Annotated in this window: 52 protein-coding genes and 1 tRNA gene; 9 read left to right on the plus strand and 44 right to left on the minus strand. The window is 38.8% G+C overall.

Annotation, left to right across the window (positions count from 1 at the left end; genetic code table 11):
- The 3 genes from Q0625_RS05870 to Q0625_RS05880 form a co-directional block, all read right to left on the minus strand.
- A partial coding sequence (locus tag Q0625_RS05870) for an acyl-CoA dehydrogenase family protein (protein ID WP_298824452.1) occupies positions 1 to 1,048 on the minus strand: 1,048 nt, incomplete at its 3' end.
- 23 nt (positions 1,049 to 1,071) lie between these two features.
- A complete protein-coding gene (locus Q0625_RS05875) occupies positions 1,072 to 2,067 on the minus strand; it encodes a cysteine synthase family protein (protein ID WP_298824454.1) in 996 nt (331 codons plus the stop codon).
- Positions 2,068 to 2,074: 7 nt separating this feature from the next.
- On the minus strand, positions 2,075 to 3,421 hold the full coding sequence (locus Q0625_RS05880) for a lytic transglycosylase domain-containing protein (protein WP_298824456.1): 1,347 nt from the start codon (positions 3,419 to 3,421) through the stop codon (positions 2,075 to 2,077).
- Positions 3,422 to 3,612: 191 nt separating this feature from the next.
- Here Q0625_RS05880 and Q0625_RS05885 point away from each other — a divergent pair, with 191 nt between their 5' ends.
- Positions 3,613 to 4,557, plus strand: coding sequence for a mevalonate kinase (locus Q0625_RS05885; RefSeq protein WP_298824458.1), 945 nt, complete (start codon positions 3,613 to 3,615; stop codon positions 4,555 to 4,557).
- A gap of 9 nt (positions 4,558 to 4,566) precedes the next feature.
- Positions 4,567 to 5,103 (plus strand): TrmH family RNA methyltransferase, encoded by a 537-nt coding sequence (locus tag Q0625_RS05890; RefSeq protein ID WP_298824460.1) that lies wholly within the window; start codon positions 4,567 to 4,569, stop codon positions 5,101 to 5,103.
- A 7-nt stretch (positions 5,104 to 5,110) separates the two neighbouring features.
- Here Q0625_RS05890 and Q0625_RS05895 read toward each other — a convergent pair whose 3' ends face one another.
- Both Q0625_RS05895 and tsaE read right to left on the minus strand, forming a co-directional pair.
- Positions 5,111 to 5,470: a hypothetical protein gene (locus tag Q0625_RS05895; protein WP_298824462.1), complete on the minus strand. Its 360-nt coding sequence runs from the start codon at positions 5,468 to 5,470 to the stop codon at positions 5,111 to 5,113.
- A 10-nt stretch (positions 5,471 to 5,480) separates the two neighbouring features.
- Positions 5,481 to 5,897 (minus strand): tRNA (adenosine(37)-N6)-threonylcarbamoyltransferase complex ATPase subunit type 1 TsaE, encoded by a 417-nt coding sequence (gene tsaE / locus Q0625_RS05900; protein ID WP_298824465.1) that lies wholly within the window; start codon positions 5,895 to 5,897, stop codon positions 5,481 to 5,483.
- Positions 5,898 to 6,017: 120 nt separating this feature from the next.
- Between tsaE and Q0625_RS05905 the strand changes: the two genes are divergently transcribed.
- The 4 genes from Q0625_RS05905 to Q0625_RS05920 all read left to right on the plus strand — a co-directional run bounded on the left by Q0625_RS05905 (position 6,018) and on the right by Q0625_RS05920 (position 9,440).
- Positions 6,018 to 6,653 carry a DUF4290 domain-containing protein gene (locus tag Q0625_RS05905; protein WP_298824467.1) on the plus strand — a complete coding sequence of 212 codons (636 nt, stop codon included), beginning with the start codon at positions 6,018 to 6,020 and terminating at the stop codon, positions 6,651 to 6,653.
- A gap of 3 nt (positions 6,654 to 6,656) precedes the next feature.
- Positions 6,657 to 7,967, plus strand: coding sequence for a UDP-N-acetylglucosamine 1-carboxyvinyltransferase (gene murA / locus Q0625_RS05910; RefSeq protein WP_298824469.1), 1,311 nt, complete (start codon positions 6,657 to 6,659; stop codon positions 7,965 to 7,967).
- Between the two features lie 121 nt (positions 7,968 to 8,088).
- Positions 8,089 to 8,162, plus strand: a tRNA-Arg gene (locus tag Q0625_RS05915).
- 114 nt (positions 8,163 to 8,276) lie between these two features.
- Positions 8,277 to 9,440: a site-specific integrase gene (locus tag Q0625_RS05920; protein WP_298824471.1), complete on the plus strand. Its 1,164-nt coding sequence runs from the start codon at positions 8,277 to 8,279 to the stop codon at positions 9,438 to 9,440.
- 26 nt (positions 9,441 to 9,466) lie between these two features.
- Here the strand turns inward: Q0625_RS05920 and Q0625_RS05925 are convergent, their stop codons facing one another.
- Together Q0625_RS05925 and Q0625_RS05930 are read right to left on the minus strand one after the other, a co-directional pair.
- Positions 9,467 to 10,540: an ImmA/IrrE family metallo-endopeptidase gene (locus Q0625_RS05925; RefSeq protein WP_298824473.1), complete on the minus strand. Its 1,074-nt coding sequence runs from the start codon at positions 10,538 to 10,540 to the stop codon at positions 9,467 to 9,469.
- 65 nt (positions 10,541 to 10,605) lie between these two features.
- Positions 10,606 to 11,241, minus strand: coding sequence for a hypothetical protein (locus tag Q0625_RS05930; protein ID WP_298824475.1), 636 nt, complete (start codon positions 11,239 to 11,241; stop codon positions 10,606 to 10,608).
- Between the two features lie 235 nt (positions 11,242 to 11,476).
- Here Q0625_RS05930 and Q0625_RS05935 point away from each other — a divergent pair, with 235 nt between their 5' ends.
- The 3 genes from Q0625_RS05935 to Q0625_RS05945 are packed head-to-tail and all read left to right on the plus strand — an operon-like array spanning position 11,477 to position 14,541.
- Positions 11,477 to 12,559 carry a type I restriction endonuclease gene (locus Q0625_RS05935; RefSeq protein WP_298824479.1) on the plus strand — a complete coding sequence of 361 codons (1,083 nt, stop codon included), beginning with the start codon at positions 11,477 to 11,479 and terminating at the stop codon, positions 12,557 to 12,559.
- Positions 12,560 to 12,604: 45 nt separating this feature from the next.
- Positions 12,605 to 13,942, plus strand: coding sequence for a DUF4041 domain-containing protein (locus Q0625_RS05940; RefSeq protein ID WP_298824481.1), 1,338 nt, complete (start codon positions 12,605 to 12,607; stop codon positions 13,940 to 13,942).
- A 29-nt stretch (positions 13,943 to 13,971) separates the two neighbouring features.
- Entirely contained in the window at positions 13,972 to 14,541 is a 570-nt protein-coding gene (locus Q0625_RS05945; protein WP_298824483.1) for a hypothetical protein, read from the plus strand.
- A 28-nt stretch (positions 14,542 to 14,569) separates the two neighbouring features.
- Here the strand turns inward: Q0625_RS05945 and Q0625_RS05950 are convergent, their stop codons facing one another.
- From Q0625_RS05950 to Q0625_RS06130, 37 genes are all read right to left on the minus strand, one after another.
- Positions 14,570 to 18,919, minus strand: coding sequence for a tape measure protein (locus Q0625_RS05950; protein WP_298824485.1), 4,350 nt, complete (start codon positions 18,917 to 18,919; stop codon positions 14,570 to 14,572).
- Between the two features lie 262 nt (positions 18,920 to 19,181).
- A complete protein-coding gene (locus Q0625_RS05955; RefSeq protein ID WP_298824487.1) occupies positions 19,182 to 19,667 on the minus strand; it encodes a hypothetical protein in 486 nt (161 codons plus the stop codon).
- A 2-nt stretch (positions 19,668 to 19,669) separates the two neighbouring features.
- Complete coding sequence (locus Q0625_RS05960; protein WP_298824489.1) at positions 19,670 to 20,164, minus strand: hypothetical protein; 495 nt, start codon at positions 20,162 to 20,164, stop codon at positions 19,670 to 19,672.
- Positions 20,165 to 20,176: 12 nt separating this feature from the next.
- Positions 20,177 to 20,593 (minus strand): hypothetical protein, encoded by a 417-nt coding sequence (locus Q0625_RS05965; RefSeq protein WP_298824491.1) that lies wholly within the window; start codon positions 20,591 to 20,593, stop codon positions 20,177 to 20,179.
- Positions 20,590 to 21,036 carry a hypothetical protein gene (locus Q0625_RS05970; RefSeq protein ID WP_298824492.1) on the minus strand — a complete coding sequence of 149 codons (447 nt, stop codon included), beginning with the start codon at positions 21,034 to 21,036 and terminating at the stop codon, positions 20,590 to 20,592. Before Q0625_RS05970 ends, Q0625_RS05965 begins: the two co-directional genes overlap by 4 nt.
- Positions 21,033 to 21,359, minus strand: a complete 327-nt coding sequence (locus tag Q0625_RS05975) for a hypothetical protein (RefSeq protein ID WP_298824494.1) — start codon at positions 21,357 to 21,359, stop codon at positions 21,033 to 21,035. The genes Q0625_RS05970 and Q0625_RS05975 overlap by 4 nt, the downstream gene beginning before the upstream one ends.
- A gap of 2 nt (positions 21,360 to 21,361) precedes the next feature.
- Positions 21,362 to 21,688 (minus strand): DUF6706 family protein, encoded by a 327-nt coding sequence (locus Q0625_RS05980; RefSeq protein WP_298824497.1) that lies wholly within the window; start codon positions 21,686 to 21,688, stop codon positions 21,362 to 21,364.
- A 1-nt stretch (position 21,689) separates the two neighbouring features.
- Positions 21,690 to 22,769 carry a major capsid protein gene (locus Q0625_RS05985; protein WP_298824499.1) on the minus strand — a complete coding sequence of 360 codons (1,080 nt, stop codon included), beginning with the start codon at positions 22,767 to 22,769 and terminating at the stop codon, positions 21,690 to 21,692.
- A gap of 22 nt (positions 22,770 to 22,791) precedes the next feature.
- A complete protein-coding gene (locus Q0625_RS05990) occupies positions 22,792 to 23,163 on the minus strand; it encodes a hypothetical protein (RefSeq protein ID WP_298824501.1) in 372 nt (123 codons plus the stop codon).
- 6 nt (positions 23,164 to 23,169) lie between these two features.
- Complete coding sequence (locus Q0625_RS05995) at positions 23,170 to 23,826, minus strand: spindle pole body component Spc42p (RefSeq protein WP_298824504.1); 657 nt, start codon at positions 23,824 to 23,826, stop codon at positions 23,170 to 23,172.
- A 170-nt stretch (positions 23,827 to 23,996) separates the two neighbouring features.
- On the minus strand, positions 23,997 to 24,518 hold the full coding sequence (locus tag Q0625_RS06000) for a hypothetical protein (RefSeq protein WP_298824506.1): 522 nt from the start codon (positions 24,516 to 24,518) through the stop codon (positions 23,997 to 23,999).
- Between the two features lie 6 nt (positions 24,519 to 24,524).
- Positions 24,525 to 25,046 carry a glucosaminidase domain-containing protein gene (locus Q0625_RS06005; RefSeq protein WP_298824509.1) on the minus strand — a complete coding sequence of 174 codons (522 nt, stop codon included), beginning with the start codon at positions 25,044 to 25,046 and terminating at the stop codon, positions 24,525 to 24,527.
- Positions 25,027 to 25,638, minus strand: coding sequence for a hypothetical protein (locus tag Q0625_RS06010; protein WP_298824512.1), 612 nt, complete (start codon positions 25,636 to 25,638; stop codon positions 25,027 to 25,029). The genes Q0625_RS06005 and Q0625_RS06010 overlap by 20 nt, the downstream gene beginning before the upstream one ends.
- A gap of 22 nt (positions 25,639 to 25,660) precedes the next feature.
- On the minus strand, positions 25,661 to 25,981 hold the full coding sequence (locus tag Q0625_RS06015) for a hypothetical protein (RefSeq protein ID WP_298824515.1): 321 nt from the start codon (positions 25,979 to 25,981) through the stop codon (positions 25,661 to 25,663).
- On the minus strand, positions 25,965 to 26,276 hold the full coding sequence (locus tag Q0625_RS06020; RefSeq protein WP_298824518.1) for a hypothetical protein: 312 nt from the start codon (positions 26,274 to 26,276) through the stop codon (positions 25,965 to 25,967). Before Q0625_RS06020 ends, Q0625_RS06015 begins: the two co-directional genes overlap by 17 nt.
- 31 nt (positions 26,277 to 26,307) lie before the next feature.
- The gene (locus tag Q0625_RS06025; protein WP_298824520.1) at positions 26,308 to 30,450 is read right to left on the minus strand and encodes a hypothetical protein; all 4,143 of its coding nucleotides are present in this window, start codon (positions 30,448 to 30,450) and stop codon (positions 26,308 to 26,310) included.
- 106 nt (positions 30,451 to 30,556) lie between these two features.
- Positions 30,557 to 31,351, minus strand: coding sequence for a hypothetical protein (locus tag Q0625_RS06030; protein ID WP_298824522.1), 795 nt, complete (start codon positions 31,349 to 31,351; stop codon positions 30,557 to 30,559).
- Positions 31,352 to 31,609: 258 nt separating this feature from the next.
- A complete protein-coding gene (locus Q0625_RS06035; RefSeq protein WP_298824523.1) occupies positions 31,610 to 33,076 on the minus strand; it encodes a hypothetical protein in 1,467 nt (488 codons plus the stop codon).
- On the minus strand, positions 33,076 to 34,437 hold the full coding sequence (locus tag Q0625_RS06040; RefSeq protein ID WP_298824526.1) for a phage portal protein: 1,362 nt from the start codon (positions 34,435 to 34,437) through the stop codon (positions 33,076 to 33,078). Before Q0625_RS06040 ends, Q0625_RS06035 begins: the two co-directional genes overlap by 1 nt.
- 26 nt (positions 34,438 to 34,463) lie before the next feature.
- Positions 34,464 to 35,762 carry a phage terminase large subunit gene (locus tag Q0625_RS06045; protein ID WP_298824528.1) on the minus strand — a complete coding sequence of 433 codons (1,299 nt, stop codon included), beginning with the start codon at positions 35,760 to 35,762 and terminating at the stop codon, positions 34,464 to 34,466.
- A complete protein-coding gene (locus Q0625_RS06050; protein ID WP_273084582.1) occupies positions 35,755 to 36,222 on the minus strand; it encodes a hypothetical protein in 468 nt (155 codons plus the stop codon). The genes Q0625_RS06045 and Q0625_RS06050 overlap by 8 nt, the downstream gene beginning before the upstream one ends.
- A gap of 62 nt (positions 36,223 to 36,284) precedes the next feature.
- On the minus strand, positions 36,285 to 36,527 hold the full coding sequence (locus Q0625_RS06055) for a hypothetical protein (RefSeq protein WP_034566872.1): 243 nt from the start codon (positions 36,525 to 36,527) through the stop codon (positions 36,285 to 36,287).
- 40 nt (positions 36,528 to 36,567) lie between these two features.
- Positions 36,568 to 37,176 carry a hypothetical protein gene (locus Q0625_RS06060; protein ID WP_298824534.1) on the minus strand — a complete coding sequence of 203 codons (609 nt, stop codon included), beginning with the start codon at positions 37,174 to 37,176 and terminating at the stop codon, positions 36,568 to 36,570.
- A gap of 148 nt (positions 37,177 to 37,324) precedes the next feature.
- Entirely contained in the window at positions 37,325 to 37,909 is a 585-nt protein-coding gene (locus Q0625_RS06065) for a hypothetical protein (protein ID WP_298824536.1), read from the minus strand.
- A gap of 4 nt (positions 37,910 to 37,913) precedes the next feature.
- Positions 37,914 to 38,954 carry a DUF4417 domain-containing protein gene (locus Q0625_RS06070; protein WP_298824543.1) on the minus strand — a complete coding sequence of 347 codons (1,041 nt, stop codon included), beginning with the start codon at positions 38,952 to 38,954 and terminating at the stop codon, positions 37,914 to 37,916.
- Between the two features lie 220 nt (positions 38,955 to 39,174).
- Positions 39,175 to 39,420, minus strand: coding sequence for a hypothetical protein (locus tag Q0625_RS06075; RefSeq protein ID WP_298824548.1), 246 nt, complete (start codon positions 39,418 to 39,420; stop codon positions 39,175 to 39,177).
- Between the two features lie 20 nt (positions 39,421 to 39,440).
- Positions 39,441 to 39,788 (minus strand): VRR-NUC domain-containing protein, encoded by a 348-nt coding sequence (locus Q0625_RS06080; RefSeq protein ID WP_298824551.1) that lies wholly within the window; start codon positions 39,786 to 39,788, stop codon positions 39,441 to 39,443.
- Positions 39,785 to 40,438 carry a hypothetical protein gene (locus tag Q0625_RS06085; protein WP_298824555.1) on the minus strand — a complete coding sequence of 218 codons (654 nt, stop codon included), beginning with the start codon at positions 40,436 to 40,438 and terminating at the stop codon, positions 39,785 to 39,787. The genes Q0625_RS06080 and Q0625_RS06085 overlap by 4 nt, the downstream gene beginning before the upstream one ends.
- A complete protein-coding gene (locus Q0625_RS06090; RefSeq protein WP_298824558.1) occupies positions 40,438 to 41,136 on the minus strand; it encodes a hypothetical protein in 699 nt (232 codons plus the stop codon). Before Q0625_RS06090 ends, Q0625_RS06085 begins: the two co-directional genes overlap by 1 nt.
- 228 nt (positions 41,137 to 41,364) lie before the next feature.
- Positions 41,365 to 41,652: a DUF4406 domain-containing protein gene (locus Q0625_RS06095; protein WP_298824561.1), complete on the minus strand. Its 288-nt coding sequence runs from the start codon at positions 41,650 to 41,652 to the stop codon at positions 41,365 to 41,367.
- On the minus strand, positions 41,649 to 42,212 hold the full coding sequence (locus tag Q0625_RS06100) for a hypothetical protein (protein ID WP_298824564.1): 564 nt from the start codon (positions 42,210 to 42,212) through the stop codon (positions 41,649 to 41,651). Before Q0625_RS06100 ends, Q0625_RS06095 begins: the two co-directional genes overlap by 4 nt.
- Complete coding sequence (locus tag Q0625_RS06105) at positions 42,209 to 42,673, minus strand: hypothetical protein (RefSeq protein ID WP_298824566.1); 465 nt, start codon at positions 42,671 to 42,673, stop codon at positions 42,209 to 42,211. Before Q0625_RS06105 ends, Q0625_RS06100 begins: the two co-directional genes overlap by 4 nt.
- On the minus strand, positions 42,663 to 43,178 hold the full coding sequence (locus Q0625_RS06110; protein ID WP_298824569.1) for a hypothetical protein: 516 nt from the start codon (positions 43,176 to 43,178) through the stop codon (positions 42,663 to 42,665). The genes Q0625_RS06105 and Q0625_RS06110 overlap by 11 nt, the downstream gene beginning before the upstream one ends.
- Positions 43,175 to 44,209, minus strand: a complete 1,035-nt coding sequence (gene dcm / locus Q0625_RS06115; protein WP_298824571.1) for a DNA (cytosine-5-)-methyltransferase — start codon at positions 44,207 to 44,209, stop codon at positions 43,175 to 43,177. Before dcm ends, Q0625_RS06110 begins: the two co-directional genes overlap by 4 nt.
- Positions 44,210 to 44,611 (minus strand): hypothetical protein, encoded by a 402-nt coding sequence (locus Q0625_RS06120; protein ID WP_298824574.1) that lies wholly within the window; start codon positions 44,609 to 44,611, stop codon positions 44,210 to 44,212.
- 1 nt (position 44,612) lies between these two features.
- On the minus strand, positions 44,613 to 45,992 hold the full coding sequence (dnaB, locus tag Q0625_RS06125; protein ID WP_298824577.1) for a replicative DNA helicase: 1,380 nt from the start codon (positions 45,990 to 45,992) through the stop codon (positions 44,613 to 44,615).
- Positions 45,993 to 46,009: 17 nt separating this feature from the next.
- Complete coding sequence (locus Q0625_RS06130; RefSeq protein ID WP_298824579.1) at positions 46,010 to 46,726, minus strand: DUF6291 domain-containing protein; 717 nt, start codon at positions 46,724 to 46,726, stop codon at positions 46,010 to 46,012.
- Positions 46,727 to 46,815 lie beyond the last annotated feature (89 nt).

Below are 46,815 nucleotides of genomic sequence, written 5' to 3' on the forward strand. Positions count from 1 at the left end.
CTACAGGATAGTCGGTAGTGTAGCCATAACCTCCATGTATTTGTATAGCTTCGTTACCTGCTTTTACACAAAGTTCGGAAGCATAGAGCTTGGCCATAGCTGCCTGTTGGGTTACAGGCTGATTGGTTTGTTTTAGGTAAGCTGCCTTATGTAGCATAAGCTCAGCGGCTTCTATCTCAGTGGAGAGTTCAGCCAGCTTAAAGCCAATAGCTTGGAAGGCAATAATGGGCTTGCCAAACTGGGTACGTTCCTTAGCATATTGTATCGCTGCCTTTACAGCTCCTTTGGCAGTTCCTAACGAAAGAGCACCAATAGAGATACGCCCCCCATCAAGAATTTTCATCGCCTGAATGAAGCCTTCCCCTACCTCGCCTAAGCGATTCTCATCTGGGATACGACAATCTTGGAAAACAAGCTCAGCTGTCTCACTGGCACGCATTCCCATTTTGTCTATTTTCTTTCCATTGGTAAAACCTAGAGTTCCTCTCTCTACCACGAAAGCTGTCATACCATGCTTATCTCCTTTTTCTCCTGTACGAGCTATCACCACTACTACATTGGCAGAAATTGCATGAGTGATGAAGTTTTTTGTACCATTAAGCACCCATTCGCCGCCGTCTTTGACAGCTGTGGTAAGCATCCCCCCTGCATCGGAACCTGTATTGTGTTCGGTAATCCCCCATGCTCCTATGTGTTCGCCTGTAGCGAGCTTAGGAAGCCAACGTTTTTTCTGCTCTTCATTAGCGAAAGTGAGTATATGATTCACACACAAAGAGTTGTGTGCAGCTATAGAAAGCCCAATGGCAGGATCCACTTGAGAGATTTCATCTATAATAGTGATATATTCATGGTAGCCCAATCCTGAACCTCCGTATTGCTCAGGAACAAGGATTCCCATAAAGCCTAACTCGCCTGCTTTGCGAAAAACTTCCACTGGAAATTCTTGAGTTCTGTCCCACTCACTACGGTAAGGCAATATATATTGTTTGGCAAAGGCTGCGGCCGTTTGCGTAATCATCTCCAATTCTTTTGCATAAGAAAAGTTCATCATTGTCATAATATAAATATTGATTAATTAATATTGAGTTTTTCCTTGAGCCACTTATCACTATAAATCTTATTCATATAACGAGAGCCATGGTCTGGGAATACTACCACTACTACACTATTGGCATCAAATGGGCTGTTTTGATTATATTTTTGGGTAGCTACCCAAGCTGCCCCAGAAGTATAACCACAGAAAATACCTGTCCTTCGGCTGATCTCACGCGCAGCTAAGGCACTTTCTTTGTCATTGACCTTGACAAACTCATCTATCACACTGGTATCCAAGGCTCCGGGGATGAGATTTTTTCCCAAACCTTCTATATAATAGGAGTGTAGTTCACTCTTATCTATCTCCCCTGTATCAAAATATTTTTTGATAAGTGAACCATCGGCATCTACCCCTATGACTTTTACCTTAGGATTTTTTTCCTTAAGGTACTGAGCAATACCAGAAATAGTACCTCCTGTACCACTGCAAGCCACCAGATGAGTGATCTGTCCTGCTGTCTGTTCCCAGATTTCCCTTCCTGTACTTAGGTAATGAGCCTGAGTATTGAGAGGATTGAAATACTGATTGATATAGATAGAGTTAGGTGTTTCCTTATGGATACGCTTAGCTACTTCATAATAAGAACGAGGATCATCAGCCGCTACTGAAGCAGGACATACATGTACTTCTGCTCCAAGGGCACGTAGCATATCTATTTTGTCCTGTGAAGACTTATCCGTTACGGCTAAGATACAGCGGTAACCACGAATGGCAGCAATCATTGCCAGGCTATACCCTGTATTTCCAGAGGTAGTCTCTACGATCACCCCCCCTGGAGTCAGTAAGCCTTTTTCTTCTGCATCCTTTATGATATGTAGTGCGGTACGATCTTTAGCCGAATGACCTGGGTTGAAAGCCTCTACCTTAGCAAAAAAATGTCCTTGCATGGGCTCAGCTATCTTCTGTAAAGAGACCAATGGGGTATGTCCCACAAGGTCAAGTATATTTTCAAAGTATTGAATTTTGTCCATAGTTATCTTATCTGTGAATCACTATACGTTGCCCTGCCTTTACACTATTACCCCTAATCTTATTCCACTTCTTAAGCTGATTGACTGTTACCCCATAGCGGGAGGCAATACGTCCGAGAGTCTCTCCTTTCTTTACCTTATGGGTTACCTTACTACTGCTCTTGGCTTGTGCTGCTGATACTACTTCAGGAAGTGGTTTTTCTCTTTTTGAAGCCTCTTGGTCTAGGTAGGCATAGATGATATCTTCATTATTTACAAACTTACCTATGGCCTCCACTGGCAGGCGTAAGCCATAATTCTTTCCTTCTATATAAGGGATAATGTTAAGCGAGTAGGCAGGGTTGAAGAATTCTATTTCCTGCTCATTCATACCCACTACCTCTCCTATATCTTTGAAAGATATATGGCGTTTTACTTGTACTGTATCGGTCTCGAAAAATACATTTTCACGTTTTTCTACTTGGAAACCATGTTCTTTGGCGTATTCAAAGATATAAAGAGTCGCCAAGAAAGCAGGTACATACCCTGCAGTCTCATTGGGCAGATAAGGGCGCAAATTCCAGTAGTTCGTTTTTCCACCAGAGCGACGCATCGCCTTGGTTACATTACCAGGCCCAGAGTTATAGGCGGCAAGAACCAGGTCCCAATCGTTGAACACACTATATAGTTTCTTAAGATACTGAGCTGCGGCTTGGGTAGAGCGTTCTGGGTCTGAACGTTCATCTACATAGTTATTAACCTCAAGGTTATACATCTTGCCCGTATAATACATGAATTGCCAAAGTCCTTTGGCGCCCATACGCGAAGTTGCTTTAGGATTAAGAGCCGACTCCACTATGGCTAAGTACTTGATTTCTTTAGGTACTTGATTTTTTATGAGTTCTCTCTCGAACAAAGGAAAATAATACTGACTGATATTCATCAATCGTTGAAGAGAAGAGCGACGATTTTTGAGAAAGTTTTTGATGACATTCTCTAAGATAGGATTGTATTCTATATGAAAGGGTGTTTTCTGATCTAAGCGTGCCAAACGTTCTTTAAGCACTTCGGTAGTAAGTTCATCATAGGCGACCGTTCCTGCAGGAGTATTTTCTACATCACTCTGCATAAGGGGAAACAGCGAACGATTGGAGAGCTCCTCTAACCATTTCTTATCATATTTCAAAGCCTTGTTATCATCCTTAAGTTGCAACAACCCCTCACGCAAAGAGGTGTTCAGCGAAAGGCTATCGGGCGGTGCCACACGTTGTGAAATAGGTTTTTGAGGTTTTATACTATCTATGACATGTTTTGCTTGAACATCCCCCATATAAGCAGAAAGACACAGGAGGGCAAACAGTTGAATTTTTTTCATAAAAATCATTTAGTCAGGTGTTACAAGGGGCAAAGATACAAAAAAATAATATCAAACATCCAAAGAAAAACATTTTTTTAATTTGCTGAAATACCAATTTGCTGAACTTATGAATTAAATTTACTAATTAACAAATTTGCTAATTAAATTTTTTGTATCTTTGCCCTCCAAAAGCCATATTTTTTAACTCAATGAATTCAACGCTCTTCTATTCAAAAATACTTCTCTTCGGAGAGTATGGTATTATCAAGGATTCCAAGGGGCTTGCAATCCCTTATAATTCCTACAATGGTACGCTAAAGAAAACCTCCCCCGAGACCATGGGTGAGGTAGAGCGACAATCCAACCTTTCCTTGACCCAATATTTTGATTATCTCAAGGAAATTTCTCAGCGACAGGACACCCCCGTACGCTTTGATTTGGAGCGTATGAAGCAAGATATAGCCGAGGGCATGTACTTTGACAGTAGTATTCCCCAAGGATATGGAGTAGGTAGCAGTGGTGCTCTTGTAGCTGCTCTTTATGACACCTACGCCATAGACAAAATAGAAACCTCCTCTCAGCTCACCCGTGAGCGACTGTTAAAACTCAAAGAGATTTTTTCCCTCATGGAATCCTTCTTCCATGGAAAATCCTCTGGCTTAGACCCTCTCAATAGCTACTTGAGTATCCCTATCCTAATCAACTCCAGTTCTATGATTGAAACCACTGGGATTCCTTCTCCTATGGAAGAAGGCAAAGGTGCTGTATTCCTTCTAGATAGTGGCATGATAGGAGAAACGGCCCCGATGGTAGAAATCTTCATGGAAAAAATGAAAAATGAAGGCTTTCGCAATATGCTCAAAACACAATTTGCCAAATATACGGATGATTGCATAGAGAATTTCCTACAAGGAAACTTTAAGACACTGATTGTCAATGTAAAAAAACTATCTCGTGTCGTCCTCAGCCACTTCAAGCCTATGATACCCAAGCAGTTCCACAGCCTTTGGCAACAAGGAATTGACTCTGGTGATTATTATCTGAAGCTATGTGGTTCAGGGGGGGGAGGCTACATATTGGGCTTCACCCCTGATTATGAACGTGCCAAGAAAGCACTCAATAACCACAAGTTAGAATTGGTATACCGATTTTAAGACAGCGGCATGAGGAAATTAGCCAACGAAGAACTACACCGCCTAAGTGTACAAGCCTACAAAGAAGCTGAGAAGATTCCTGTAATTGTGATATTGGACAACATACGCAGTCTCAACAATATAGGCTCTGTATTCCGTACTGCCGATGCTTTTAGGATAGAGAAAATTTACCTCTGTGGTATCACCGCCTGCCCTCCCCATAAGGAGATACACAAGACGGCTTTGGGTGCTACCGAGAGTGTGGCTTGGGAGTATGCTCCTAATATTTGTACACTACTCTCTGACCTACATGCCCAGCAGATACAAACCATAGCCATTGAACAGGTAGAGAGCGCTACCTACTTGGATCATTTTATCCCTGAAAAGGGTACAAAATACGCCCTTATTTTTGGAAATGAAGTAGATGGTGTACAACAAGAAGCTGTATCTTTATGCAAACACGCCATAGAAATTCCCCAATATGGCACCAAGCATTCGCTCAATATTGCCGTAAGTGTAGGCATTGTCCTATGGGAATTAGGGCATAAGATACGGAAAATGGTTTAGGTAAAACCTATTTCAAAGGCTTGATCGCCGTTACTGTTACTTTCTTAGCACAACTCTCTACAGTGATTTCCAAGGGAGTATGCTTGGTATCCTCTCCTATAATAATATAGGTACGACAAGCCGAATGGGTATCACTGCGGGAAAAGTCTATATCCCCATCGTGGAAGATAGGTGCGAGTTGTTCCGTATGGTAATCAGCTTGCAAAGATTCGGCAAGGGTTAAGGGTTTGGATCGTAAGTCCTTTAGCACCCTACAATTGGGCAAGTAGCAGAACTCTGTTCCCTTGCGCTGGAAGAAGAACATCACAAAAACACTGCCCATAAGAAGGCCAAAAAAGAAAAAAAGAAATCGCCTGAATAGATTCATATAACGTTCATTAATTATGCTGTACAACGGTAAGACTGCGGGTAGTGTCATCTATTACAGAGAGTTGCACTTCTGTATAACTTGAAGGAAGCAGTGAGGGAATGCGCTCCGCCCATTCCACAAAACACCAAGCCCCAGAATCCCAATACTCCTCTATCCCAAAGTCAAGCGCCTCATATTCCTCTTCTATGCGATAGAGATCAAAGTGGAAGACTTTTCCTTCAAGAGCTTGATACTCATTCACTAAGGAGAAAGTAGGACTACTTACCCTATCACTCACGCCAAGCTTTTGGCATAGGGCTTTGATAAGGGTCGTTTTACCTGCCCCCATAGCCCCTTGGAAGAGCAACACCTTATGTGAGTGTGGTAATATCTCCCTAACGAAGGTTTCTGCCACGCTATCTATTTGAGAAAGTGTGTATTGCATATCTATTATTTATGAAGGCAAAAATACAAAAATAATGACAAATGACAAACGACTAATGACAAATATTCATTATCAGTTATTAATCACTTGTCACTTGTCACTTATCATTAATTAAGTAGTATGGAACAAAATTTATTAGAGTACAACACCGAGCGCAATGAGCTCATCATCCCCGAGTATGGGAGGCATATACAAAAAATGGTAGAAAAAGCGGTAAAAATAGCTGATCGTACCGAACGCAACAATACCGCCAAAGCGATCATTGCCGTGATGGGAAACATGAATCCACACCTGAGAGATGTGCCTGATTTTCAGCACAAACTTTGGGATCAGCTGTTTAAGATGTCTGACTTTCAGATAGATGTAGATTCCCCGTTTGAGCGACCTACCCGAGAATCTACCACCCCTAAGCCTGAAAAACTTGCCTTCCCTCAACACCGACTTAAGTACCGTTTCTATGGCAATAATATACTGAAAATGATTCAAATATGCAATGATTGGGAAGAGGGAGACCTGAAAACAGCTTTGAAATTCTCTATTGCCAACCACATGAAAAAGTGCTTCCTCACTTGGAACAAAGAAGATGTGGAGGATAGTATCATCTTTGATCACCTCTATGAATTGAGCAATGGCAAAATAGATTTAGGAAGTATGTCCGAAAACCTCAATTCCAAACCAACTCATTATCAAAAGAAAAATAATACCTCTGTAGTAGCTAAGAAAAATCCTAACTACTCCAAGGGAAAGAAAAAATAATATATGGAAAGTTTTAAGATAGAAGGGGGATATCCCCTACATGGGGAAATTACCCCACAGGGCGCTAAGAATGAGGCCTTACAGATTCTCTGTCTGGTACTACTAACTGATGAGAAAGTAACCATCCATAACCTACCCGATATATTGGATGTGAATAAGCTCATTCAGCTATTGGAGAACTTAGGGGTGAAAATTCAGAAATTGGCAAAAGGCTCCTATACCTTTCAGGCCGATGAGATCAATATGGATTACCTCTCCAGCAAAGAGTTTGCCAAACAAAGCCAAAGTCTGCGTGGCTCTATCATGATTCTTGGACCTCTCTTGGCTCGCTTCGGTTATGGGGGAATTCCCAAACCAGGAGGAGACAAAATCGGTCGTCGTCGCTTGGACACTCACTTCGATGGTTTTGTAAAATTAGGAGCTACCTTTACCTACTCCGAACACGAACATTATTACTCAGTTTCTGCCCCTAATGGACTTAAGGGGAATTATATCCTTCTTGATGAAGCTTCCGTTACAGGTACAGCCAATATCATCATGGCTGCTTCCCTAGCCGAAGGCACTACCACCCTATATAATGCCGCTTGCGAACCCTATCTACAACAAGTCTGCCGTATGCTTGTGAGCATGGGAGCTAAGATAGAGGGTATCGGTTCCAACCTACTAACTATTCATGGAGTAAAGAAACTTAGTGGTTGCACCCACCACATCCTCCCCGATATGATTGAAATCGGTAGCTGGATAGGTATGGCTGCTATGACAAAGAGCGAACTAACAATCAAGAATGTTGGCTGGGAACACTTAGGTATCATTCCTACCATATTCGAGCGCTTGGGAATCTGCCTTGAGCGCCGTGGCGACGACATCTATATTCCTGCTCATACCAACGGCTACGAGATCCAGAGTTTTATTGACGGCTCTATTCTTACTGTATATGATGCCCCTTGGCCTGGATTTACCCCTGACCTACTGAGTATCATCTTGGTAACAGCTATCCAAGCACGAGGCGAAGTACTTGTACACCAAAAAATGTTTGAGAGCCGCTTGTTCTTTGTGGACAAACTTATAGATATGGGAGCTAAGATTATCCTCTGTGACCCTCACCGCGCAGTAGTTATAGGCAACGACTTCAGATCACAACTAAGAGCCACCACCATGACCTCCCCCGATATTCGTGCGGGAATTGCACTACTAATCGCTGCTCTTTCTGCCAAAGGCACCTCCACTATTCACAATATTGAGCAGATAGATCGCGGTTATGAGCGTATAGAAGAGCGCCTCAAGGCTATTGGAGCTAAGATTACCCGTGTATAATCCGTTGCAAATGATTACATAATACGCTCATTATTAGCAAGTTGTAAAAAAATAAAAATATTTTTCAAAAACGCTTGTCATTTCAAAAAAAAGCTGTAACTTTGCACCCGAAATAAGAATTGGCCTCGTGGCGCAACTGAATAGCGCATCTGATTACGGCTCAGAAGGTTACAGGTTTGAATCCTGTCGAGGTCACAACAAGGTAACGCACTTCCACTCAACGCGTTACCTTTGTTTTTAAGGCTAAAATCTCGTTTGTAATTTCGCCAAAACGGCAAGGTAAACGGCAAGGTAAAAATTACAAACAAAATGGCAACAAAAACATTTCAAGGGTGTAGCTATACCGATTTATGGGTATCCCCAGCCAATTGGCAGAAAGCTACTAAAAAGGATTTAGACAAAGATTGGTATGTACAATGCACTTTCTTTGATCCTCGTCATGAAAAGAAATATCCTCAAGGCTTTCCTTTTCGAAAGAGGGCTAATAAGCCACAAACAATAGAGGAACGTAAGGCGCTTATTTCTTTCTTTCTCAAAAGTATTCCCCAACAATTCAATGATGGGTATAACCCTATTACTAAAAAGTACATGAACCTCAGAAATGAGGGGCTGTATCCCGACCTGCTCTTTATTGAGGCATATAGGCGTGCCTTGGAGATAAAATCAGGCACTAAATCACATCTCTATAATATAAAGCGTGCTATTGATAGACTTGAGGAAGCCAGTGAAGCGCTTGGTATGCAGTATATCAAAATCAAGGATTTGCGCCGTGTGGATCTTAAGCGTATGCTTGATTATCTACAGCTTACTGACAAGTATTATAACAAGTTCGTGATTTACTTCTCAAGCCTCTATCGAGAGCTTATAGAGTATGAGTGCTGTGAGAGTAATATTACAAGGGATATTTACCCTAAAAAGACTTTTAAGGAACCACGCCTTGTGCTTGAGAAAAACGAATTAGATAGGGTAAGGGAGCACTTGGAGGAGACACACCCCGATTTCTATCGCTATATGATGATCTTCCTCTACTCAGGAGCACGTAACACAGAGCTTTTCAGACTACAACGCAAAGATGTAGATTTGGATAAGCAGGAGTTTGTCATACTACTTGAAAAGGGCGGGCAGTATAAACGATGTACTAAGGTGATACTTTCCCCTGCATTGGAATATTGGCGTGAAGTATGTGAGGAGTGTAAAAGCCCTGATGATTATCTTTTTGCCTTGAACTTCGTACCCAGTAAGAAAATGGGAAATAAAGAAATTGTTACCCGATTTTGGAAACGAAATGTAAAAGACAAACTTGGTATTGAAGCTGATTTTTATTCACTCAAACACTATATGCTTGATAACTTAGATAGTGATACCGCTATGTTATTGGCTTCCCATACCAATAAAAACACTACCGCTATCTATCAGGTAAATAAAGCCAAAAAGGATAGGGAAATGCTTAAACAGCTGAAAATAGAGATATAGAAAAAGCCCCAATTAAGGGGCTTTCTTTATTCTGTAACTACTTTAAGTTTAGGTTTTATAACCGCAAAAGGTTGCTGCAAAAGATACTTTTGTATAATATCAAGGGGAAGCGAGAACGCCCCCGCAAGCTCATTCTCAGTATAACCAAGCTCTTTTAGATGCAAACCTACAGAGGTGCTAAATACTTGAGGGTAATCAATGGAAACAGTATCTTTTTCTTTTTTCTTCTCTCCACTCCTGCTCAACTCAATATTGAGAAATTGGTATCTATCCTTATCTATTGCCCCTAATGATTGTGCTCGTTTGACAATAGCAGCCTTTGAGGTAAGCCAATAGTTTTTCAAAGCACTAAGAGCCGACACCTTGAGGTTTCCCAAAGACTTCATTATAGCACTTTTTGGCATTAGAAATTCCGAAGCAAAATCATTCGCTTCTTGCTCCTTGTTTCTGCCAATGGGTATAGGAAAATCAGGAGAGCAGTGCATAACCAAATGACCTAACTCGTGAGCTAATGTAAATCGTTTCCTATCATTGGTAAAACGTTTATTTATAACTATAACCGCAAATCCTTTAGGAGTAAAAAATGAGATCCCATCAAATTTTTCATCGGTATTGAGTTCGTATATAATAATTCCTTTGTTCTCTATCACCTTAAAAATATCATGGATAGGTTCATCGGGTGCTATTCTGAAGTTCTTCCTTGTAAATATAGCTGCTTCTTCAGGGGTATATCCCTCTTCTAAGTCTAATGTAACTAAGGAAAAATCAGGATAATCTACAGAATCAGCCATTTCATCTATAAGATAGCCTATAAACTTACACGAAGTCTCAAAGTCCTGTAAGAGTGTCTTTGATATATATGATTTTTTACGATAATTTGCTATCGCTAAGTCAATATTTATATTTTGAAAAAAGAACTCTTTAGGAAAATTGAGGGTCTCAAATATTTTCCCTAAAAGTTCATCAGAAAGTCCTCCAAGTCCTTTTTCAAACTTGGATAAGTTAGATTGTGAAAGCCCTTGCACTGCTTTTGACAATTCCGTTTGTGTGAGCCCCCTATACTCTCTGGCAAGGGTAAGCTGTGAGTGATTAACTTTCATTTTCGTTAGGTTTTTGATGATGTGTAAAGGTGTAAAATGATAAGGAAGGTTGCTCTATTGGGTTACTAATTTACCCTTTTCTTCTTAGACTGCTCTTTTACCTTTGGAAGCAGTCTATCATTAGAATTAGGTACTGAAATAGTAGGAATAGTAACAGAGGTAAGTTCTTCTTCGTAAAAACGCCACTGTATTTTTTCCTCGTCTATATAAACAAAGTGTGGAGCCATTAGCTCGCCAAACTTACTCTTTTGCCACCCAAAGAAAATAATAGGATTTTCGTACGCAGTGGGGTCAAAAATAAGTGTTTGCACTTGGTTTAAGATAGAATTGTTTGCTTTGGTTCGGATGTTCATTGGCATTTCTTTCTTGTCCAATTTCTTGATAAGAAAAGAATACCCTTTCATACTTAAAGCAAACCGCTTGTATTTCCAAAATTTCCAATCACTCGGAAAGGCTTTTTGGAGTTCTCCAATAATGCAAGTCTGAAAAGTACTTGCTTCAAAACCTCTGCTTCTCGAATCGGGCGGGTACTTACTCATTGCTTTTTTGAATAAATCCTTAGCCTTGTGAAAAGCAGTAAAGAATTGGCTTATAACCAATTCAGAGCAATCAGCCAAAAAAGTTTCCTTTTTCGCTATTTTTCGTTTGCAAAATTGTACGAAAGTTCGTACATTTGCACACTCTTTATCATTATGCTTCATTTTAAATTTTTATTTAATTTAAAGCAACCTTCCTCATCAATATCTCTGCGCCCACAGAGATATTTTTTTACGGTGCAAATATATAATTTTTATTTGAAATTGTATATAATTTTTTCACTAAGTTATCAACATTCCTCTTTAAAAACGTGTGATGTATTTTGTGTGTTAAATTTCTTTCGCATTCCTTTATAATTTCTTAATTTTGTACCTAATTTAATAACACATCAATCATAACATGGAAATAGAAGCAGAACTCAAAGGCAAATTAGAGCAGCTTTATAATCGTGTAGAAAGTCTTAAAGACCAAATCAGCACAGAGGAAGCTACTAAAAACGCCTTCATCATGCCTTTCTTGCAGATACTCGGTTACGATGTATTCAACCCTACTGAGGTTATTCCTGAGTATGTGGCGGATATAGGCACTAAGAAAGGAGAAAAGGTAGATTATGTAATCAAAAAAGACGATCAGGTCGTGATTATCATTGAGTGTAAGCATTGGAAAGAAAACATCAATGCGCATAACTCCCAATTGCACCGATACTATCACGTTACCGATGCACGCTTTGGTATTATTACCAATGGAATTGTGTATGATTTCTTCACAGACCTTGAAAAGCCTAATATCATGGACAACAACCCTTTCCTTACCGTGAATTTGGCTAACCTCAAGGATAGCACTATTAAGGAGCTGGTGAAGTTCACCAAGGCGACCTTTAGCATTGACAATATATTAGAGAGCGCTGAAGCTCTCAAGTATGTACGTGCTTTCAAGAACGAGTTTGAAAAGGAGATACAGGAGCCGTCCGATGATTTTATCAAGCTATTGGCGCGCCGTTTCTTTGATAAGCAAATCACCTCTGGACGTTTGGAAATATTCCGTGGGTATCTCAAGCGCGCAATGACCTCTTACTTTAATGACTCAATCAGTACGCGCCTAAAAACTGCCCTTGACATTAACGAGGGAAAAGCACAACAGCCCAAGGACGAACCTTCAGAAATGGAGCCTATAGACGAGGGAGACGAAAATAGAATCGTTACCACAGAGGAAGAGTTAGAGGGCTTTCAGATAATCAAAGCGATTGTTAGAGAGAAAGTACCCGCTTCACGAATTGCTTATCGAGATACCATTTCATACTTTGGGATATTATTGGACGATAACAATCGCAAGCCTATTTGTAGGTTACACTTCAACGGTGCAAAGAAATATATCGAGTTCTTTGACAAAGGAAAAGACAGCTCCGAAAAGGTATTTATTGACAGCTTGGACGATATTTACACTCATAAGGAACGCCTATTACATACCCTTGAAATTTACTAATAATGATAAATTTTCTTGAATAATAAAATTTGATAAATACTTACTATGGGTCTTTTTGATTTCTTAAAAAAGAAAGAGTTTGACAGGATAAAAGAATTGGAGAATAGAGTAAAGGAGTTGGAGGCTAAAAACAATTCTTTGTCTAAATATTTACCATTAACAGATATAGAAAGCCAAATAGAAAAACTAGAGCAAGACAAAATTAATATATCTAAAGAATATGAAAGTCTTAGATTTCATTATCATAAAGCCCTTGCAACTTATGAAGAATTAAAAAAGAAAATAAGTGTTTTTGAAGATGATTTGGAAATGGCTGAATATGGAGTCTATCAGCCTCATTTCAGTTTTGAAACATCCGAGGAATATAAACAAAAAATTCTTTTTTATAGAAACGAGGCTAAAGCTATGATAAAGGAAGGTAGTGCGGTAAATGGAGGAGATACTATTACTTGGAATGGTAGTCTTTCAAAAGGGCAAGTAATGGTAAAAAGAGAAAAGCAATTGATGTTACGCGCTTTTAATGGTGAAACAGATAGTTTTATTGCTAATGTAGATTGGAATAACATAAAAAAAATGGAAGAACGATTAAATAAATCGTTTGAAGCTATCAATAAAGTATATAAAGATCAAGGAATATCAATTTCAGAAATCTATAAAGAATATAAGACTTGGGAATTACAGCTCACTTATGAATATAAGAAAAAACTGCAAGAAGAGAAGGAAGAGCAAAGAGCTATCAGAGAACAAATGAGAGAAGAGGAGCGGGCAGAAAGAGAACTCGAAGCTGCAAGAATAAAAGCAGAAAAGGAAGAGATAATGTATATAAAAGCTCTCGAAAAAGCAAGAAAGGAAATAGGTACTGCTGTTGGTAAAAAGCAAGAGGAATTATTACAAAGAATAGCAGAACTTGAGGCGGGACTTATAGGTGTAGAAACATTGAAACAAAAAGCTATATCAATGGCTCAACAAACGAAAATGGGGTATGTATATGTTATTTCTAATATAGGTGCTTTTGGAGATGATGTTTATAAAATAGGAATGACCCGTAGGCTTGAACCCACAGAAAGAGTAAAAGAATTGGGAGATGCAAGCGTTCCTTTCCCTTTTGATATTCATGCTATGATATTCTCTGAAAACGCTCCTGAATTGGAATCAAAATTACATAATGTATTTGCAAACGAACGTGTAAATATGACTAATTATAGAAGAGAATTTTTCAATGTATCATTGGATCGTATAGAGGAGGAAGCAAAGAAATTAGGTGCTAAGGTAGAATTTACAAAACTTGCGGAAGCAGAAGAATATAGGGAAAGTCAGATATTGAAAAAGCAAATAAATCAACAGACAATGCAGAATATAAAAGAATTTCCTGATACAATATAATGAAAACTAATAAATTAAACATATAACACATGAAAAAAGTATTATTGCTCATTATGAGTTGTGTCCCTTTTTTAGGGTATAGCCAATTTATATTAACAAAAGACGGAATGGTTGATGAAAAAGACCCAAGCAAAAACTACCTTGTATATAATTTTGAAGGAAAAACTGCTAATGAATTGTATATAAGTGTCCTTACTGCTCTTACAAATTATTATGTTTCTGCAAATGATGCTATAAGTAAAGTTGAAGGGAAAATAATCTCTATCAATGGAATTGAAAGTGGAGGTATTTGTTATGGTAATTTTATGGGGGGATGCAATCGTAAGTTTGATTTAGAGTACACTATGACTATAGATTTTAAAGATAATAAAATAAGAATAAACACCCCTATCATAGCGAAGACCAAAGGAGATGGATTTAATAATAATCATAGATATTCTTTAGTAGGTGGTGGTGGTGCTTTTGGTACTTATAGTACATTTAACAAAGATGGGAAATTGAAAGATGAAAATTCAAAAAATAGTATAGAAAATTTTTTTAACACATTGGTTAATGCAATAATAAAAGATATTGACAATCGAAACAAAGATGATTGGTAAAATAAAAGCCCCAATTAAGGGGCTTTTATTATGGCTTCAATTTAATGCCTTTAGTAGTAAGTTCATCTATTCCTCGTTTCACTCCTGCCATATCCTTTTTCATTCCTGATATATCATCTTTTACTTGGTGAAGTTGGTATGTATTGGTATCAATGTTTGCAAGGTGTCTTAATTGTCTTTCTGAAAGACTCACTAAAGATTGGTGCATTTCCTTTACGCCATCAACCGTTTGCTTCTCTAAAGCCGTCATAAGTGTAAAACGTCCATTGAGTTCTTCTCCTGTGTCTTGGCTCATACGTGTAAATCCTTTTTCTACGGCTTTTCGTTGCTCGTTGAGGAAATCAAAGCCATTCGCTTTACCCATCTCGTTCCATTGTTTAAGGAATGTTTCCATTTCTGAAACCTTACCTTTCATAGCGTTACCAAAGTTAGACACTAATTGAGATGACTGTCTCGCAAAATTTTCACTATCACCACTTTCTTCTCCTGCTTTTTTTAGTTTTTTCTGAAGTTCTTCGAAAGGTTTAGATACATAGAGTTCATACATCAGTTGCTTTCCTAATTTGCCTATTACACTTCCTACCGATTTAGCAAAACTATCAAAAGCGTTCTCTCCTTTCTGTAGAGCATTATATACGTTATCTGTAATAGATTTACCAAGTTCGCCAAAAGTATTTTTAATATATTCATCAAACTTTTTTTGTGCTTCTTGAGCTCGGTCATATTGGTTTATTATTTCTTGTAGTGCTTCCTTTCCTCCTTCTCCAAATTGTTCTGTTTTGACTATACTTTCAGCTAATTCTCTATTAAATTCTCCATTTGACTTAATTAAGTCAGGATACATTGATGTTAATTTGCTATAGTCATTAACTGATTTTCTCCACCAAAGAAAACCTTCTTTATGACTTCCTGATACAATATTGATTTTATCTAAAGAAGTTTCAAACTTATCATTTGTACTCTTTATTTTTTTATACTCTTCATAAAAATTATAATCTTTTGCTGTGCGGGTATCCCAATAACTTCTAACATTCCCATCATCAAATAAATTCTTTTGTAACTTTGTCCATTCATCATTGTATATCTTTAGATATTCTAATGAATTTGCGATTTCTTTAGTTCCAAAAACAGAAGTGTTTCCTTTCATTAGCATTCGTTCTTCCCAAAGAAGTCTGTTATATTCACTCTGCTGAGCTAATTTTGAAGCGGCGATTTCTTTAAGTTTCTTTTCATGTTCCAATCGTGCTTTTGATTGTGCCTCAAAACCCGATGCAACTAATCCTACTACAGCTCCGATAACAGCACCCCAGCCTCCTCCTATAGATCCTCCTGTCTGCGCCATTGATAATGTACGGTTAAGAGTATTGCTTACCGTTTGCATAGTTTGTCCTATACGTTTCAATGTCTCATTCCCATTACTCTGCCCCAGTTTTTCAAATTCTTGTCCTAACTGTCCAAACTCTCCAGTAATTGACTGAGCATCTGAAAGGACTCCTTGAAGCGCTTCTTTCCATTCTATCGTATTGGGCTTAAACTTAAATAGTGCCTGAATGTTTTTACCAAGCCTGCCAAATACTGTATCACTGCGATCAGCTGTATCTCTTGCCTGCTCTAATTGCTGTTTAAGGTTTTGGATAAACTCTACATTGTCCTTATAGCTCATGTCAAGAGTACTTGCTAAGGCGTCAATCTCGGCTTCAGCATCGGCTATGGTCTCACGTATCTCCTTGACAGTCTTTTTGCTCATATTCTCAAAGAGTTTAGCAATGGCTGTACCCTCTTTCTTGTAGAGTATGTCCAATTTCTTAAGCTCACGAGCTTTTTCGTCTTGCGCTTTCTTCACTTGTGGAGCGTCTGCCCCTAACTTGCCTTGTAAGGCGGCAATGTCAGCGTTGTACTTCTCCTCAATGGCTTTGCGTTGGTCTGTATAGGTTTGGTACTTCTCCAATAGCTCTTTATACATAGCCTCCTGCTGGCGGGTATATTCGTCTAAATTGTCCTGGTTGAGGACTTCCTGATTTTTAGCTATTCTTGCCTTTTCTTCTTGAATGGCTGGGGTATCAGTGTTAAAATATTGCCCTTTCTTCCACTTGCCCTCTGCTTCTGCTTTCTGCTTCTCTGTTTCAATAAAAGCCTGTAACTCATCTTCTCCTTTTCGCTTGATTGTCTCGGCTCGTTTCTCATACTCAAGAACAAGCAAGGCGTTACGTTTTTCTCCGCCGTCCTTCATTGCTCTGATTTTAGCTTCGTCCTCCTCAAACATTCTATCCTTTTCCAAACGTTCCTTGTCCCTTTTATCCTTTTCATAGTCAAAAGTAGGGAGTTCGGATTTGGTTTTGGCGGCTTTTGCTTTTTTATCATTACCTACTGAAAAATCATCATATACTTTTTTTGCTTGTTTAAGGTTCTCCTTAGCTTCAGCAACAGCTTTCTGATAGTCACTTTCAGTTTTATATCCTGCCTTGTTGTTGGTAATATCTGCAAGTTCTTGCTCTGCTTTCTTCACCGCAGTAGCATACTTTTTGGAAAGGTCAGTATAACTATATGTCTGCTCATGGAGTTTATCCAATTGTGCCTGTAAGGTCTTTGATTGTGCTTGTAGTTCTTCTTCGTTGAAAGCAAACCAATCACCTCCGAAATTCACCCCATGAGAAGCCCATTTGTTACCTGCTTTCTTCTGCTTTTGCAAGTCCGCAATTAGTTTTTGTCTGTGCTCTAACTCTCTCTTAATCTCTTCCTCTGATAGGTTTTTCACATCCATGCTCCAAGCGGCTACTCTGTCACCTTTTACATCACCATGCTTAATTTTAGATTTTTCAGTAAGATATTCTAATACTTTTTTTCTCTGATTTTCAGAACCTAATATAAAACCTCGTAAATCCTCGTTAATTCTTCCATATAACCCTGTATCTAATATGTATTTTTTGTAACTATTCTTGTCGTATGGAGATTTCATAAACTCTTTAAATGTTTCAACATCTGATTTAGAGTTTTTATAATCATTGTTTCGTTTATTTACAGCTTGTTCAGCATCATATTGGGCTATCTCCTGCTTGAGTTTAAGTATATCTGCTAATTTAAGAGTCTCAATATCATACTTAGCAAAGATATTAGGGTATTCATTTTGCAATGCAATAAGGGCTTTTTGTCGCTCTGTATCTGCTAATGCTTGATTAGTGGCACTCTCTATCAGGTCGTCAATCTTTTGCTTATGCTGCTGCTCCCAGTCTATGGCTTGCTGCTTTTGGTTGTTATAATCCTGCTGTGCTTTCTCAGCGGCTGTGGTGTTATCCTTTAGCGCCCATATAGCAGCTCCTAACCCCACTACAGCGGTAGCTACCAGTACATAAGGATTGGCTTTCATAGCGGCATTGAGGGCTTTAGTGGCAACAGTAGCTGCATTAGTAGCAATAGTCTGTATCCCCTTTGCAATAGCATCTTCCTTAGCTGCTACTGCCCAGCCTTTGGTAAGGGCAATATTCACCAATACAGCTGTACGATATGCCCCATAGGTTGCAATAAGCCCCGCTATCACCTTACCCAAGGTTTGATAGTTCTCTACCAAGAAAGCCACGCTTGAGATAGCTCCTGAAGCGATTCCTTCAGTAGCCTTGCCTATCTCGTTGAGCATATTGTCAAAGTTATCTTCCAAGTTGGACAATTGGCCGCTTAGGGTTTTACTCTGCTCTGCCATTAGGTTGTAGAAAAGCCCGCCCTCGTCTGTCATACCCTTGATAACGGCTTGTACTTCAGGAAAGCCTATCTTTCCCGCGCTGACCATGTCTTTAATCTCGGTTTCACTCTTACCCACAACCTTACTCAATTCAGCAATGATAGGAATACCTGCATTCATGAACTGGTATAGGTCATTCGTCATTAGCTTTCCTTGTGCTTTGACCTGTCCATACACATGAATGAGTTGTCCCATAGGCACGCCTAATCCCGCAGCGACATCACCCATACGCCTAAGCGTCTCCGTTACTTCCTCTGCAGGAACTTGAAAAGCAAGCAAGCGCTTAGCCCCCTCTGATACTTCTTGTAGTCCGAAAGGGGTTTTAGCTGCCAAATCAGTCATTTGTGCCATTAGGGCATTGGCTTTCTCTTTGCTCTTTAGCATGGTGCCAAAGGCAATTTCAAGTTGTTGAAACTGGGAGCGAACGGCTATCACTTGTTTTATAAAGGCAGAGGCTCCCTGAAAAGTGAAATAAGCAGTCGCCCCCTTGATGAGGTTCTGCCATACTTGCGCTTGCTTCTCTCCCTCTTCTTGGGTTTTCTTGGTTAAGCTCTCAAATTGCTTTTTGATAGCTTCTATATCTTTCTTTATATCACTTTGGTCTGCTCTTACTTCAAAGAGTAGTTTTCCTTCGTTTTCTTGCATAATATTAATGATTAGTGGTTAGTGATTAATGATTAGCTGCCATAGTCTAACAACTAACAACTAATCGCTAACCACTACTGAAGTGCTTTTAATTTTGAAAGAAAGCCCGCAAAGTCAGTTCGTGTTTCATTTTTTGGTGCTTCCTTTTTATCTTTCTTATCGTAATCATACGAGGGTATCACAGAGCTATATAGCATTACGTTGGCATAGCTCATATTTAGGACATAGTCAAAGGTTAGCCTATATTGCTTGGCAAACGAGCCTACGAGTCCCCAGATACTATCGTTTCGTTCTCCACTTCCTTCGTTGGTTTTGTTATCATCATTCCTTTGAGGGAAGTGGAAATGACGAAAAAAGAGCGTATATCCATTTGCCCTAATGCCTTAAAAAAGGCTTCAGAGAGTTCAGATACTGGGGCTTTGGTGAGTTTTTGGACTAATACCTCCCCTTGGGTAATATGCTTCTTTCGTTTCCAAAACTGCCAAAAAGGCGGGCGTGCTGTCTCTGTGAAGCGGTTACCTAAGAGGATAACAGCCACAGCCCATGCTATATTCTCATAATCTTCCGCCTTATGAACAATAGAGCCGAATATATGCTTCTCGTCAATGGTATCGGCGGGTATCTTGCTGATGTACTTTGAAGCCCTTACCAGTGTAATAATAGAGGGCGGAGCGACTTTATACGCTTCGCCCCCAATGATTATTGTGGTTGGTTCTTCAAGTAGTGTTTGTGCTACTTTTTCTTCCATAATTACGCTACCCTTCCAATTGAAAATAATCCTTTAGCAGTCTTAATTATAGTCATTTCAAGATCTACACAATAACCATCTTCACCTCTATAGGTAGGTTTCCCACTCATAGAGCAATAGAAAATATCTATTTTTTCACTGCCTGATGTTACAGGAGTAATAGAAACTGAAAATTTCTTAGTAGATATAAGAGACTTGACGATAAGATTATCACCTGACTCCTCAATATCCCAAATTTCAGAAATTAGAGCCTTATTAAGGTTCTTAACTGTAAGTTTAGCTTTTAATGTGGGTTCTCCTTTTAATTGGTCAATTACCTCTCCACCAATTGCAGTAAACTTGTACTCTTTTCCGTCTTCTGTTTCCAAAGAATAACTATCTTCTTTGACAACTCCTAATGTTTTAAGGACTGTACCCATAGAACCTCCTGCTCCAGGCGCACCATACTTGAAAACTACTTTTCCCCAAGCGGTGTCATTACTATCTGTATATGCCATAATGTTAATTTTTTAATTATTAAAAGTGTTATACCTAAATTTAATTTTTGCGTTGATGAAAAACTGCTTTATATCCCTTTCCTCAAAGGTCTGTATCATCTGATGAAGCTCTAATCTGTAATTGCGTAGGGCCGTTTTTGCATTCTCTATGATTGGCATTAAAGCCTGCTCGATAGTATCACATCGTACGAAGTCTTTCATGTACTGATTATCGTTATTTTTGACCATAGGGACAAAGATATTGATATTGACCACGCCTGTTTGATATTGACCATCTAAGCCTGTAAGGAACGATATTACACAATCCTCTTTCTGTGAGTTCAAGGGTCGTACCCCATTGCGGTAGGTTTGCCCGTTGATAAGCGGGTTTATCTTATCCTTAAAGTACTTATATAGGTCGGCTTCTATTTGTGAGGCTGTTTTTTTCATTGAGATAATGCTTTTAAGAGTTTCGGAACTTCTCGCTCGGCCAATAGTTCAGCGGAAGTAAGTACATTGTAATTACGGGCTTCTACATAGCTTGCGTACTTCATTCCTGCAACCACCACAAGTACAAACCCCTTTGGATATTGAGATATTACCTTATTGATGAATGCTTCACCCTCTTTTTGTCCGTCTTTTCCTTTCTTTGTTCCTCTTTCAGTAGGAGTAAATCCCCCTTTTTCAATGGGTTTGCCGTCTTTCAAGACAATATACCCAATGGACGAACGGAGGTTACCAGTTCTATCCTGATAGCTACCATATTCACGTGCTTCATTGATACACTTTTCACCTACAAAGCGCAGGATACGAACGATTTTCTCCTCGTATTTGGCTATCTTTTCTTGGAGCATACGCTCAATATCTGCGGGTGTGAATTGTGGTGTTATCATACGAATATACGGCAATGGAAATAATCAGTGGAAAAACGAATTACCTGCTTTTCAAGGCGGATATTACCCTCGTTATCTACTACCTGAACCGTGGTGCCTGCTGTTATGGTAGGCGTTCCTTTCGGAGCATAGATAGTAGCGGTACAATCAAAGATTTGCCCATCTACTTTAGTTATCTTTTGCCCTGCTCCTGCTATCTCATCACGACATACACCTACTTCCTCCCATGTCATAGGGTTTGTGGGGTAGGTAGGTATGCCATCTTCATTGATAGTTGGCTGTTGGGACACTTTTTTTCTAAGTAAATAAGGGTATATCTTCATCTTTAAAACATATTGGTAATATCTCTTACAGTGGCTTTTTCCTCCAACAAATTCACCCTACCGAGTTGCTTACAAAGGAGATTGTAAAATGCTGTAATAGCTGATTTGTCATAAGAAAAGGATAAACCACCCTCAGAAAAGGACACTGGGCGCAATAAGAGTTCAGGAATGAGATTGTAGAAAAACAGCTTTGTCTTTCTCTCATTCTCCTCGTTGAACTCATCTGAAAGCCCCAATCCTACCCGTTGCATTTCTGCAATGAGTAGGGTCGTGGGGTATTCTACATTCCAGAGTTTGAGTTTTTCATCAATATACGCTTGCGCTGTCATTTTAGAACTTTGTTTTGATGATGAGTTTGCGCTTAGAGTCGTTCAATACAGGAGTAGCGAACGCTGTAGCTTTTGTAGATACTGATATAGGGTCTTGATGCCCAAAAGTATTTACCAAAATGAAGTTATCCTTAATAGATTTACTCATCACATCGGCAAAGTCCATTGTGAACTCTGGAGTAGTCGTGTATTGAGTACTACCCAACAATGCTGAAGTAGAGAATAATATGTTACCCTCTTCCCAACCATTTTCCATTGTTACTGCTCCGTCTCTACCCTCAAAGCTGATGAAAGACTCCCATACCTTGATAATAGGCAATCCACGTTCAGCAAGTTCGGCATTAAGTTGTTCTAAACGCACATCGGGCAAAATGGTAGTAGCGTTGATAGGAACGCCTAACACAAAAGCACGTGTATTTTTGTTCTTCAATACCTGATTGAGAGTGGCACGGCTCATAGTGATAGTGGTATAGCTGTACCCTTTGCCTTTGGCTTCTTCTTGGTATTTTTCGATTTCTTCTACAGGATTTGCATCGGCATCCGTCCATTTCTTGAGTGCGTTTTGTGTTTTCACCTTGAAGTCTACCGATACATTCACTACTCCATCATTATTGGTAGCGGTAGTTTTGTATTTACCAGTAGACACAAGTTGTTTAGCCATCCACTCCATACGAGCATTTATACCATCAATACAAAAACGAGGGTCTTCGTATATCTTACCAGTCAATTGGTTTTTTATACCTGCATTAGTAGGATTAGCATTTACTGCATAACGAAGTTGCTGAAGCGTAATGAGGTCTTTTTCGTTTAATTTTCTGGCAATTTCTACTTTTGGGATTTCTCCTTTGATACTTTCCACAAATTCACGCCCTTTAAGTGGTGCTTTTGAGCCAATAGCTACTATGTCAGCCATTATTTTAGCCCCATCAGTTCCCTCAATATTAGAGTAAGTAAGATAAGGGTTGAACGACAAAGGAAAATATTCACGGTAGCGTAACTCTCCTAATGGGTAGGCTTGAATAACAGCATTCATATTAGGCTGAGAAAACTCAGGGATAATGTTGTTTGCGTTTATATTCATCTGTTTTTAGTTTTTAAGATTATTAAATGAATGAGATACGTGGTAAAGCAGTACGCAAGAAAGCTACCCCTGCCTTTTCTTTGTCAGGTAGCGCCTCTTTACGTGCTGTTCCCGCCATTACGACTGCTACGAGCGGCATATCGTCAATGACTACATCGTGAGCGGTTAGCCCAACGGCTCCCGCAGTATTAGCTTGTGAAAGGGTTTCATTTACCACCTTGAAAGTACCATCTGTATTAGGTACTACAAGAGTGCCTGCGGGAATAACTCCGTCAGTAAAGCGTGCCTTAGCAGTAGTAGGGTCTATATACACCCCACCAGGGTAGGTAGCATCCTCTTGGTCAAATACGACTATTTGGCGACCTGCTTTGTCTGAAATTTGGACTTGTTTCATAAGTGTTTACTGTTTTTTGAAAGTTTCATTAATATAGGCTTGTACATCTGCTGATACGCCATTAGCATCAGTACCACCTCCTAACACATTACTTGAATGAGAGGAAAGCCCTGTATTGGCTTGGGTCTGTAAAAACGCTTGTTCATCAGCTTTTAGTTCGCTGACAAAGGCGTCCATTTCGGTATCGTCTTTGAAAGTACGCCCTAAGTGATGTTTGTAGAACGGCTCCGATACCCCCTGCGCTTTGAGTTGGTTCAGGAAACGTTCCTTAGCGGTTTGTTGTAGCTTCTCTTCTTGAAATGCTTGAATAGCCTTACCTTGATTGGTAACAGCTTCCAAAAGACCCTTTGCCCACGCTGGCATTTCGTCAGGTTTAGGTTCTGTGGGTGGAGCAGGAGGATTTGGATTAGATTTAGCCCTCACTTCTTCGAGTTCTTTCTCTAATTTCTTGCGAGCTTCCTCAGCTTTTGTAAGGCTTGTGCGCCCTTTGTCTGCTACTGATTGCAATAGCTTGACTTCTTCCTCAACTCCTTTTACGGCGTTTTCAATTTCCGTATCGTCTTTAACCGCAGCCGCTAAGCGAGTAGCGATTGCTTTTAAGATGTTTTCCTCTAACCCCAAGTGCGCATACTTGGTTTTGAGAGCTTGTAGGATTTTTTCCATAAGATGTACAATATTTGTTTTACCGCAAAGGTACGCAAGGGCTTGAGAATAAGATGTATATCAGTTTGTATAAAATTTGTTTTTTCTTTGTATTTTTTTTGTTTTTCTGTTTGTTTGGGGATAAAAATGCCATGCAATAAAAAAAGCCCTCACTACGAGGGCTTAATTATTTACCGAAACAGCTTAAATCTCCACAAGAGCAAGGCAATCACTCCAATCAGCAAAATGCTAATAATAAGGGCAAAGGGAATTGTTCTAACTTCTTTCTGCACCTGCTTAGTGGCTTGTGTATATTGGCTTTGTGTCTCGGATCTTTGGCTTATCTTATTATCTATATAAAGAGTACTATTAGCTTGTTGCAAGCTCTTAGAAAGGTTGTCTATGGTTTTAAGAGTAACCTTTCCGCCCTGTACTCTTATGGTCTCCTTGTCGCCGTCCCTGATACGATAATACACCACTTCCTTTGCGTTACCTACACTGTCCTTATCACTCTCAAGGGAGATTTCATAGGATTGGGATTGTTGTACCTCAAAAGCGCTTACCTTTTGGGACTTTTCTACGTGTGTGGAGTTGTCTTTTACCTCCTTCCTTTCGCTCTTTTGCTCTTCTTTCAGCTCGGTTCGGTTTGATTTCTTGCTCCCGCAACCGAAAAGCACCATAAGAGCTAATAGTAAATACAATTTCTTTCTCATACATAACTATTTTACTTTTTCAATTTCTTTAATTAGTGCTTTGAGGCTCTCTGCATAGTTCGGAGCAGTGGCATAGCCTGCCTTTGCTACTTCCTCGGCAAACTTGTAAGGGTCTGCTTTGACATCTAACGCCTTGGCGTATCGTTTGTTCCTGAAAAAGAAATTAGCGTGGTCTGTAAAGCATTCTTCAGGGGTATCGTATTTCATAAACCAATCTCGTACGATATACAAGTATTTGCCGTCTGTACGCTTGGTGATACTAATCACTTCAGGGAATTTGCTATTTTCGTTAGGAGTAGTGAGTACCTCTGTTGTTCTTAGGAGTTGTTTTTTCTCATTGGGAGTGCTACTAATAAGGCTCTTAGGTACTTTTATACCAAAGAAATTATTCCCTATAGGACTTTTCCCCCATGCACTCTCCAAACCTGCCTGAGCAAGAATAAAGAGGTGAGAAATACCTGTCTTTCGCTCGCTTTCAAGAGCTACTGGCTTGTAGGTTTGGATAAAATTAATCTGTGTTTGGTTCATTGTCTTCTGTTTTAGGTTCGTTTGTTTTTGTTCCGTTTATTTCATCAAAGAAATCTTTTAATTTGCCCTCCCTTTCATAGTTATATAAGGCTTTCATAACGAATTGAGGAGGAAACTTCCCATTTGTAAGGATAAATGCGTTCTTTAGGATTTTACTCACTGGATATAGTAATGTGGTGAGTTGTACTACGCTTTTAAACATCTTACCCATTTCAGATTCATCAAGAGGGATGCTAAGCAAGGATAAGGAAATATAAACAACCGCTATGATAAAGACCATTGTTGCGTTTTTGACAAGAGCGTCCTTGATGTCAAAGGTTCCTGCCTTAAAATGATACACCCCTCCTACCAAAGCATTAAGCAATAACGCTGTACAGATACCTGCATAAAAGAACTCATTTTTGTCTTTCCACATAGAGAAATATGAGTACAGCATCAACAAAGGAATGCTTTTAAAAAAGGCAATGAAGAAGTAATACACCCTATCTCTGAGGTGTATCTTATCGTCAAAGTAGAATAGTAGTACCACTGGAGTTGCCCATATAGCCACCTTCATTTTAGCTTTTAAAAACCATTGTAAAAGTTTATTCATAGATTTAGAATTAATTATTTAATCATTGTCCCCAAAACCACCATATACCCCTTACCTTGAGGTAGTTGAGGTTGCTTTGGTTGTTGTAGGCTTCCCTTTCAAAGATGATATTGCGGTAAGCCTTATCCCAATTGCGATAGCGTAAATACTTGAAAAGAAAATCAAGGAAATACCAAATGGCAAAGAGGAGTATCAGTAGTTCCTTTTGCTGTCGCAAGTGGATACGTTCATGATTGATAAGCTCTTTATCGTACTTATCACTATCGTTGCGAACGAAGATGAAAGGACATAGGGTGATTGCCCTATATCCTTTTGGCACGAGAAACCTATTTTTCCTTACCATTGGCTTTTGGTTTTTCAGTGCTTTCTCCTTTGATAATAGTCATAGAAGCCTCGTGAATGTGCTTGTATAACTCAATATCTGAGACTTGGAAATTGTTATTTTGCACATCAAAATTGTGCTCAGTTACAGTTCCTTGGATAGGCACAATGTAATTACCTGCTTCGTCCTTTCGAGAGGCCGAGAAAGTCACAAAGTATGGTTTTTGGTCTTTCTCAAATTCGTAAGAGTAAATAATGTTTACTCCATGCGCTTCTTCTTGCGCTGAGATACTTGTTTTTTGTTGAATGATTTGCATTTTATAAAGTTTTTGAGTTGTTAATTTTTAGTTACATTGCTACATTAGTAATAATTCCATTTGTTACGAATATCTGAATAGATCTACCCCCTACACCTGTTGATACCATGAAACTACCTGTATATCCTTTTTGTCCTTTTACTCTTACATCTCCTTCTACAATATCAAGAGCTACGTTATTAACTCTTGCTCCTTTGACCTCTAATCTTGCTCCGATATTGTCCCAAGTGTCATTGTTTTCTATGCTATCTATTCGTAGCATAGCTCCTTTAGCCCCTGTACTTGGTGCCACTGTCTGACCCATCATCACATGTCTATAAATGCCGTTTTGTTCCCCATTATCCCTATATATAATAGAATTAGAAGAAATAGAAGCATATCTAGTGTCTCTTTTCCAACTATCTATTCTACTAGGAGGGGTATTTGTATCTGTAGAATGAATAATACTATCATTTGTTAAATGAAAACCTCCTATCTTTCCACTGGTTGCATTCACTTGCCCTGTAAAACTTCCACTTGTAGCGTTAATTTCTCCTGATATATTAGCTTTTGTTGCATACATCGTTCCATCTTGCATAACCATAAAAGGCGCTCTTTTTCTATCTGTATAATTACTACCTGCCCAAAATCGTATATCATTATTAGCAGCTCCTACACCTGTAACACCCGCTTGAACTCCTAAACTATTCCCAAGTATCATAGTACCGGTTGCCATAGCGTTCCCTACTGTGTAAGTGTCGCTTAGGAAGTTGGTTTTATTTACCAATTTTGACACATTGGTATCTGTTTTTTGGCGATTTTGTGTTTCAACAGCTATAAGCGCTCTTGCATTATTGATAGCAACCTGTAAGTCTGTTTGAATGTCGGCTACCTTGTTCTCAATATCCTCAGGAGCGGGAGACCAGTCAGTTGGTTTGTTGCCTTTTTCAAGCTTAATAAATCTTGTCCATAGTTTAGATGTAACGTTACCTAATGCACTTCCATTGTTATCAATACGTATATTACCTCTTTGGTTAGGGTTGTTCCCTGTTGTAAAAGTAAATATTTCTTTTCTCCAAGCTCCATTAGTATTAGGTAATTGCTCTTTTGATTTATGCTGACCTGAACCGGATATAAAGAATAAATCAACGCTTCTAACATCTTGACTCTTGTACTCCAAAGATAATGTATATTGAGTGTTAGGCTCTAATTGACCACCTGCAATTTGGTAAATAATGTATGCTTCAGAAGTACCTCTATACTCTTTATACACCTCATTTTTACTGTTGAGGACTAAATTACGACCTCCTATATCTAACTCATTTACCTTTTGCTCGGCAAAGGTTTTAGCTTGTTGTAGGTTTTGTTGAAGTTGTAAGATACGCGCTTGTTGCTCGGCTGTTAGGGCTATTCCTGCTTGTCGATTAGCTTCTGCTACGGCTTGGGCTTTGGTTAATTCTGATTGAGCTCGTGCATAGGTTTCATTTGCATTTTTAGCTATAGCAATAGCTTGCTCGCGGGCTTGTTGTTCTGTTTGTATTAAAGATTCTAAGTCCTCAGGAGCGGGAGACCAATCCGTAGAGATATTTCCTTTTTCAAGTTTAACAAGCCTTGTCCATAGTTTAGAAGTTACATTACCTAAATCACTACCATTGTTATCAATGCGAATATATCCTTTTGGGGACTTATCATTTGTTGTAAAAGTGAATGATTCTTTTTTCCATTCACCATTTGTATTAGATATATTCTTATTAGGTGTTTGAGATGCTCCTTCATTTATAAAAAACAAATCTACACTTCGTAAATCTTGACTCTTATATTCTAATGTTAGCGTATATTTGGTGTTCTTTTCTAATATTCCTCCTGCTAATTGATAAATAATATAATCTTCTGAAGTGCCTTTATACTCTTTATATCGTTCCTCTTTACTATTGAGAATTAAGTTACGTCCTCCTACTTGGATATTGCTAGTTTGTTCATTAGAGTACTGCTTTAACCTACTCTCCAATGAAAGTAAATCAGGATTTACAAGTTGTTTTATTTCTGTCTTGTTTCCGTCAGTGATACGTAAATTGGCTTTGATAATGATTTCATTATCTAAGAGCAGGATATACTGCTCTCCATTTCCTGAACTGATTTTATTGGTTACTAATTGCCCGCCTGTAATCTCGGTAAAGCCATTGATTTGGGCTATTCCTCGCTCACCATCGTACTCAGAATTGACTGTGGCATATAGAAAGTGGTAAAATCCTGCTTCTTGCTCCATGCCTATCTTGTTCTCTGATAAAACAAACTGAGCGGTCTCAGCTATTTTGCTCGCTTTGATATATAGGTAATAGGTTTTAGCCTTATCGTCTAATCTTCCTGATACAAAGGAAGAAACATACCAATACTTATAATCATCTGCGGAGTGGCTTGGTTTAATGTCAGTTGTACCAAGTGTGTAATGTTTTATCCAGCCACTACCTGCTTTGATTTGCTTATTGTTTCTATCAAAGTACAAGGTGTGAGGCACAGTGATAGGGTTGGTCTTATTAGCAACAAATGCAAATTGTCCTGCCTTATTACCCACCAAAGCCATCATTGTTTGTACTGTGGCAGGAATAATGCTCTTGGTATATTCAGGAAACGCTTCTTCTACTTGCTTGATTGTCTCTAAGGCGTTACGCCAACTTCTTTTAGTCTCAGATATAGCTTTCTTGTTCATCTCTCCAAAATATACCTCTTGATTTTGGAGTTTGCGTATTTCAGAGGAAAAGGATTGTCCTTGTACCTTGTTGGATAGTTCTATTTGTGGGCTATAGGGGTTATTTACATACTCTTTAAGCCCTACAATGCGAATAGCCACGGGGGTACGCTGAAACTCATTATCTGAAAAGTTGATATATCCTCCCATTTTGAGCCGTCCGCCTACATTTGCCCAGTTCTTTTTTGCCCATATTCCGTCCAAATCACCAGTGAAAGTAAATAGGTCTGCTCGGTTTTCATACAGATACTTAGATGCTTCCTTCATCATCTCCCAACTGGCTCCTGATTTGGTAGCGTTATCGCAAATATAAGCAGTAGGCAGGTGCATGTTATATACAGAATAACGATCACCCACAGCGGGTTTAAATATATCATTAGGCATGGTGGCGCCATCCTCTTCCTTGGGGACTATCTCAAAGCGGCGTGCACTATGTTTATAGCCGCTGCTATGCTCATAACGGCTAATCTCAAACTCCCTACCTGATAACATACCACTTTCAAAGTATATCACCATTTTCTCTCCCTTTATTTGGAGGTCTGCAAAGTTCAATGCTTGAGGTATAGATGTGTCTGCAAAGTCATAGAAATGTTTGGCTTTATCAACCTCAAAAACAGCTGACACCGTACCTTTACGACTTGGGTATATATGGGAAAGGTCAAGGCTTTGTTCGTTAATAAAGCCGTTATTTTGCGCATTCTTGATAGCTATTGATAGCCCTTTGTCGTCTGAAACAAAGGTTACCCCTTCATATACGTACTCTTGTGATTTGGGTAGTAATAATTCCTTGTTGCCATACTTAGAGCGGTCAATATTGCGGTCGCCCCCTTGTACATAAAGACGGGTAATGCGACTTTGCTCGGTAGTACGGCTTACACCTGTCTTAAACCCTTTGCCCTTGCCATATTGGAGTGGTAATGCATTATTTTTGAAATATTCTACCTTGTGAAGGTGTATCGTTTTACCTATAATCTCGTATTCTGTCTCAAAAGCCTTAGCTATCATGTCTAAAGCTTCCAGGCAGTTATTATGGTTGTAGCTAATCAATTTCTCATTAGCTTCAATCGTGGTGCCTACCTGCCAACCGCTATCTATCATATTAAGGCAATCTACCAATATTTGTATATGGTAGCGAGGAGAGGCTGTGAAAGGAAATTTGAGGGTCTTATCATTTGGATTACGAAACTTGTAATTCTTCAGGTTTGCCCCCTCGCTGTCCATGGTAAGGGTATATTCAAAGTGTCGACTGTTATGCTTCACCACTTTAGCAGGCTGATTGAGGGTATAGCGTTCTCCTTGGAACTCACACCATGCCCCAGTAGGTATATCTGTGTAAGTAGATAAGGAAAAGTATAGGTTTAGGGTATGCTCCCCCATAATGGAGCGGTATCGGTAGCTCTCATCAGTGGTGAGAATGTCTATATAGGTGCTGTTAAAGTGTAGTTGCATAGTTATTAGCGGTTAGTGGTTAATTTCCAAGCACAAAGATACACCATACTCAAGACGTGCTTATTATATCAGTTTGTATATTTTTTGTTCTTTTTTTGTCTTTTTTTTATACTACCACTAAGGAAATGGTAAATTCTACCCTCAAAGTATCTTTTGTGAGTATCACTTCTTTTATATTTGCTTTCTGATAGATAGCTTTAAAGGTACTACCAAAAGCATTAATGGTACGTTCTCCTCTCTGAGAAAGGTTATATAGAAGCGCTTCATACAATTTCCAAAAGCGATTAATCGGCTGTTTGATATAGCAGAGAAGCTCAATGGTACGCTCCTTAAATACGTTGGGATATTCAGCATATTGTACCCCTGCAATGGTGCTGCTGTTAGTGGTTAGGTGCTCTTTTACCTCGTAGCTCTTTAGCAAGTTACTTTCATTCTCTTCTAATAGGTAAATACCATACTTGGATAGGTCTATGTTGTCAATGGTAAAACCTGAAGGAGGTAAAGTGTCATTAGGGGCAATATAGGTATAACCTTGTAAGGGGGTATCATTGGCAAAAGTAGGCTCATAGGTGATGTAGCCTTGTTCTTTTTTTGCTTTTCTCACTCCTACAAATCGTAATCGGAAAGACTTACCCAATTCATCAAAATAAAAATTATTATAGGTTTGAGCAGATAAAAAGGTTATAAAGGCGTCATATTGGTTGCTTTTGGTAACAAAAGACAAGGATATAGAGAGGGTGTCCAGTTGAGGATCGTCTGTGTCGTACTCTTTGCCGTAATATTCTGCCCAATCGTTACTATTTAGTTTCTTGAGAGGGGGAAAACAAAGCAAATCCTTGTAATTACCTTCTAAAAGGTAGGTATGATAAGTAGTTTGTATGTCAATAGTGTTAATTTTCATATTTTTGTTGCTATTTAAAAGAATTGTTGTACCTTTGCATTGTCGTAAAGGGTATTTACAAACTTTACGAAGGTGAGGGACGCTTCTATTGATAAGCTACAAAGCCCACACCCCCAGCACCTCAAAGATAATGTACAGTTATTTTTGAGGTGTCTTAAAAAGACTTACTTTTCATCAAGTATAAAGAAGCAAACGCGGTGAATAGCTAAATTTGCCCCAAAACAGAGCCTTACCTTTTATCAAGGTAGGGCTTTGTGATTATTTAATATTGTCAAGTATTTTATAATCTCTATTAACTATACTTTCTCTTGACATATATACAGCCTTTCCTTTGTATTGAAAAAACATACCTTCAATATACTTACCTCTTTCTTTAGTGACTTTTTTGGATAGGTTGTGTGTTATCTCACCCCAATCTATATCCTCTATTTCGTCTAAATCCCATACTATGCAATAGGGGTTCTTGTTGGGATTTACAAGAGAATTAAGCATTTGCCTTTTAGCAGCATCTATCTGAGTTATAATACCTGTGTTTGATGTTATTGACTTTCTATCGCCTAAAAAAGTGTCATTTATCAGATATTCAGGATTTGTTAGCCCGTCCTTCTCTATATGTTCTCTAATATGAAAGTCAAATCCTGTTTGTTTAGCGCAAATATCGGCTACTTCTTTATTCCGTTTGAAGTCATTTCTGTCATAGTTTTTTGCTAAGGTTACCTTACCTTCTTTTTTAAGGGGGTATATATTAGCATTCTCTTCAATAAAATAAGGCTTTGTTTTCCAGTTCTTGAACCTATCTTTGTTATCTTTTACCCATTGCTTATAATTACTTGGCACATCACCTACGTAATTAGAGGAGCTTTCAGGAGGTAGTGTTTCATCGGCTTTGAGTTCTTTGATAAGTTCTTCGTCAGTCTTAAGAATAGTAATAATATGACACTTACAGCCTACATGCCAGCCGTGGAAACGAAAAGATTTAGGATATTTGCCTTTCAGTTCATCACACATGTCATATACTTTGTGCTGTGGAGATATGCGTACTTCAAATCCTACTACATCAGGGTTTTGCTGTATCCGTAACCAATCAGCGGACTTATAGGCTACATTGATTTCGTTACTTGCAAGGCGCAAAGCATTTTTATAGGCGCTTCTATATACTCCTTGCCCAGGGTGATAGTTTTGGGCGTTTTTGCTTAGTACTAGGTTGCCATATCTGTCCCTTACCCTGCGAAATAAAGCAGTGGGGTTATTCAAAAGGTTGCGTACCTCACTGCTTAGCTGGACAGCGCTTTTACCTTCCTCCAAGGAAACGGATAAAGCAAGCTCTATCTCACTTTGTGCTTTTTTAGCGATGTCCCATACACGATTGGAGACCGTAAAATCTTTAATCTTGCGTACTTTGAAGGCTTCGAGAGCTTCTAAGTTTTGATGCTTGGTTAGCCCTTCCCTTAGTAGCTTATCCTGTTTAAGATTGGCAAACGCCCATTCTTTGGTAATGCCTTGCTTTATGATTTCATCTAATTGGTTGCTGAAACGAGCTAACTCCTTGTCAAAGGCTTTACCTTTCTTTGTATAAGCAAATGAGAACAATGTACTTGCAATAAGCTCCTTGAAATCAGTTTTGAGAGCTAAGGACACAGAAAAGCCTACCCACTCATAGAATAATCGTTCTATCTGATGTAGGTAAGCGAGTAGATGTTTTCTATGTTCGTTATCGTAGTCCATTAGATACTTGCTTCGTTAAGGGTTCCGTTCTCCTCGTCTTTGATTTGTTGTAGTTGAGCTTCAGGGTCTGTAATGCCGAAACGCTGCATTGCTTCTCGTTGAGATAGTAGCGGTTTCCCTCCGTTAGCTTCCATAAGAGTACGTATCATTTCAGTATCATCGTCAATATCAAAAGGGGTAATGATTGGGGTAATATCTATATCTTTCATTTCCTTTTCAAAGGGTAAATACATCTTTGAAAGGAAGGCTAAAATGATATTGATACGGCGTTGTAGGGCAGGGATAAATATAGCCTCGTTATCTTTTACCTTGAGGTGAGCAGGCAGCCATGCGAGTTTGCGCCCTACTCCTGAGAGCATATTACCCTTGCCTGCGTAGAACTCATCGGAAAGGTCAGGGGTGTGGGTGAACTCGTGTATATCACGCCTATTCATACTCATTTCACGGTCAAAATTTTCATTAGCATTAGGTGGTACTACGAATTGCACATTACCTCCGTCCTTGACCTCATAGACCTTACCCCCTGTATTATTGACAGCCATTTTACCCTCTACCTTTCCTGCGATCATTAGGATAGGCTCCCCGAACTTCTTATTACTTTCAGAAAAATAAGTACGCTGTACCTCGGCTATCTCTATAAGGTGCTGTACAGCATTCCATTCTGTTTCCTCTTGGCGATAGATTACTACAGGTATTTTGCCAATTATATTAGGTTTTACCTCTGTGGTAGTGGTGCCGTTCTCTGTGGTAAAGGTGTATATCTCATCAGCGGTAAAGCCCTGGAATATGGTCTTTTTATTATCCTTAGTGGTGCTTTCAATAGCAAAAGAGATAAGATTATCATTATCATCAAAGCGTGGATATAGCTTGTACTTGAGTGGAGATAGTACCTTGTGTCGCAATAGGTATTGAGTAGGTACGCCATATTGTTCGTTGGGCTGCTCCTCCAAATACCAAAGCTCGGCTACAAGGGTGTAACGCTTGACCTCTGTACAAATAGCACTATCAGAGAAGCTCATTTTGTTGGCTTTGATTACCTCTTGAAAGGCAGCAAAGAGCGGACTGTCCTCTGCGGTATATTTGTAGGGGATAGCTGTTTGAAACATGGTAGCGATTTCAACGATACGCTTTTGATAAGGTAGTCCTATACGATTAAGGGAACGAGTACGCTTTTCAAAACGTGGTTTGTTCTGACTATCTAATAAGGGATTACCTACCTCGTCCGTAAGAGGTATTACGATTTCAGGGTCTGGGAACTTATGCTTATTGGTGAATATCTCGTGCTTTTTGACATCATACTGCCTTTGAAAGGTAGTGGTGTCAATCAGAGAAACATCTTGTTTAAATTCTTCTTGGGTCATAGTATATTGGTTGTATTATGTGCTTATTAAATCATTGAGGCGAGTTGATATAGGTTGTTATTTGTTCCACTTAATAGTCTCATAGTGATATAACGAATAGCATCTATTGAGTGGTTGTGGTTATCTATGGGTATACCTGCTTTCTTGTCATTCCAAGCGTAATTCTTTAGCTCCTTCATAACGTTAAAGCTCTCAGGCGTTACCACTAACTTATAATTGAGCATTGTTGTTATACCTGCTGATACGCTGCCTGCTCCTTTTTCGCAAGGTTCAATATTTAGCCCCTTATCTCTTAGGTCTGCAATCAGACGAGGCTCGGCACTATCAGCGACGATAAGGTCGTCAGGGTGATCTATCAAAGTGCTATTGAGCTGATAAAGTCCGTCAGAGGATAATTGTTTGTTGTTATAGTACTTTTCATCAATGTAAATGATTTTGCTACGATTATCCACGGCTACTTTGATGAGTGTATCTGGGTCAATGCTAAATCCGTAATCTTGTCCGTATCCATAAGGCAGTGAAGTATCAAAATAGCCAATCTCCCAATCTGTAAATATTACCCCTTCTGATACATCAGCCCATCGTCCTATGATTTTTTGAGCATATTTGGTTTTGTTGAACAAAGATTGAGAAAAATTGCCTTGTTCATCAGTAGCTTGTGCGAGGCTTTGGGTTTTGATTTCATCAATCTGCTTAAAAAACTGCTCATTAAGGTTTTCTATATTATCAAAGTAGGTAGTATGAATATGCAATACATCAGGATGGGTAGATATTTGCACTTCCACACCATCAATATTTACCACCTTATGCGTTTTTTCGATGTACTTCTTATAAATGAAATGCTCAGCATTGGAGGGGTTCAGAATAAGGATAACCCGCAATTGCACCCCCTTTTGACGAATAGAAAGGATTAGTTTTTCGTAATCCTCCTCTGATAGCCATTCTTCCATTTCATCACCTACGAAGGTGGTAATACCATGTAAGGATTTGAGGTTAGCGGTTTGGTTTCCTGATGATGTCTTAATCCCTTTAAAGAGAATTTCAGAGCCTGAAAAGGTGTTTTTGATAGCTGTTTTGGTGATACTGAAATAGGATTGTGTCCCTTCTGCTTCTATCTTTTCCTCAAACTCAGGAATAATAGAACTATGAGCAGATACCATGGTATAACGGCTAAATAGTATCTTATGCCCTGCCTCAAAAGATAAGCGTTCAAGAAAAGTAGATGCGTTGTACGACTTACCCGACCCCCTTCCTCCGGAGAGTATGATGATAAACTTATCTTTGTTCAAGTACAAAGGATCATATACAGGTTGGGTCTTAATCATTGTTCTTGTTGTTGTTCTTGAGCCATTGGGCTATGTCGATGCTGCCTGATAATTCTACTTGATTTACATTGATATAATCCCCTTCCATTTTGGATATTTCGGACTGCAACTCACGAATGGTACGGTTATAGGCTGTTATCTCTGAGGGAGTAAGCGTTCGTTCGTATCTTTGTATTTGTCCTTCATGGGATCGTATCTCTTGTGGGTGAGTACCTTTTTCCAATCTCTCTAAAAGGTTGTCAATCTGATTTTGCAAAATAGTGATACGGTCTATTTTGGTTTTAAGCCCCCTTTTTACTGCTTCTTTTTCAGTAGCGAGGGATTGCTTTAACTTAACCTGCTGGGCTTGTTTTTGATACTCTTGGTGCTGTCTTTGAGCTTGTTTCCAATCTTTATCAAAGGTAGTTTTACCCTTACCCCACTTTACCTCATATTTACCCCACACTTCCGAATATGACAAACTCGGCTCGCTTTTCAGAGAGTCAAGTATCCATGTTTGTCTATTTTTCGGAGTGTTTGTCATTATTCGTCTGTTTCTTCTTCTAATTCGTTTTTATAGTCAATACCTGCTGATAGTTGTTCTTGTTCTTTTTCAGAATAGATGTGAGAGATAAAAAGCCCTTGTTCGTTTTCTTCCTCCTCTGCCTGAATAATGTTAAGTCCTGCTACTACTAATTTCGCAAATGCTTCTACAGATTTTGCTTTTCCTCCCATCTGGGTATGTCTTTGATAGGCTCTGTTTAAGATGTCTTTTTTTAAAATCATTGTTTGTTCTATTTAGAGTATTACATATATAGCAAGTGTATTATAACTTATACTTTTTGGTGATTTCCAATAGCTTTTTAGAGTAGGGGTCTTTTTTACCTAATATAGCTTTGCTCATTCCCTCTGCATAAAACTCATTGATATTTTGGCGAGCATACCCTCCTAATACATTAGATTTTGTTTTGGTGTATTGTTTATAGAGGGCTTTTATCTCTTTACCCGCTTTTTTGTGTTTGTCTCCTGTATGTCGATTTGTCCAAGTGGTATGAGCCAATTCGTGTATGGTGGTATGCTGAATAGCTTTATTGGTATGGACCTTTTCTCCTCTTCTATATTCTTCCTTCTTGGATTTTACCATCGCTTTGCTGTTGTTGAATGATTTACGATTGAGGTATACTGTACCTGAATTATTCGATATAACAGCGATCCCATAAGCATTTTTTAGGTCTGCCAGTTTGACTTCACGAGTATTAAGCCCTATTCGTGAGTGATACTTTGATATAGCACGCTTTACCTCACGATTAGCTTTTTTGTCGGTAATATCTTTGATGCTACCTATATTCTTAACACTGGAGGGCGTACCTCCTCCTTTTTGCATTATGATGTCATTACGACTATCATTTCTTATGCCTCCTGATGATTTTCCCATTTTATTTAAAAAAATATTTGTGGTTAGAAAAATATTTTGTATTTTTGTGCCGTAATAGGCTATCCTTTACAAGCCGCGGGGGGAGGGCGCTCCTGCCGCTACCACTAAAGCTCTAATAAGATGATTAAACTCTCTTATTAGAGCTTTTTCATTGCAATTTTTCAATCTTATTGACTACCAAACTATAGTTATCTAATATATCTTGTTTAGCAAACGAAACAGCTTTTGAGCTATTGACAAAAAACACTTCTTTTAAAAAATCAGCTCCTTTATAGTTTAAGATCTTACCTTTTAAATTTCTTGCAATATCATTAGGCGTCCATTCCTTAAACTTTGTAATATCATAAACAATAGCTTCTATCCCTTGTGCTTTTGCATATTCTAAGTTTTTCTTTATTCCGTTATAGGAACTGGTGTCTTTCCTATCTGCTTTAAGCCCCTTTATCTCATATTCTGGATTTTTGTAACCTTCTAAAATCAAGTGAGGACGTATCTTTACACTTATTCCTAATTCGTCGGCTATTACCTTGGCGGTTGTGATATTCTCTTGTAAGTCCTTTCTATCTGCATAAGGGCTTACCGATACGGAGGCACCGTTCTTTGCTTTGTATATCTCCCTATATGGTGCATTGAGCTTTTGTAATTCTCGTTCTCTTGCCTCCTCTTTGCTCTCTTTGCTGATTTTTGATTTAGGCTTGTTAGTATTCCTAATTCCACCTGATGATTTGCCCATAGGATCATATATCTAAGGTGGTTTCACTGATACAAGTAAGGTTCTTCTTGCAACAAAACTCTTTAGCTTTTTTACCTCCTCCATATACAACAAGATTCGGATTGTCAAGTCCTGATATTTCCTGAGCGATGACAAGTTCCTTTTCTAAGTTATTAAGGCGTGATTCGTAACCACGAGTAAAAAAAGCGTTGTAACCTTCAGGAATGCCCATTCTGTTATAAGAGGCAAACTTTTCTGTTACGTTCAAATCAACGAATATATTTATATTGTAATCCTGTAAGAAACGAGCAATCCAACGCTTTTTGTAGATTTGGAATATCCCATAACTGATAGGGGTGGTTTCGTATAAACTACAATTTGGCTCAACGATATTCTTACACCCTGATTCTATGATAGCTGAGGGATTGTCCCAAATAGCCTCAAAGCGGTAATCATCAACGTAAAAATGATAAGTACCTACGCCTTGCTTACTCCTTTTTTCTGCTCCATAGGGGCGCAAAGGGACATCTACATAAATAGGCTGTGTATGTGGTAACAAAGTAGGAATATCATAGGGATTGTTAGAGGGAAAAAGGCAATCAGGTACCCAAACTTTCTTTTCTTGTTTGATATTTATATCGTTAGGGTCTTGCTCTGATAGGGTCTCTACATGAAGACTTTCAATATTGACCTGTACCTCTTCTACCTTTACCCACTCTGTAAGAGTATCTTTGACAAAAGGATTGTGTTTTTGGTTATAGACTTCAAGGAGTATTTCTACTGCTTCTTTGCGGTCTTTGGCTAATATCTCAAAGGCTTTTAGATGAGTAGGGACACTTACCCCCTCGCTGACAAGTTCGGACAGTACTTGTTTGCGGGTATGTCCGTCAATACAATAATATTTTCCTTGATCGTTCCATACAGCAAAAGGCAAGGCAAAGCCATGTTTTACAAGGCTTTCCTTGAGAAAATTTAAGTTGGTGGGAGTTTTTATATTTTCAGGTTGGAGGTCGTGTAGGTTATTTCTCCAATCAATATCAATGAGGTTACCTATTCTGCTTTCCATGCCATTTTGCCTTAATTATCAAGGCAAAGGTACGACATGGCTTGCAATGGGTTGCTATGTTCGTTTGTATAAAATTTGTTTTTTCTTTGTATTTTTTTTGTTCTGATACCTGTACGAGCAAGACAATAAAGAGGAATAAAAAACACCACCCCTAAATAAGGAGTGATGCCAATCAATAACACATCAAAGTTGAAACGAATAGGTAATTTGTACGGAGTGATTATAGTATTTTCTTCTCTATCTTTCGGAAGAGTTGTTGATATTCTGTAACGGCAAGCATATTGTTATGCTCCTTGCGGTAGTAGCTCACGCTTGAGGGGGATATACCCAGAAAAGTAGCTACTTCCTTATTTGATACAATAGAATGCTTGCTTGCTAATCCGCAAAACATCTTCATATAAGCAGTGCTATTGCTTATTGACTCAAGGGTACATTCTTCTATGGCTGTTTTTATCTTTTCAAGCATGGTATATCAGTTATCAGTTGTTAGTTGTTAGTGGTGGTTAGTTCCTTTTCTATGATTGCTTTGAACTCGTCAAAGCTGTAACATACATAGTATTTATATCCGAGTGCTTCGGCTTTTTGTTGAAAGTCTTTTTGGTTGTCAGTTTGGCGATTACCTTTTACTTTCATCTCTATGTAAATTATCTTTCCTTGGGGGAGCAATATGGTTAGGTCTGCAACCCCTGCGAGTACTCCCTCAGCTTTGAGGCGTTGCGCTTCTCGTACGTTTCGACTGCCACCATTAGGGACGGCGTATATCACGAGGTTAGGATACTGGAGCCTAAACCATTTTACACAGGAGGTTTGTAGGGTGCTTTCTTGATGTTTCATAGGTGTACATTACTTTTTATTGTCACTTTAAATTTTTTACCCTTATACTCTTTTTTGCAGCGCCTTATAATTCTTCTCAAAAAGACGAATCCAAAGGCTTCTTCTACTTGAATAACTATCTTACGAGTTACCATAGATAGGTTTTTAGGAGCAAATTCAAAATCCTTAAGGTGTTGTATTTTTTTTAAGGCTTCATCTTTGGTTATCATTCCTAAGTCATAATTCATAATATGACCTATTACATACATAGCAAGTTGTCCGTAACATCTGAATAATGGAACTGAGTTGTTATACTCTACATCAGCAGAGAAAGCATATACATCTTGAGGGTCGATATTTAGTGTTTTTAGCGCCCCTTCGTATGATTTCATCTCCTCGGTTAGGCTAATACACTTATCTGCTTGCTCGTTCTTATCACAGATAAAATCTTTAGGGGAGGTTTTACCTCCGAATATATCATTTATCATATTGGATATATTCTCCGCTGTGTGATAGTCATTCTTTGACTTCATTAAGGATTGATGTAGGCATCGCTGACTATATAAGTGAGCAAACTTAATAAGGAGAAATGCTTTCATTATACGATACCTCCTTGTTAGCTGCCTGCTGTTTTTGTTCTTTATCTTAGGGGTTATTACATTTGTTGTCATTAGGCGGCTTTGTAGTTAGTAATTACTCTTAGAAGTTGTTGTTCGTTGGTTAATATTCCTTGTTCTATGAGTTGTATAATAAACTTTTCAATATCGGAAATTAGCCTTAGTTCCTTGTCTGTTGCCGTGTCTCTTATACCTCTTTCGTGCCGCCCAAATACTTTATTATTGATTTCTCGGCAATAAAGGGAATATTCAGGATTTGGGATAATAGAAGCAATTGCCCTGTTCATAGGTACAAACTCACTTCCTGCTAATATTCGGTTGAAAATAAGACTATCAGTGAGCCACATTACCACTTTTGCATATATGAGAGGGTTTAGTTCCATAGCCAATAATACCCATATATAAGGGTCTGCATAAGTTGCTTTATTTTCTCCTCTCCCTGTAGTTTTCCAAACACCCAATCCTTTGAGTACTTTTATAAAGCCTTCATTTTTAATAAACTCCATAAAACTAAGAAAACTTACTTTTATCATACCCCTCTCATTTAGAATATGATATACCCTTTCGATGAAACCCTGAGAGTTCATTATCATAGATATATTTTTCTCGCTCCACCCATACTGAAACCTTGCTTTTTCATATGCTTTTATTAGGTCTGTAACAGAAAGGCTTTGTCCGTTTTTAGTGTTTTGTTTGATAATTATGCCGAACAGGTTACGGTCGGCGCTCTTCATTACTATATTAGTCTTCATAATCTAAAACACAATATATAATAGTTAATTTATTTTAAAGTGCAAAGGTACAAAATATATTTGAATTATCCATGTAAATATTTTTGTAACAAATTGAAAGTGTGTAACATTTGTCACACGATTTATAGTTACATTTGTGCTTTCAAATGTAGGTATAAATATATTTCATTTTGTTAATTTAAGGATTAGCGACCAGTGATTATAAGGAATGCGCTGGTCGCTAATGATTTATTCATACATCACTTTTAGCCCTATTTCTTTGGCAACAGCATGCTCAATTCTTGCCCCTTGACTATCCTCCCAACCTTGTAGCATATATATTCCCTCACAATCTATAAGATTGATGATGTCTTTGGCTATATGCTCCTCCCATGGGTCTGTTTCAGATAGTCCGTTACAAAGAGGATTGGTAACCTCGTGTCCTAATGCTTGGAGCTTGTCGGCTACATCACTGAACCGCTTACGAGTATGGGTAAGGTCTGTCCCACTGATTTTTCCTGATAGATATATTTTCATATTCTCAACTTTTTGACTATTTTTTGCACCTGCTCCTTGAGTTGTGTTCGTGTGCATGTATTGTCTATGATAAAGTGAAAATCACTATCAGGCACATCGTCAAGGTCTATTTCGGAGGGATGGGTATCCATATTGCCCATTCTGCATTTCACACGGATAAAGACAGGGTCAAGCAGTTTCATCTGCTCATATTCCGCTTTGAAGCGCATGTCTGTGATAATCACCCTTGGAAATTCGTAATTCTCATACGCCAATCGTCGAAACATTAGCTTAGCGAATATATCCTCCCCAAGTAGTCCCTTGTAAAAGTCGGCTGTCTTTCGGTACAGCTCCCTTATGGTTAGGTTGCTCTCTATGCCATTAACGTCTACTAATCGGCTTTCTTTGAAAAGGTCTAATTTGTATGAGTTTGTTCCTACTGCTTGGGACACTATCTCTTTGACGGGCTCGGCAAAGGCTCTGAGTTCGTATTTGCGCTTAGTGTAGTCGTTGAATATGTTTGCCACGGTGTCCTTACCTACTCTTTTCTTTCCTGATAGTACAATGAGTTTTTTATTCATAGTTGTTCGTTTTTATAGGTTCGTATGAGTGCTTTTACAAGGACTTCACGGGCTTCATTGTAATCGTCAAAATCACCTTGCCAATCTAATTGACGTAGATTAGACTTTGTAATCTCAAAATAATAGTAATTACCCTCATCAAAATGAGCGTGACTCTCTAATCTAATGTAACTTTCATATCCTTCCCCTCTGAACCATTCAAATACCTGCTCCCAAGTGGGGATTGTTTGAAAATTGAGTTTGTTAAATGTATTGCACTGCGAAATAGGTAAATCTATGATTACCTCACCATAATTATCTTCATCTAACCAATCTTCTTCTACAGTAACAGTACCTGAAACAACTACCTCGTCATCGTTCGGATAAACAATGAAAGGGCAGGCTTCATTAAAACCTATTTCTTTGAGTTCTTTGGCTATCTCTAAGGGTACAAGCCAATTGGGGTAGTTGTTATTTTTCATCTTTCACAAATTTACCGTTAATCATTTTTCCAGTTCTGTTTTTTATCTCGTTGTAGGCGATATTTAGGCACTCCTCAAGGGTGGTGTTTTCTAATAGAGCTATATTATGAAGGCTATTAAATAAATCTAACATATCCTCCAAATCAGGGATTTTGACACCATTCTTTTTATAACTGAATTTAGTCAATATAAGACTTAAATGAGAATTAACATCTACAGCAAGTAATGTTATATTTCTCTTCTTACAAGGGAGTATTTCTGTTGCAGTTTCTATATACAATAATACATCTTCTATTGTAAATTTGCAATAATTAATAAGAAAAATCATAGTGTTTCCTATCGCTTCTTGGATGGCTTTTTTGTCATAGTCATAACACACCTTAATAAGCTCACCAACCTCTTTGTTAGCATTAAGGAGTTGGTCAAATGGGGTGCTTTTGTCAAATATTTGCCTTTCTTCTGCCCACTTATGAATAAGTGGAATAAGTTCTTGTATTGTTTTCATTGTTCTATAAATTTTAATCGTTTAGCAATCATTGTTACTATATCCACGGTTACAGCGTTACCTATGAGCTTGTATCGTTGTGTCTTTGAAATGCCCCTTATTTTCCCGTTATAATCGCCATATTGTGTCCAGTTGTCGGGAAAACCTTGCAGGCGTTCACATTCTATCTCTGTTAAGCGGCGCATTTTACTAATGGCATAATTACTGTTATGTCTTGTTAGAGCGGGGCTTATTCCTTTTTCGTCAAAAATTCTATTTTGTTGATAGGGCTGCCTACCGTTGGATTCCTTAGACGGATTTAGCTGTATCACGGTCATGTCTGAGTGCAAACCTCCTGAATGTCCGCCGCCTGTGAGAGTGGCTGCAACCTTAGGGACTATATAAGTATCATAACTCCCCATCTTGGAGTAGCGAGCTGTTATTGTTCGTGCAAGTGAAGATTTGAAATTTCCACCTCTCCAACCTTTTTCCCTTGTCTTTCTGTCAAGTAATTTATCATTTTCTCCGATAGGAAATACTCCTGGGATACTTTTTCCTCCAAGATGTCCGATAAGGTAAATCCGCTCTCTATTTTGGGGTAAAACCCAGCTCGTATTAAGCAATTGCCATTCAAGTCTATAACCCCCAATGTTGGCAAACGCTTGGATAATCGCCCAAAAGTCCGCGCCAGCGTTTGAGGAGTAAGCTCCCTTAACATTTTCCCAGATAAAAATACTTGGTCGGACGTGAGTAATGAGGGCAATTGCATGCTGGATAAGGCTACTTTTGTTTCCTTTAAGTCCAGCACGCTTTCCAGCAAGGCTGAAATCTTGGCAAGGCGATCCGAAAGTGATAATGTCTGCTCCTGCAATGTCTGCGGGCTGAAGAGTGGTAATGTCTCCGATGTATTTTGCATGTGGAAAATTGTGTTTATAGTTAGCAATAGCGTGTTTATCTATCTCACTAAAATAGTGCTCTGTAAATTGGTAGCCTGCTCTCTGAAATCCGAGAGAAAAGCCTCCAATGCCGCTAAAAAGGTCGATGATTTTCATTTATTTTTTATTGTTATCATTGATACTATCCAAGTGTAGATACACGATTTCCGATATATCATCCGCATAAGATTTGAACGCTTCAAGGAGTTGAGTGTCGGCTTTATTCACTCTGTAAAATTCTTCTACAATATCCCTTGTGTGCTTCTTTACATTCTTGAAGTTGCTTTTGAACTTATACTTTAGATTGCTCTCGTCAATCATGTGTAACAGCTCGTTAGTAGCATCCGAGAACGCTAATGCAAGGATTAGGTAATGCGCCATCTTTTCCCGCTTAAGAATTGGTTTTACTTGATTTTCTCGGTAATTAGATACAGCTATTTCCATGAGGTGTTGCGCTTCCTTTTCTGTGATTTGTAAGCCCCTCGCTCTTAGTTCTGTTAAAAATTTTGTACTTTTCATTTTAAAAAGGTGTGCTATTTTTAGGGTCAATTTTTGGTAAATTATTTTCTTGATGAATATTCATGCTTACGTTTCCTCCTCTTTCAAAAAAGCGCATGTACTGTAACTGACAACCTGCTATTATTCCTCCTGTTGTTCCATTTCTAAATTTAGAAATGATAACTTCCACTTCATTAGTGGTAGGGGTGTTATCCTCCCATTGAGGTATGCCATAGTATTCAGGTCGATAAAGGAAAAGTACATTGTCTGCGTCTTGTTCAATGGCTCCCGATTCTCTGAGGTCTGAAAGCATGGGGCGCTTATCTCCTCTTGTCTCTACTACACGAGACAACTGGGATAGTGCTATGATGGGTATATCTAATTCCTTAGCCAGTCCTTTGAGAGTACGAGATATTTCGCTAATCTCTTGGTCTCTTGTTCTACCTTTCAGATTATTGTTGATTAATTGGAGGTAATCAATATAGATAATCTTAACTTTCTTCTCTCTTACCCATTTTTTTGCTTTGATTTTCAAGGATAACAAAGACAAGTAAGGCTCATCATCAATGTATAAAGGCAGCTTTGAGAAAGAACTCCTAAGCCCCGCAGCAACATCATATTCGCTTTGCGAGAGTGTGCCAAAGGCTAATTTATTGCTATCTATCCCCGCATAGTTTGCAAATAACCTCGCAGTTAGTTGTCGTGCGCTCATTTCAAGGGAGAATATCCCTACGGGGTAGCCTAAACGTGCCTGATGTAGTGCATCATTGAGAGCGTATGCTGTCTTTCCCATCGCGGGACGTCCTGCAATTATCGTTAAGTCACTTTGTTGGTAGCCGTTGAGTTTGAGGTTGATGTCTCGTACAGCAGTAGGAACGCCTGCACGCTCTGACTTAGGTTTAAGGACTTCTGTTAAATGATCTCCTATATCCTTGGGTTGTTTGATAGATAGCCAATCAGAAACCTTATCAAGCTCTTTGTAGGAGTTGTCAAGCAACTCGAATATGTCAGTATCTTCATCGTAGGCATTGTCTGTGAGAGTATTTCCTACCTCAATACTCTTGCGCTTAACGTACAATTGCATAAGAAGCATGGCGTGATATTGCATGTGAGCTGAAGATGATACCTTCTCTGTGAGTTCCACAAGGTAACTACCTCCTCCCGCTTCTTTTAACTTTCCAGTCTTTTGTAACTCCGACCTAACTGTCATTAAATCCACTGCTTGAGAGGATTTGTACAAGGAGAGGATAGCATCGTATATCAGAGCATTTTTTGAATTGTAAAAAATATTTGTCCCTTTAACGACCTCTACAAACTCTGACACTCCTTGCTGAGTTATTAACATACCCCCAAGTACGACTTCTTCTAACTCAGGGTCGTTTGGTGTTTTTTTGTTTTGCATTTTTAAGTCTGTTTTTTTTAATAACTTATCTCGTTTCCATATTCGTCAAAGCGAATACGTTTTGGCGTTGAAATTTGCGGTTGTGGTTGCACTATAGAGGGCGATTGGTCTTTTCTTCGCACCTCCCATGTGCGTACCGCTGCTTTCCAGTCTTTCATTGGCTGACTTCCAACCTTCCAACCTTTGGAACTATAAAAGTCACAAAACTGTTGCCCTGAAATACCATTCTTGCGCTCATCACAATAAGCCTGCACTTCTTCAGGAGTTGGTATGGTGAACCGCTTTCGCCCGCCGCCGCTTTGTTCTTTTGGAGTTTGAAGGGTCTCTATGGGAGATTCTGAATTTTCATTTTCCAAATCAGAAACCGCGACGTCGCTTTTTTGTTTCTTTTTTTCTAAAAAAGAAATATCATTATCATTTACATTATCATTTACATTAGGTTTGGGTTTGGTTTTGTTTCGGTTTTGTTTCGGTTTTGTTTCGGTTTCTGTTTGGTTACAGTTCGCTTTTGGACGACCTCCTTTTTTTCCATTCTCAAACCTTTGATTATTAGCGTCTAATTGAGGTTTTATAAGGGAAAACATCGCTTTTGTTATCGGCTTCTGATTTTCAGTTGTTACTCCATTTAAGCCATACTCCATTATGGCTGTAAGCACTTCTCCCTGAATATCTCTCGGCAGTTCCTTTATCCCTTCATAAAAACTCCTATAAAAGACGAAACTTTCTCTTTCCATAGGTTTCTATATTTTAATGAACGTAATTTTTTTAAACTTTGCCCTAAGCCCTCTCCTTAACATTACACGCCAAGTACAAGCGAGGGCAT

Source organism: uncultured Capnocytophaga sp. (assembly GCF_938029845.1).
Lineage (GTDB): Bacteria > Bacteroidota > Bacteroidia > Flavobacteriales > Flavobacteriaceae > Capnocytophaga.

Bases quoted from the DNA above. Each gene is read 5' to 3' on its own strand.
- Q0625_RS06035 (WP_298824523.1), bottom strand. From the start codon at position 33,076: ATGGACTACGATAACGAACATAGAAAACATCTACTCGCTTACCTACAT.
- Q0625_RS05935 (WP_298824479.1), top strand. From the start codon at position 11,477: ATGGAAATAGAAGCAGAACTCAAAGGCAAATTAGAGCAGCTTTATAAT.
- Q0625_RS06100 (WP_298824564.1), bottom strand. From the start codon at position 42,212: ATGAATAAAAAACTCATTGTACTATCAGGAAAGAAAAGAGTAGGTAAG.
- Q0625_RS05890 (WP_298824460.1), top strand. From the start codon at position 4,567: ATGAGGAAATTAGCCAACGAAGAACTACACCGCCTAAGTGTACAAGCC.
- Q0625_RS06105 (WP_298824566.1), bottom strand. From the start codon at position 42,673: ATGAAAAATAACAACTACCCCAATTGGCTTGTACCCTTAGAGATAGCC.
- Q0625_RS06025 (WP_298824520.1), bottom strand. From the start codon at position 30,450: ATGCAACTACACTTTAACAGCACCTATATAGACATTCTCACCACTGAT.
- Q0625_RS06080 (WP_298824551.1), bottom strand. From the start codon at position 39,788: ATGAAACATCAAGAAAGCACCCTACAAACCTCCTGTGTAAAATGGTTT.
- Q0625_RS05945 (WP_298824483.1), top strand. From the start codon at position 13,972: ATGAAAAAAGTATTATTGCTCATTATGAGTTGTGTCCCTTTTTTAGGG.
- Q0625_RS06040 (WP_298824526.1), bottom strand. From the start codon at position 34,437: ATGACCCAAGAAGAATTTAAACAAGATGTTTCTCTGATTGACACCACT.
- Q0625_RS05940 (WP_298824481.1), top strand. From the start codon at position 12,605: ATGGGTCTTTTTGATTTCTTAAAAAAGAAAGAGTTTGACAGGATAAAA.
- Q0625_RS06030 (WP_298824522.1), bottom strand. From the start codon at position 31,351: ATGAAAATTAACACTATTGACATACAAACTACTTATCATACCTACCTT.
- Q0625_RS05955 (WP_298824487.1), bottom strand. From the start codon at position 19,667: ATGGAAGAAAAAGTAGCACAAACACTACTTGAAGAACCAACCACAATA.
- Q0625_RS05930 (WP_298824475.1), bottom strand. From the start codon at position 11,241: ATGAAGCATAATGATAAAGAGTGTGCAAATGTACGAACTTTCGTACAA.
- Q0625_RS06075 (WP_298824548.1), bottom strand. From the start codon at position 39,420: ATGCTTGAAAAGATAAAAACAGCCATAGAAGAATGTACCCTTGAGTCA.
- Q0625_RS05920 (WP_298824471.1), top strand. From the start codon at position 8,277: ATGGCAACAAAAACATTTCAAGGGTGTAGCTATACCGATTTATGGGTA.
- Q0625_RS06110 (WP_298824569.1), bottom strand. From the start codon at position 43,178: ATGAAAACAATACAAGAACTTATTCCACTTATTCATAAGTGGGCAGAA.
- Q0625_RS05880 (WP_298824456.1), bottom strand. From the start codon at position 3,421: ATGAAAAAAATTCAACTGTTTGCCCTCCTGTGTCTTTCTGCTTATATG.
- Q0625_RS05905 (WP_298824467.1), top strand. From the start codon at position 6,018: ATGGAACAAAATTTATTAGAGTACAACACCGAGCGCAATGAGCTCATC.
- Q0625_RS05925 (WP_298824473.1), bottom strand. From the start codon at position 10,540: ATGAAAGTTAATCACTCACAGCTTACCCTTGCCAGAGAGTATAGGGGG.
- dnaB (WP_298824577.1), bottom strand. From the start codon at position 45,992: ATGCAAAACAAAAAAACACCAAACGACCCTGAGTTAGAAGAAGTCGTA.
- Q0625_RS05960 (WP_298824489.1), bottom strand. From the start codon at position 20,164: ATGGCATATACAGATAGTAATGACACCGCTTGGGGAAAAGTAGTTTTC.
- Q0625_RS06000 (WP_298824506.1), bottom strand. From the start codon at position 24,518: ATGAGAAAGAAATTGTATTTACTATTAGCTCTTATGGTGCTTTTCGGT.
- Q0625_RS06055 (WP_034566872.1), bottom strand. From the start codon at position 36,527: ATGATTTTAAAAAAAGACATCTTAAACAGAGCCTATCAAAGACATACC.
- Q0625_RS06060 (WP_298824534.1), bottom strand. From the start codon at position 37,176: ATGGGAAAATCATCAGGAGGCATAAGAAATGATAGTCGTAATGACATC.
- Q0625_RS06005 (WP_298824509.1), bottom strand. From the start codon at position 25,046: ATGAACCAAACACAGATTAATTTTATCCAAACCTACAAGCCAGTAGCT.
- Q0625_RS06090 (WP_298824558.1), bottom strand. From the start codon at position 41,136: ATGAAGACTAATATAGTAATGAAGAGCGCCGACCGTAACCTGTTCGGC.
- Q0625_RS05895 (WP_298824462.1), bottom strand. From the start codon at position 5,470: ATGAATCTATTCAGGCGATTTCTTTTTTTCTTTTTTGGCCTTCTTATG.
- murA (WP_298824469.1), top strand. From the start codon at position 6,657: ATGGAAAGTTTTAAGATAGAAGGGGGATATCCCCTACATGGGGAAATT.
- Q0625_RS05950 (WP_298824485.1), bottom strand. From the start codon at position 18,919: ATGCAAGAAAACGAAGGAAAACTACTCTTTGAAGTAAGAGCAGACCAA.
- Q0625_RS05995 (WP_298824504.1), bottom strand. From the start codon at position 23,826: ATGGAAAAAATCCTACAAGCTCTCAAAACCAAGTATGCGCACTTGGGG.
- Q0625_RS06130 (WP_298824579.1), bottom strand. From the start codon at position 46,726: ATGGAAAGAGAAAGTTTCGTCTTTTATAGGAGTTTTTATGAAGGGATA.
- Q0625_RS06010 (WP_298824512.1), bottom strand. From the start codon at position 25,638: ATGAATAAACTTTTACAATGGTTTTTAAAAGCTAAAATGAAGGTGGCT.
- Q0625_RS05970 (WP_298824492.1), bottom strand. From the start codon at position 21,036: ATGATAACACCACAATTCACACCCGCAGATATTGAGCGTATGCTCCAA.
- Q0625_RS06015 (WP_298824515.1), bottom strand. From the start codon at position 25,981: ATGGTAAGGAAAAATAGGTTTCTCGTGCCAAAAGGATATAGGGCAATC.
- Q0625_RS05965 (WP_298824491.1), bottom strand. From the start codon at position 20,593: ATGAAAAAAACAGCCTCACAAATAGAAGCCGACCTATATAAGTACTTT.
- Q0625_RS05985 (WP_298824499.1), bottom strand. From the start codon at position 22,769: ATGAATATAAACGCAAACAACATTATCCCTGAGTTTTCTCAGCCTAAT.
- Q0625_RS05875 (WP_298824454.1), bottom strand. From the start codon at position 2,067: ATGGACAAAATTCAATACTTTGAAAATATACTTGACCTTGTGGGACAT.
- Q0625_RS05990 (WP_298824501.1), bottom strand. From the start codon at position 23,163: ATGAAACAAGTCCAAATTTCAGACAAAGCAGGTCGCCAAATAGTCGTA.
- Q0625_RS06085 (WP_298824555.1), bottom strand. From the start codon at position 40,438: ATGACAACAAATGTAATAACCCCTAAGATAAAGAACAAAAACAGCAGG.
- Q0625_RS06095 (WP_298824561.1), bottom strand. From the start codon at position 41,652: ATGAAAATATATCTATCAGGAAAAATCAGTGGGACAGACCTTACCCAT.
- Q0625_RS05975 (WP_298824494.1), bottom strand. From the start codon at position 21,359: ATGAAGATATACCCTTATTTACTTAGAAAAAAAGTGTCCCAACAGCCA.
- Q0625_RS06070 (WP_298824543.1), bottom strand. From the start codon at position 38,954: ATGGAAAGCAGAATAGGTAACCTCATTGATATTGATTGGAGAAATAAC.
- Q0625_RS06120 (WP_298824574.1), bottom strand. From the start codon at position 44,611: ATGAAAAGTACAAAATTTTTAACAGAACTAAGAGCGAGGGGCTTACAA.
- dcm (WP_298824571.1), bottom strand. From the start codon at position 44,209: ATGAAAATCATCGACCTTTTTAGCGGCATTGGAGGCTTTTCTCTCGGA.
- Q0625_RS05885 (WP_298824458.1), top strand. From the start codon at position 3,613: ATGAATTCAACGCTCTTCTATTCAAAAATACTTCTCTTCGGAGAGTAT.
- Q0625_RS06020 (WP_298824518.1), bottom strand. From the start codon at position 26,276: ATGCAAATCATTCAACAAAAAACAAGTATCTCAGCGCAAGAAGAAGCG.
- tsaE (WP_298824465.1), bottom strand. From the start codon at position 5,897: ATGCAATACACACTTTCTCAAATAGATAGCGTGGCAGAAACCTTCGTT.
- Q0625_RS05980 (WP_298824497.1), bottom strand. From the start codon at position 21,688: ATGACAGCGCAAGCGTATATTGATGAAAAACTCAAACTCTGGAATGTA.
- Q0625_RS06065 (WP_298824536.1), bottom strand. From the start codon at position 37,909: ATGGGCAAATCATCAGGTGGAATTAGGAATACTAACAAGCCTAAATCA.
- Q0625_RS06045 (WP_298824528.1), bottom strand. From the start codon at position 35,762: ATGATTAAGACCCAACCTGTATATGATCCTTTGTACTTGAACAAAGAT.